47 protein-coding genes and 4 tRNA genes (1 of these 51 running past the window's edge) are annotated in these 57528 nt (G+C 72.5%); 25 read left to right on the top strand and 26 right to left on the bottom strand.

Annotated features, from left to right (window positions below; all coding sequences use genetic code 11):
- From glsA to F593_RS0117345, 4 genes are all read left to right on the top strand, one after another.
- On the top strand, positions 1 to 634 hold the 3' end of the coding sequence (gene glsA, locus F593_RS0117360; protein WP_022930016.1) for a glutaminase A. 1169 nt of this gene lie to the left of the window's left edge; only the last 634 of its 1803 coding nucleotides appear in the window; the start codon falls outside the window, past its left edge; its stop codon occupies positions 632 to 634.
- A gap of 136 nt (positions 635 to 770) precedes the next feature.
- Positions 771 to 854, top strand: a tRNA-Leu gene (locus F593_RS0117355).
- Positions 855 to 1571: 717 nt separating this feature from the next.
- Positions 1572 to 3524 (top strand): ATP-binding protein, encoded by a 1953-nt coding sequence (locus tag F593_RS0117350; RefSeq protein WP_022930015.1) that lies wholly within the window; start codon positions 1572 to 1574, stop codon positions 3522 to 3524.
- Between the two features lie 5 nt (positions 3525 to 3529).
- A complete protein-coding gene (locus F593_RS0117345; RefSeq protein ID WP_169449214.1) occupies positions 3530 to 4477 on the top strand; it encodes an HNH endonuclease in 948 nt (315 codons plus the stop codon).
- 650 nt (positions 4478 to 5127) lie between these two features.
- Here F593_RS0117345 and F593_RS0117340 read toward each other — a convergent pair.
- From F593_RS0117340 to F593_RS0117330, 4 genes are all read right to left on the bottom strand, one after another.
- A complete protein-coding gene (locus tag F593_RS0117340) occupies positions 5128 to 6048 on the bottom strand; it encodes an FRG domain-containing protein (protein ID WP_022930013.1) in 921 nt (306 codons plus the stop codon).
- A 190-nt stretch (positions 6049 to 6238) separates the two neighbouring features.
- Entirely contained in the window at positions 6239 to 6628 is a 390-nt protein-coding gene (locus tag F593_RS0117335) for a hypothetical protein (protein ID WP_022930012.1), read from the bottom strand.
- 3 nt (positions 6629 to 6631) lie between these two features.
- Positions 6632 to 9460, bottom strand: coding sequence for a CHAT domain-containing protein (locus F593_RS30035; RefSeq protein WP_157251927.1), 2829 nt, complete (start codon positions 9458 to 9460; stop codon positions 6632 to 6634).
- A 235-nt stretch (positions 9461 to 9695) separates the two neighbouring features.
- Positions 9696 to 10490 carry a hypothetical protein gene (locus F593_RS0117330; protein ID WP_022930011.1) on the bottom strand — a complete coding sequence of 265 codons (795 nt, stop codon included), beginning with the start codon at positions 10488 to 10490 and terminating at the stop codon, positions 9696 to 9698.
- A gap of 162 nt (positions 10491 to 10652) precedes the next feature.
- On the opposite strand from F593_RS0117330, the gene F593_RS26235 reads away from it, so the two are divergent.
- Positions 10653 to 11213, top strand: a complete 561-nt coding sequence (locus F593_RS26235; protein WP_022930010.1) for a general stress protein — start codon at positions 10653 to 10655, stop codon at positions 11211 to 11213.
- 109 nt (positions 11214 to 11322) lie between these two features.
- Here F593_RS26235 and F593_RS0117320 read toward each other — a convergent pair whose 3' ends face one another.
- Both F593_RS0117320 and F593_RS0117315 read right to left on the bottom strand, forming a co-directional pair.
- Positions 11323 to 14049 (bottom strand): collagen-binding domain-containing protein, encoded by a 2727-nt coding sequence (locus F593_RS0117320; protein WP_157251925.1) that lies wholly within the window; start codon positions 14047 to 14049, stop codon positions 11323 to 11325.
- A gap of 114 nt (positions 14050 to 14163) precedes the next feature.
- Positions 14164 to 14556 (bottom strand): translation initiation factor, encoded by a 393-nt coding sequence (locus F593_RS0117315; RefSeq protein ID WP_022930008.1) that lies wholly within the window; start codon positions 14554 to 14556, stop codon positions 14164 to 14166.
- A 218-nt stretch (positions 14557 to 14774) separates the two neighbouring features.
- Here F593_RS0117315 and F593_RS0117310 point away from each other — a divergent pair, with 218 nt between their 5' ends.
- A complete protein-coding gene (locus F593_RS0117310) occupies positions 14775 to 16070 on the top strand; it encodes a hypothetical protein (protein WP_084630155.1) in 1296 nt (431 codons plus the stop codon).
- Positions 16067 to 16501, top strand: a complete 435-nt coding sequence (locus tag F593_RS0117305) for a hypothetical protein (protein ID WP_022930006.1) — start codon at positions 16067 to 16069, stop codon at positions 16499 to 16501. Before F593_RS0117310 ends, F593_RS0117305 begins: the two co-directional genes overlap by 4 nt.
- A gap of 30 nt (positions 16502 to 16531) precedes the next feature.
- On the opposite strand, the gene F593_RS30950 is transcribed toward F593_RS0117305, so the two are convergent.
- Positions 16532 to 19453, bottom strand: coding sequence for a penicillin acylase family protein (locus F593_RS30950; protein WP_245540820.1), 2922 nt, complete (start codon positions 19451 to 19453; stop codon positions 16532 to 16534).
- A 125-nt stretch (positions 19454 to 19578) separates the two neighbouring features.
- On the bottom strand, positions 19579 to 19872 hold the full coding sequence (locus F593_RS26225; RefSeq protein ID WP_022930004.1) for a DUF4031 domain-containing protein: 294 nt from the start codon (positions 19870 to 19872) through the stop codon (positions 19579 to 19581).
- A gap of 252 nt (positions 19873 to 20124) precedes the next feature.
- On the opposite strand from F593_RS26225, the gene F593_RS0117290 reads away from it, so the two are divergent.
- Complete coding sequence (locus F593_RS0117290) at positions 20125 to 21660, top strand: DHA2 family efflux MFS transporter permease subunit (protein ID WP_022930003.1); 1536 nt, start codon at positions 20125 to 20127, stop codon at positions 21658 to 21660.
- A gap of 25 nt (positions 21661 to 21685) precedes the next feature.
- Here F593_RS0117290 and F593_RS0117285 read toward each other — a convergent pair whose 3' ends face one another.
- Complete coding sequence (locus tag F593_RS0117285; RefSeq protein ID WP_022930002.1) at positions 21686 to 23359, bottom strand: hypothetical protein; 1674 nt, start codon at positions 23357 to 23359, stop codon at positions 21686 to 21688.
- Complete coding sequence (locus F593_RS26220) at positions 23359 to 25032, bottom strand: alkaline phosphatase D family protein (RefSeq protein WP_022930001.1); 1674 nt, start codon at positions 25030 to 25032, stop codon at positions 23359 to 23361. The genes F593_RS0117285 and F593_RS26220 overlap by 1 nt, the downstream gene beginning before the upstream one ends.
- Before the next feature lie 147 nt (positions 25033 to 25179).
- Between F593_RS26220 and F593_RS0117275 the strand changes: the two genes are divergently transcribed.
- Positions 25180 to 25253, top strand: a tRNA-Pro gene (locus tag F593_RS0117275).
- Positions 25254 to 25454: 201 nt separating this feature from the next.
- Here F593_RS0117275 and F593_RS30030 read toward each other — a convergent pair.
- The 6 genes from F593_RS30030 to F593_RS0117245 form a co-directional block, all read right to left on the bottom strand.
- Positions 25455 to 26069: a hypothetical protein gene (locus F593_RS30030; protein WP_157251923.1), complete on the bottom strand. Its 615-nt coding sequence runs from the start codon at positions 26067 to 26069 to the stop codon at positions 25455 to 25457.
- On the bottom strand, positions 26027 to 28558 hold the full coding sequence (locus F593_RS0117265) for a hypothetical protein (RefSeq protein WP_022929999.1): 2532 nt from the start codon (positions 28556 to 28558) through the stop codon (positions 26027 to 26029). Before F593_RS0117265 ends, F593_RS30030 begins: the two co-directional genes overlap by 43 nt.
- Positions 28559 to 28561: 3 nt before the next feature.
- On the bottom strand, positions 28562 to 29791 hold the full coding sequence (locus tag F593_RS0117260) for a calcium-binding protein (protein ID WP_028721771.1): 1230 nt from the start codon (positions 29789 to 29791) through the stop codon (positions 28562 to 28564).
- Entirely contained in the window at positions 29758 to 30345 is a 588-nt protein-coding gene (locus tag F593_RS0117255; protein WP_028721770.1) for a hypothetical protein, read from the bottom strand. Before F593_RS0117255 ends, F593_RS0117260 begins: the two co-directional genes overlap by 34 nt.
- Positions 30346 to 30538: 193 nt before the next feature.
- The gene (locus F593_RS0117250) at positions 30539 to 30778 is read right to left on the bottom strand and encodes a helix-turn-helix domain-containing protein (RefSeq protein WP_022929998.1); all 240 of its coding nucleotides are present in this window, start codon (positions 30776 to 30778) and stop codon (positions 30539 to 30541) included.
- Positions 30779 to 30795: 17 nt separating this feature from the next.
- A complete protein-coding gene (locus F593_RS0117245; RefSeq protein ID WP_157251921.1) occupies positions 30796 to 31236 on the bottom strand; it encodes a hypothetical protein in 441 nt (146 codons plus the stop codon).
- 520 nt (positions 31237 to 31756) lie between these two features.
- Between F593_RS0117245 and F593_RS26215 the strand changes: the two genes are divergently transcribed.
- Together F593_RS26215 and F593_RS28715 are read left to right on the top strand one after the other, a co-directional pair.
- Positions 31757 to 33565, top strand: a complete 1809-nt coding sequence (locus tag F593_RS26215; RefSeq protein ID WP_022929996.1) for a methyl-accepting chemotaxis protein — start codon at positions 31757 to 31759, stop codon at positions 33563 to 33565.
- A 30-nt stretch (positions 33566 to 33595) separates the two neighbouring features.
- Positions 33596 to 34156 carry a potassium channel family protein gene (locus F593_RS28715; RefSeq protein ID WP_022929995.1) on the top strand — a complete coding sequence of 187 codons (561 nt, stop codon included), beginning with the start codon at positions 33596 to 33598 and terminating at the stop codon, positions 34154 to 34156.
- A gap of 57 nt (positions 34157 to 34213) precedes the next feature.
- On the opposite strand, the gene F593_RS0117230 is transcribed toward F593_RS28715, so the two are convergent.
- Positions 34214 to 34284 (bottom strand) — tRNA-Gly (locus F593_RS0117230).
- Between the two features lie 46 nt (positions 34285 to 34330).
- Between F593_RS0117230 and pheA the strand changes: the two genes are divergently transcribed.
- Positions 34331 to 35236, top strand: coding sequence for a prephenate dehydratase (pheA, locus tag F593_RS26205; RefSeq protein WP_022929994.1), 906 nt, complete (start codon positions 34331 to 34333; stop codon positions 35234 to 35236).
- Positions 35233 to 36249 carry a prephenate dehydrogenase/arogenate dehydrogenase family protein gene (locus F593_RS26200; protein ID WP_022929993.1) on the top strand — a complete coding sequence of 339 codons (1017 nt, stop codon included), beginning with the start codon at positions 35233 to 35235 and terminating at the stop codon, positions 36247 to 36249. The genes pheA and F593_RS26200 overlap by 4 nt, the downstream gene beginning before the upstream one ends.
- Positions 36250 to 36256: 7 nt before the next feature.
- Here the strand turns inward: F593_RS26200 and F593_RS0117215 are convergent, their stop codons facing one another.
- Positions 36257 to 37687 carry a cation diffusion facilitator family transporter gene (locus F593_RS0117215; protein WP_022929992.1) on the bottom strand — a complete coding sequence of 477 codons (1431 nt, stop codon included), beginning with the start codon at positions 37685 to 37687 and terminating at the stop codon, positions 36257 to 36259.
- Between the two features lie 60 nt (positions 37688 to 37747).
- Here F593_RS0117215 and F593_RS0117210 point away from each other — a divergent pair, with 60 nt between their 5' ends.
- Together F593_RS0117210 and F593_RS0117205 are read left to right on the top strand one after the other, a co-directional pair.
- Complete coding sequence (locus F593_RS0117210; RefSeq protein ID WP_022929991.1) at positions 37748 to 38821, top strand: hypothetical protein; 1074 nt, start codon at positions 37748 to 37750, stop codon at positions 38819 to 38821.
- Between the two features lie 63 nt (positions 38822 to 38884).
- A complete protein-coding gene (locus F593_RS0117205) occupies positions 38885 to 39400 on the top strand; it encodes a hypothetical protein (RefSeq protein WP_022929990.1) in 516 nt (171 codons plus the stop codon).
- A 128-nt stretch (positions 39401 to 39528) separates the two neighbouring features.
- On the opposite strand, the gene F593_RS0117200 is transcribed toward F593_RS0117205, so the two are convergent.
- Together F593_RS0117200 and F593_RS26195 are read right to left on the bottom strand one after the other, a co-directional pair.
- Positions 39529 to 39599: transfer RNA gene (locus F593_RS0117200), tRNA-Trp, on the bottom strand.
- A 58-nt stretch (positions 39600 to 39657) separates the two neighbouring features.
- The gene (locus F593_RS26195; RefSeq protein ID WP_022929989.1) at positions 39658 to 40113 is read right to left on the bottom strand and encodes a response regulator; all 456 of its coding nucleotides are present in this window, start codon (positions 40111 to 40113) and stop codon (positions 39658 to 39660) included.
- A 520-nt stretch (positions 40114 to 40633) separates the two neighbouring features.
- Between F593_RS26195 and F593_RS0117190 the strand changes: the two genes are divergently transcribed.
- The gene (locus F593_RS0117190) at positions 40634 to 41128 is read left to right on the top strand and encodes a GNAT family N-acetyltransferase (RefSeq protein WP_022929988.1); all 495 of its coding nucleotides are present in this window, start codon (positions 40634 to 40636) and stop codon (positions 41126 to 41128) included.
- Between the two features lie 267 nt (positions 41129 to 41395).
- Here F593_RS0117190 and F593_RS31125 read toward each other — a convergent pair whose 3' ends face one another.
- Positions 41396 to 41815, bottom strand: coding sequence for a hypothetical protein (locus tag F593_RS31125; RefSeq protein WP_022929987.1), 420 nt, complete (start codon positions 41813 to 41815; stop codon positions 41396 to 41398).
- 153 nt (positions 41816 to 41968) lie between these two features.
- Here F593_RS31125 and ligD point away from each other — a divergent pair, with 153 nt between their 5' ends.
- From ligD to F593_RS0117170, 3 genes are all read left to right on the top strand, one after another.
- Positions 41969 to 44566: a DNA ligase D gene (gene ligD / locus F593_RS29475; RefSeq protein ID WP_022929986.1), complete on the top strand. Its 2598-nt coding sequence runs from the start codon at positions 41969 to 41971 to the stop codon at positions 44564 to 44566.
- 100 nt (positions 44567 to 44666) lie between these two features.
- Positions 44667 to 45716 carry a hypothetical protein gene (locus F593_RS0117175; RefSeq protein ID WP_022929985.1) on the top strand — a complete coding sequence of 350 codons (1050 nt, stop codon included), beginning with the start codon at positions 44667 to 44669 and terminating at the stop codon, positions 45714 to 45716.
- A gap of 49 nt (positions 45717 to 45765) precedes the next feature.
- Entirely contained in the window at positions 45766 to 47994 is a 2229-nt protein-coding gene (locus F593_RS0117170; protein WP_022929984.1) for a methyl-accepting chemotaxis protein, read from the top strand.
- 282 nt (positions 47995 to 48276) lie between these two features.
- Here F593_RS0117170 and F593_RS0117165 read toward each other — a convergent pair whose 3' ends face one another.
- Entirely contained in the window at positions 48277 to 49452 is a 1176-nt protein-coding gene (locus F593_RS0117165) for a hypothetical protein (RefSeq protein ID WP_022929983.1), read from the bottom strand.
- Between the two features lie 121 nt (positions 49453 to 49573).
- Entirely contained in the window at positions 49574 to 49969 is a 396-nt protein-coding gene (locus F593_RS0117160) for a hypothetical protein (RefSeq protein ID WP_157251917.1), read from the bottom strand.
- A 132-nt stretch (positions 49970 to 50101) separates the two neighbouring features.
- On the opposite strand from F593_RS0117160, the gene ku (F593_RS26180) reads away from it, so the two are divergent.
- On the top strand, positions 50102 to 51046 hold the full coding sequence (ku, locus tag F593_RS26180) for a non-homologous end joining protein Ku (protein WP_022929981.1): 945 nt from the start codon (positions 50102 to 50104) through the stop codon (positions 51044 to 51046).
- A complete protein-coding gene (ku, locus tag F593_RS27450; protein ID WP_022929980.1) occupies positions 51046 to 51897 on the top strand; it encodes a non-homologous end joining protein Ku in 852 nt (283 codons plus the stop codon). The genes ku (F593_RS26180) and ku (F593_RS27450) overlap by 1 nt, the downstream gene beginning before the upstream one ends.
- Positions 51898 to 51977: 80 nt before the next feature.
- Here the strand turns inward: ku (F593_RS27450) and F593_RS0117145 are convergent, their stop codons facing one another.
- Together F593_RS0117145 and F593_RS0117140 are read right to left on the bottom strand one after the other, a co-directional pair.
- On the bottom strand, positions 51978 to 52736 hold the full coding sequence (locus F593_RS0117145; protein WP_022929979.1) for a MerR family transcriptional regulator: 759 nt from the start codon (positions 52734 to 52736) through the stop codon (positions 51978 to 51980).
- A 122-nt stretch (positions 52737 to 52858) separates the two neighbouring features.
- Positions 52859 to 53962, bottom strand: a complete 1104-nt coding sequence (locus tag F593_RS0117140; RefSeq protein ID WP_022929978.1) for a winged helix DNA-binding domain-containing protein — start codon at positions 53960 to 53962, stop codon at positions 52859 to 52861.
- A gap of 305 nt (positions 53963 to 54267) precedes the next feature.
- Between F593_RS0117140 and F593_RS0117135 the strand changes: the two genes are divergently transcribed.
- Positions 54268 to 54690: a hypothetical protein gene (locus F593_RS0117135; RefSeq protein ID WP_157251915.1), complete on the top strand. Its 423-nt coding sequence runs from the start codon at positions 54268 to 54270 to the stop codon at positions 54688 to 54690.
- 7 nt (positions 54691 to 54697) lie between these two features.
- Positions 54698 to 54964 (top strand): hypothetical protein, encoded by a 267-nt coding sequence (locus F593_RS0117130; protein ID WP_022929976.1) that lies wholly within the window; start codon positions 54698 to 54700, stop codon positions 54962 to 54964.
- A 4-nt stretch (positions 54965 to 54968) separates the two neighbouring features.
- Here F593_RS0117130 and F593_RS0117125 read toward each other — a convergent pair whose 3' ends face one another.
- Positions 54969 to 55835, bottom strand: coding sequence for a helix-turn-helix transcriptional regulator (locus tag F593_RS0117125; protein ID WP_022929975.1), 867 nt, complete (start codon positions 55833 to 55835; stop codon positions 54969 to 54971).
- 155 nt (positions 55836 to 55990) lie between these two features.
- Between F593_RS0117125 and F593_RS0117120 the strand changes: the two genes are divergently transcribed.
- Together F593_RS0117120 and F593_RS0117115 are read left to right on the top strand one after the other, a co-directional pair.
- Positions 55991 to 56854, top strand: a complete 864-nt coding sequence (locus F593_RS0117120; RefSeq protein WP_022929974.1) for an SDR family oxidoreductase — start codon at positions 55991 to 55993, stop codon at positions 56852 to 56854.
- A 245-nt stretch (positions 56855 to 57099) separates the two neighbouring features.
- Positions 57100 to 57507 carry a PaaI family thioesterase gene (locus tag F593_RS0117115; protein ID WP_022929973.1) on the top strand — a complete coding sequence of 136 codons (408 nt, stop codon included), beginning with the start codon at positions 57100 to 57102 and terminating at the stop codon, positions 57505 to 57507.
- Positions 57508 to 57528 lie beyond the last annotated feature (21 nt).

The raw sequence follows: 57528 nt of genomic DNA, 5'->3' as shown, positions 1-57528 counted from the left end.
GGTGCGGACCGTCCTGCGGCTGGCGGAGCGGTTCGCCGGGTCGGACCGGACGCTCGTCGTCGTCGACCCCGAGGAGGCGCTGCCCGTCGACGACGTGCCCGAGGACGTGCGGCCCCGGGTGTTCCGCCACGCCGCCGCGGCGATCGACTGGTGCGAGGAGCGCCTCCTGGAGCGCCACGGCGCCGTGCTCGACGCGCCGATCGCCCTCGAGGACCACCCGCTGCTGCGGTCGGTCGACGCGGAGCGCCTGCGGCCCTACCTCGAGCCGCGCGCGGTCGACGACGCCGCGTCCCTCGTGGCGGCCGACGACGAGCCGCAGGGCCTGTTCCTCGTCCTGGGCGGCGCCGTGGCCCTGAGCGCCCCCCACGACGCCGACAGGACGCTGCGCCTGGCCCCGGGAACGATCTTCGGCCAGGTCCCCCTGGTCACCGGCCGGGCGCACCGGGCGGCGGTGCGCGCCGACGACCAGGCCGAGCTCGCCGTGCTGACGCCGCGGGCGTTCGCCCGCATGGCGGAGGACGACCCGCCGCTCCACGCGTCGCTGCTCGTCGCGCTGCTCACCGCCGGCTACGAGGGCGCCGAGCGGCTGCTGCGCCACGTCGCCCGCCGGACCCGTCCGCCCGAGCCGGCGTAGGGACGGGCCGCCCCCGCGGCACCGCGCCGTGGGCCGGGCGACGCACGCGCGCCGGCTCGGCGGGGCGTAGGCGCCCGGCACGGTCCGGGGTCCATGCGCTATCGTGCGCGACCGCGATGCAGGTCGCGATCGCCACGCGGATGTGGCGGAATTGGTAGACGCGCGGCGTTCAGGTCGCCGTGGGGGCAACCCCGTGGAGGTTCGAGTCCTCTCATCCGCACCTGCAGAAAGGCCCCGCTCCGGCGGGGCCTTTCGCGTTCTCGGGGCGTGGCGCGGATGAGGTGCCACACAGCGACGCTGATGAGCCGAAAATCGGTTGTCTGACGATTGCCGGCGCTTCGGGGGCCTTCCTACGCCGCGGAGCGGCACTTTCATAACGGCTCAGGGATCTCAGGCGCGCCGCACGTGGTGTTGAGACCAGCACCCACGTCGAGGCGCCGGCGGCAGCGCAGCGACAACGGTGGCCCCGCCGACGACGCGCCCAGGCGCGAGCCCGGCGCCACGCCGTAACAGGTCGCTGGCATCGCCAAAGAGTTCGATCCCCCATTCCTGAGACGCGATCACGTCGAGCGTCTTGCATAGGTTTCCCGGGCTCGTCGAAGCCTTCGCGGGCTTCCAACGACAACCACCGGGACCGCGGACGGCCGGAGGCGGTTCGTTGCGGCAGTCCAGGCAGCGCGCGGAGCGAACGCGGTCGCTCGCCGGTCGACGAAACCACCGCTGCGACGCTCCCTTTCCGCCCAGATCGGGACCGGAAAGCTGACTCCGACGCCGCGCTTTATGCCACCGACCACGGGCAGGCACGGATCTCACTAGTCCGCCGCGGCTTGCCCGTTGCCTCGCGGCTTGGGTGAGGCATCAGGAGAGCGGGAGGACGTGCGGAACTACCCAAAAGAAGCCACGCCCTACCGACTGCTTGTCCTGAGAGGATGAGCCGGTGCGGCTCTCGCTAGACATCGACACGACCTATGTTCAGGGGCTGACCCGTTCGCTGTTGACGGGCATTACCGAGCTGATCTGGAACGCGGTCGATGCGGACGCCACGACGGTGGACGTTGAACTGCAACGGTCCGCGCTGACCGGCATTGAGAGCGTCGTGGTCCGCGACAACGGACACGGAATCACACCGGCAATGGCCGTGAGTCAGTTCGCGAAGCTCGGGGGTTCGACTAAGAAGACGACACCGAAGTCGCCCGCAGGACGCACGCTGCATGGTCGCCACGGGCAGGGACGTTTCCGTCCTTTCGGGTCCGGCGGTCGCGTCGTTTGGGACAGCGTTGCCGAGACGCCAAACGGCCGCCAACGGACGACGATTACGATCGCTGCGAGCGACCTGCGCGCCTGCGATGTCTCCGACCCCGAACCGACGGACGCACCGCTTGGGACGTCCGTCACACTCGAGGGGCTCGGCCAGCCCGTCACCGGCATCGAGGGCGAGAGCGCCCACGACCGTCTGGTAGCGAGATTCGCGCTGCCCATCGAAAGCTACGGGGTGTCGATCACCTTTGACGGGAAGAAGGTGAACCCGGCGCTACTGCAAGACGTGCGCCGCGAGTACACCCTCGATGCCGTGGAGGATGTCCCGCTCACGGTCACCGTCATCGAGTGGAAGCGGAAGATCGACCGCGGGCTCTATCTCTGCAACGGTGGCGGCGCGGCGCTGGAAGAGATCGACGTAGGGATCCAGGCGCGTGGTTTCGAGTTCACCGCCTACGTCAAGTGGGACGGCTTCGCAACCCAAGCCGCGGAGTTGTCCACAATCGAAATGCAGTCCGGGCCGGCCAGAGCGGTACTAGACGCTTCGCGTGAGGCGTTGCGGCAGCACTTCCGGGCGCGTCTCGCTGAACGCCGGCAGAAAATCGTCGCCGACTGGCAGAGCGAGGGTGTCTACCCCTTCAAGCAGCCACCGCAGTCCCGGGCTGAGAGAGCCGCTCGCGACACGTTCGATCTGGTGGCGCTTCAGGCAGAGGAGATCATCAATGCAGCGCCGAAACCCAACAAGAGGCTGTCGCTCGGCCTGCTTAGGGAGGCGCTGGAACAGGACCCGGGGTCTCTTCACCGCGTACTGACGAACGTCCTCGCACTACCGTCCGACCAGGTCGACTCGCTCGCCGAGTTGCTGACGCGTACGCCGCTCGCATCGGTGATCGCGGCTTCGCGGGCCATTGCCGATCGGCTCGATTTCGTCGCCGGGCTCGCCTCGTTGACGACGCACCCTGACTGGAAGAAGCGAGTCAAGGAGCGAAGCGAGCTTCACAAGATCCTTGCCGCCGAGACCTGGGTTTTCGGCGAGGAATACGCGCTCGCCGCAAGCGACAAGGGGCTCTCCGAGGTACTGAAACACCATCTCGCTTATCTCGGGCTCACTGCGTCCGATGACGACGGCGAGGAAGGCGGCGACGCTGACGAAGTCTTGGACGTCGACGGACACCGTCGGATCGTAGATCTCTTGCTCTCGCGCTCAATCGAGACCGCCGAAGATCAGCGCCGACACTTGGTAGTCGAGCTCAAGCGGCCCTCTGTCAAAGTCGGCCCGAAAGAGCTCCAGCAGGTGAAGGACTATGCCCTCGCCATAGCCACCGATCCGCGGTTTGATCTTGAGCGGACGCGATGGGAATTCTGGGTCGTCTCGACCGACGTCAAAGGCACCGCCGACGAAGAGCGTCGCCAGTATCCGGATCAATTCGGCCTCGCCAGCACGCTGCGGGGCGGGCGGGTCCGGGTCTGGGTAAAGACCTGGGGCGAGATTCTCCACGACGCGGAGCATCGCTTGAAGTTCGTCAAGAAGAAGCTCGGTTACGACCCAGGCGAGGTCGAGGCATTGGCCTACCTGCGCAGAGAGCACGACGAACGGCTCCCCCCAGATCCCGGCACCGACTCTCGCGGATAGCGGCTATGCCTGGAAGCACCGCCGCTTCACGGCCCGGACTCTGCTGGTACTGCGGTTTCGAAGCCTTGCGCGTTGACGATCCTCCGGAACACGCGATTCCGGATGAGATGGGCGGCAGGCTGAAAACCGACCGTGTCTGCCGCGATTGCAACCACCGCGCCGGCACTGAGATTGACGCACCGTTTATGGAGGACCTGCTGATTTTCTCGGACCGGCAAACCCACATCCCTGGCCGCACCAAGCTTGCCCCGACGCTCGACGCCAAGCTCGACGACGGCACGCCCGTCGATATCCGAATGGGGCGGAGAAGATGGAACGCGCGCGTGCGACCCGCGATTGAGCGCGACGGCAATCTCATCCGTATCCGTGCCAATGACTTGACCGAGTACAACAAGCTGGTCGATCGGGCGCGAAAGCAGCTCGCCGCCGAGGGCAAGACGATCCCGGACGGACTCACGGAAATCCCTGACTCGGCACCGATCGGGGAGATCCGGGTGACGTCCCGGATCGAAGGTGTCGTATGGCTCCGCATGGCAGCCAAGGTGACGCTCGCTGCATTCTCGACAACCGTGGATGAGTCCTGGGTCACGACCTCCGAAGCTGCGAAGTATCGAGGATGGCTGTGGGACGAGAAGCCTCGTAACGAGGACGGGACGAACGCGCTGGCGTTCCCCGTCGAGGCGAACCGATTCGAGAGTGCGGCCGCCCGGCCTGGCGAGCACCTCCTCTACTTCTACCCGCGCGCCGGTGGCGACCATGTCGTCCTTTCTGTCGTCTACTTCGGGACGTTGATTGTCCGGGCACGCGTCGCGATGCACGGACACCGGCGACCCGACGCAGCGTGGCGTATGAAGCACGGGTCGCCTGCCACGCGAACGACTTTCGACCAACTCCTCATGGAAGCCGCCGTGAATCAAGCAGACGAGCCAGCGGCCGAGGGGGATGACGACTGACGCCTACGCTGAAGGGCAGGGCCGAACCAGGGCCACCGCCAGGCTGCCGCGGTGAACGGTGCCCACGTACGGGCGGCTGAAGCCTCGAATCCGCTCCCACCCGCCGAACCGACGTCCTTCGGCTCGGCGACGGTCTTGCAACGAGCTGCCGTGCTCGACGCGGTCGGAGTCCCAGAGAAACCCGATCCGCCCGTAGTTCCCGTCGACCTCTGAGAACAGGAGGCGCCACGAGTCCGGCAGCAGCTCCTTGATCCGGCGAAGCCGCTGTTGACGTTGTCTCGGACCTCGACGATCGAGACGAGATCGAACCACGAGACGATCGCTGCGAGCAGGGCGAAGCACGCATCGTCACGGGGCTGCTCGGTGGCCCCCAGGTTCGCGATGCTCCAGGTGGCAACAGCAGGTGGCCGTCGCTGCGATCGGGGAGCCCTCGGACCGCCCTGTGCGCAAGAAGCCGTTCTCGCTCTCGCCGGAGCTCAACTACGTAGTCGAGCTTCGGCTTCGAGAACCCCGGCATGCGTGCGATGCATGCAAGCGGGCCGTCATGGTCTATTGCACCTACGGGGCCCAACGACGCCCGGCGACCGACGCGCTCCCGAAGCCGTCAGCCGACGGCCTCCCCCAGCGCAGGACCGCCCCGGGAGGCCCCGTCATGCCGACGGAGCGGCCGGCAGGTCCGTCCCGTACTGGGCGAACCCCGGTAGGTCTGGGTAGATCGTCTGGTGGGTATAGCCGAACAGTCCTTCAAGCCGCTTCCGGATGGCCGGCTTGGCTGCGGACACAATGCGGAACGTATAAGCCGGGGCGCCCCCAGCCCCGACCCCGCCGGCCTTGGGGTCGGCCTTATGTAGACGGAGAGGCAGCGATGTCCCACGGCGCACGTCCGCGCGCGGCCACGTCTTGCTGCCGCCCGGCTGCTTCTGCAGTTGGAACCCGGGCGCCGTCTTCGGCACGCCCGCGAACAGGAAGGCGCCATTTTGCGCCGCGATACGACGCTCGAACGGTGGCGGCTTCCACGCGAACGTCTCACCCGTCCACCGGGCTTCAGGGAGTTCCGCCCATGGCCTTTCCCGGCGGTCCTCCCAGTCGCGCAGCTCGGACTGCTCGTTGATCAGCTTTGATGTGATGTCGACCGCAAAGAGGCGACCGTCGCGGCCGTCGTCCTTTTCGACCGCGAACCACAGACCGATGTAGGCGTTAAGCGTGACGTCGATCAGCCGGGTGGGCGCTCCGAAGTGCTGCAGTGCGGCGAGCTGGTAGAGGATCGACAGCCGTCCCTGAGGCCCGTTGTGGAGCCCCCATCGGTGCGTCTCCGCCAGGAGCTTTCCCTCCGCTTCGGCAAGAGCTGCCTCGTCTGGGGGCTCCGGGTTGCCTGATGCCTCGCGTTGCCACAACAGACGGCGGTAGAGAGAGCTATGCAGAGGAAAGGTCGCGTCCGAGACGCCGCGCCACGCGAAGAGGCGATCCGTGACCAACCATCTCTCGGACAGCCGTGTAAGGAGGTCGTTGATCTTCTCGAAACCATCGATCTCGCTTTCCCACGGCGCGTAGAACCCATCGGGCAGCGACATAGAGCGTACTTCGTCCACGGGACGCGACTTCCTCCTGCTAGGCGTTGGAATCGAGCCAAAAGGCCCTCGCGGCAGTTCAGAGACCGCCACTTCGGCCGGCACGGCGTGCCGACTTCTGCCCCGGCGTCTTGAGCGAGTGCAGTAGCACCGTGGTTCTGCTGACCGAAACAGCGGCCATGCTGTGCCCTAGCTAGGGTCGCGGCGGTGGGCGTGTGGCTTCCACGAAATCGGCTGCTTGCCTGAGCACCTCTGCAGCGTCTAGCTCGCTGGTCTGATGCCGGACGGTTGCCTTGAACTGGTACCCATCGACGACCGCACTCACCGTCACCTCGGCCACCCGGCGTTGTCGCATGGCCGAAAGAAGTCCTTTCGCGAACGGGGCGATCTGGTCCCGTGACAAGACGAGCGAGAGCGCATCCGCCGACACGGCCATCGTCGAGATCGCGATCGCGGATGCCTCCATGAGCAGGCCGTCCCGGACCCCTGGTGCCGCACGAGCCCCGATGCCCTCGTCAGCGAGCATCTGGCCAGCGATTTCGACCGGCACTTGCACAAGAAGGTTTTCGGATGAGAGCTGCATCTTTTAACCCTTAACCAACGTCATTCCGGCCCACCAGTGGGGCGCTATTCGGGCGTCCAAGCTCAACTCGCGAATGAGATCTCGAACGTGTAGCTCGAGGTGCCCTCGACGGACGATGGTTGAAGCGACGCAGTTATCGACAATCCCGGCCTCGAGACTGTCTATGAGGGGCCAGATTGGGGCAATGATCTCGTTTGCACCTTTCAGCATCAGCGCAGACGCAAAACCGCCCCATTCATGGGAGAAGTGGACGCCAGCTCCACGGCAACACATCAGGGCAGCTCGCTCGCTGGCAACTCCTGACATTTGCATGATGTCAGCTGCGGTGAGTACGTTGCGGTCGGAAGGTGCAAGGGGGATTGAGCTTTCACTAGGGACGCCCGTCCCCGCATACAGGTGGCCAACGTATAGCACCGCGGAGCCACGGCACTCCGTACCGCGTGAGGCACCGATGAGCACGTCCATAGAAACTGGGGCGCTTGCTCCGGCATAGGATAGGTTTCCAAACGAGCTGCCGATGCGGATCAGGTCCCATGCGGGCACATCGCTCGTTGCGCGGCGTCCCGTAGTCGCTGCAATCGTGTTGGCTGGGGGGAGCATGGCGACGGGTCGTTGGGTCATCAGGAACCGACCCGTATTGTCTGTGCCTAGCCCCCACGGGACCGTAGCTAGGTCTGGCGCGATCGCCATCAACAACGGGCGGTCCGTGGCGACGGCTACGGTTCTGGGGAGGATGCCACTGATGGCCCGCCCGATGGCGTCGATTCGCGGACGCTCCAGCGCCCGGAGCGCGTTCGCCAACGCGTTTCGTGATCCCGCCGGCAGCCGCAGAGCGAAGTCCTGAGCGTGGATGAGGTTGTCAACGAAGGGTCCAGTGCAGCAGCGGACTGCCGCTACGGTCGGCAGGTGCTCAGGCGACAACCGGGCTGCCGTGAGAAGGCGATGGTCGAGTGGCGCAACGGCCGGGGAACTCCACGTTGCCGTAGCTGCGAGCAGTGCTTGTTGGCCCGTGTCGAGTCGCACGCGGCCGGAACTGATCGAGCCATCTGAGCAGTCGATCAACGACCAGACGATGTCCGACCCGAGGCGATAGAGCTGCAGAACCTCGGGAACCTCGCACCAGTCAGCCTCACCGATCATCCGGCCGAGATCGAGGGACTCGAGTGCATCCGGACCCGGTTTGTCGAGCGTCCGCGAGTCCGGCGCAACGCCGCCGGGCCACCGATCGGTCCAACGGAGCGTGTGCGGCTCCCCAAGAGAAGCGGGATATGACGCTTTCCGGGCCGCCGCATCCATGAGAAACCGCTCGCGTAGCTGACTTTTGGCGGTAGGCGAGTCAGTCCATCTGCCAAGTGCCCCCGAAAGAGATCCCCACCGCGACAGCTCTACCGCCTCGAACTGTCCCCAGGGAGTCAATTCTCCGCGCATCAACATCCTGTTCAGGACGGGTATTATGTTTGCACGTCTGAAAGCCGCCCGCACGGATTCGTCGTCCTCAGCTGCCACATGCGCAAGGTGCCCGAAATACTCGGCTACATCGTCCCCCTGGCTGGGCGTGCTCGTGACCAGAGCTTCGAGCTGCGTATTTAGATCATCGAGATCCTGCAGCGTGACGACTCGGCTACTGTCGACCGCCAGCTCCTTCGCGAGGTCCTCAAGCGCGAGCGCGTTTGCCTCGGCTGCAGACCGATCACCCGCGACGAAGGCGAGCATTGTCTGCAGCATTAGCGCATGGGGCGAACCCGACGGCATGGCCTTGAACCGGCCTATCGTTGTCTCGGTCCGAAGCGCCCAACGGTCGAAGTGCGATGTGTCGTCAACCATCCGGGCTGTCAGTAGTGCGTTGAACAACAGTTCCGACAGCGGGAGGTCACGGACAGCTATACCGGGCGCTGTCACAACAATGGGCTCAAAGTGATGCCACGCACGCTCGAGATGCGTCAACGAAGCGTCGTAGTCAGCGGTGCGGTCGGTTTCCGAACTGCGTTCCATCTCAAGGCGCCCCGCGTCCGCAGCAGCGGCCGAGCCGCGAAGGCCAGGGCGCGGCGTCTCAAGGATCTCGCGGGCTTGATCGGCCATCCCGAGGTTTCGGAATACCCGCGCCGCCTCCGCTCTCGCGCGAAAGAGCAACTGAGGGGCGTCGGCTGCGACGGCTGCTCGCTCAGCGCGGGAAGCGTGGTGAACAGCGGCCGTGTACAGCTTCGCCTGTCTGAGCTGTCCGGCGTAAATCAGCTGACACTGGGCAGCAAGATTCCATGCGCCACCCCGCTCATATTTTGATGCCATCTCCGCGTATGCAGTGACTGGCTCTCGTGCTTGCCAGTCGGACAACATGAAGCGGTTGAACTCGATGACATTCAGGCGCTGACTTTTTAGGGGCCAAGATGCTGGAAGTTGATTCGCTACTTCTGCAGCGCGCAACAGTGTAGAATGCGCCGCCGAATAATGGTATGCTCCCATCTGGGATGAGGCCCAGTTAATCAACAGTACAACCTCGATGTCCGTTCCTAGCTTCTGATGATCTCGCAGTAGTCCACGCGCTTCGATAAAGGCATCTCGATAGCGGAGATCGAGATGGGCCTGAGTCCCCGCCGTGCCAACCGCGATCAGAGCGCGAACACGAGATTGCACGTCCAGTTCTCCAGCCCGGCGCAGAGCAAGGCGCCCGAGAGCGAGCGCTTCCGGAAAATCGCCGAGAATCAGATGCAGGCTTGCCGCTCGTGAAGCGGCTTCGGGGCTTCGCTGCCAGGCGTATCCGATGCGCTTGAGAGCCTTCGCCGGCTCGCGAAACGCAAGGATGGAGAACTCACTCTCGGAGATGCTGTCGGTCACGTTGAGATCCAAGAGCGTACAACGTCGATCACATTGCGGAACCCTCTCTATCCGGATCGCATCCGTTGCAGCGTTGGACATCCCGAACGTCTGGGATCTGGCGGCGGATCCGAAAGGGACCGCGGTTCCAGACGCCCTTCCCGGACTGAGTCAAGCGCCTTCACACGGTTCCAGAGTGCTCCTCCGCGGGCACTTGCAGGAAGGCCCGCTCCGGCGGGGCCTTGGGCGGCCGCCCCTACGCGCGCCGCAGATACCCCACCGGGGCCACCCCGCCGAAGGCCGTGAACCACGCCTCGACGCGCTGGTCCGCGATCCCCAGCTCGTCCGCGGCCTCGGTGTGGCCGGCCACCGCCGCGTCCGCCGGGTCGGTCATGGCGAAGAGGGCGAGCACGTCGTCGTCCTCGAAGACCTCGAAGAGGCCCTCGAGCGCGTCGACCGCCTCGGCCGCCTCCGGGGCCGGCAGCTCGCCCGCGTCCGAGCGCAGACCCAGAATCCCCGCCGCCTCCTCCAGCAACCGCACGCCGATGATCTCCTCAGCCACGCAACCCGCCGACAGCCCGTCGCCGAGCCGGACCATCAGCGCGACGGCGGCGGAGTACAGGTCGACGGCGAGGGCGCCGTCGACGGCGACGACGAACGCCGGCGGCACGAGCGTCGCGGCGTGGTCCACCGCGTGGCCGTCGCGGACGGCCGCCCGGAAGTCGTCCAGCAGCAGCACGCTTGCGTCGATCATGGCCCGCCGGGCGTGCAGGTCGTCGATCACGTCGGGGAGGAACGCGAGAACGTCGGGCCCGACCTGCCCGTCGGCGGCGGCGTACTGCCGCCCCGCCCGCAGCAGGACCGGTGGCCCGCCGTCGATCACCGCGAGCCCGTAGGCGTTGGCCTCGCTCAGGATGCACTCCAGCCGACCGGGCGCGACGCCCCGCTCCGCCGCGAACGCGTGGGGGTCGAGCTCGTCCCCGGCCCCCTCGGCGGCCTGGACGGCCCGCAGGAGCTGGACGAGCAGGCGGTGGTCGTCGGGAGCGTTCATCGGATGGCGAGCCTCTGGGCGGAATACGGTGGATCGCGACGCGCGGACGCTATGCACTGTACGCAGACGCGCCAGGGGTTCGCCGCCGGGCCGTCGCGCCGAGGAGGACGGACACGGTCGAACGACCGTTGCGACGGCGGGCGAGAGGCGTACGGTCGACCCATGAGCACGGATCCCGCCCCGCCCACCCCGTCCGCCGGCGGCCCCGCCGACCCGGACCCCACCCCGCCGGCCGGGGCCGCGGCGGCCGGGACCGCGGCGGGCGGGACTGCGGCGGGCGTCCGCCGCTCCGTCGCCGGCTATGCCTCCCACGCCGAGGCCGTCCGCGCCGTCGACTGGCTGTCCGACGAGGGCTTCCCCGTGCAGCGGGTCGCGATCGTCGGCAGCGGGCTGAAGGCCGTCGAGCAGGTCACGGGACGCGTGACGGTCGGCCGCGCCGCCGGCCAGGGGGCCGCGCAGGGCGCCGTCATCGGCGTCTTCTTCGCCCTCCTCTTCGGGCTCTTCTTCACGGGGCCGGCGTTCCTCGGCCTGCTGATCTACGCCGTGGTGCTCGCGGCGCTGTTCGGCGCGGCCCTCGGCGCCGTGGGTCACGCGGCGCTCGGCGGCACGCAGGACTTCGGGTCGATCTCCACGATGCAGGCCGACCGCTACGACGTCATGGTCGACCACGACGTCGCCGACGAGGCGGCGCGGGTGCTCGCGCGGCTGCCGGCCGGCCGCTGAGGGCCGGCGTCCCTGGGGCTACGGGAGCCCGAGGCCCCGTCGGTCCGTCGTGACCGTGTGGCCCGTCGGGTCGGCCGCCGGGGCCCGCCCGGGCCGGACCGGCCCGGGCCTAGCGCCCGAGCCGCAGCGTGCGGGTCGTCGTGCGGCCCGCGGCGTTGCGGACCGTCACGCGCACCTTGCGGACGCCCTGGGCGCGCAGGTCGCGGGCCAGGCGCTTGCTCAGCACTACGCGGACGGTGCCGGTGCGGCCGGCCTGCACGCGGTATGGACGCGAAGCCAGGAGCGCCTTGGCCCGGTAGGTGCGGCCGCCGGAGCGCAGGCGGCTCACGGTGCGGACCTCGACCGTCCCCGAGCACGCCGTGGCGCAGCGCAGGGCGACGGCGACGGTGCTGCCCTTCAGCACCGCAGTGCTCGGCGCGGGCGGCGCGACGGCGGCCGCGCGCGCGGCCGGGGCCGGTGCGGGCGCCGGGGCAGGCGCGGCGGCGACGCGCGCCACCGGAGCGACGGGCGCGGCGGGCGGGTCGATCTGCACGGCCGGCGGGTCCTGCGGGACCGGGGCGGCCTGGACGCGCACGGTGGCGCTCGCGCTCAGGACGGCGTCCTCGCGCAGCGCGCTCGACGACGTGCCCGTGACGGTGTTGACGAGGTCGAGCACCCCCTGTGCGTTGCGGGTGCGGTCACCGAGGCAGAGCAGGTACACCGTGCCGCGCAGGACGGTCGGGGCGGGGTTGTCGATGGAGAACACGCGCGACTTGATCTGCGGCTCGTTGCCGACGGGCAGCAGGCCGGCGTCGAGGTCCCAACCCGCGACGATGCCCTTCTCCTGCTCGCCGCACTCGAGCTTCGGCACGGCGGAGGTGCGCGCGGCGATCTCGACCGGCGCCGAGATGACGCGCCAAGCGAGCTCCGTCGTCGACCCGCGGGCGGGGCCCGTGAGGTGCGACAGGCAGCGGACGCCGACGGTCACCGTGGTGGCGTCCTGGTCGACGCGCACGCGGACGACGCGGCGCGTGGCACCGTCGGGGACGGACGCGACGATGCGCGCGCGGCCCGGGGGCGCGTCGACGCTCGCCGCGATCGGCGTGCGGCCGGTGCCGCAGTCGAAGACGACGGCGTAGGGCGTCGCGCGGGCGTCGAGGACGACGGTCTTCGTGACGGGGTCGCCCGCGAGCAGCGCGTGGCCGCTCGTCGTCCTCGCGGGCAGGCAGGCGGCGTGCAGGCGGACCTTGGCGTGGCCGGTGCCGCGGTTCTCGACGATCGCCTCGAACGCCCCGTCGGCGCGCACGCGCTGGGCGAGGACGTGGACGACGCTGCGGTCGGCGGGGCCGTTGTGGTCGACGTCGACGATGCGGAGGGAGCCGTCGGCGAGCAGGTCGCCCGCGCGGCAGGCCAGCACGAGGGTGCGGGTCTCGCCGGCGACGAGCTCGGACGTCGGGGTCTCGTCCTTGTAGGGCTGGATCTGGTCGTCCGGATCGGGCGCGGCGGCGAGCGGGGCGGCGACGCCGCGGACCTCGAAGCTCCGCGTCGCGCCCGGGGCGAGGGTGCCGACGGGGCAGCGCACGACCATCGTCGTGACCGTGCAGGCCGCGTCGACGGTGACGTCCTGCAGGCCGACGGGCAGCAGGTCGCTCAGCGCCACGTCGTTCGCCGGCGCGGTGCCGCGGTTCTCGGCGGTCAGGGTGAAGGTCACCGCGCCGCCGGGCAGGACGACGGGGGCGCTGACGCTCTTGCGCACGTGCAGCGCGGCGACGGGCGCCGGCGCGGGCGTCTCGGGCGTCGTCGGGGTGGTCGGCGTCGTGGGCGTGGTGCCACCGCCGCCTCCTCCCCCGCCCCCGTCGCCCGGGGGCGTGCCGGCGTCGACGGGCAGGCAGCCGGCGAAGAGGTGCTGGTGGGTCTCGCGGTCGGACGTGAAGCTCGCGGCGACGGTCTGACCGAGCGTGTGGCCGACGTTGCCGCCGACGACGACGCGGGCGGCCGGGGCGAAGACGGTGCCGCCGAAGGCCGCGCCCGTCTGCAAGGTCACGGTGTCGGCCTCCGCGACGTTCCACAGGGTGCGGGCGTTGCGCTCCGTCGTGCCGTCGTTGGACTGCTCGAAGCGGCCGGTGGCGTTGCGGTACTCGACGCGGCCGTTGATGGTGATCGGCCCCGTGCCGTCCACGTCGATCAACGTCGTCGAGCCGGCGGGCACGTCGATGTACGTCGCCCGGAAGTTCGAGCCCTGGAAGTCCGCCTGCTGCACGCGGAAGACGTTGAGCGCCGGGTCGGTGCCGGTGAGCAGCAGCACGTCGCCGCCCGTCGGGGTGGAGGTCGTCTCCGAGTTGACGACCGCCGCGGTGCCGTTGGCGGGCAGCGCGTGCCAACGCGCGGACCGGGCGCGCAGGTCGGGGAAGGCGGCGACGACGTCGAGCGGCGAGGTCGCCAGCCGCTTCGTCCCGGCGCCGCCGTTCAGGTTCATGCCGCCACGCAGATCGCGGACGTAGGCCGAGCCGGCCTGGATGGTGAAGGAGCCACCCGTGCCGTTGACCACCAGCGTCGGGTCGGTCGGCGCCTTCGGACGCACGCGGGTGCCGACGACCATCCACTGCGCGTCGAGCGAGCCGCCGTAGGCGACGGTGCCCTCGGACTCCGCACGCCGCTGTCCGTCGCCCGCCACGAACTCCGTCCAACCGCTGGCCGCGCCGAGCGGCGCGGCGTCGCAGACCGGGGCCGCGGCGGCCGCCGCGGTCACGCCTGGGCGGCCGAGCGCGGCCAGCGCCACGAGGGCGAGGAGCGCCGTCGCGAGGGCGACGAGGCGGAAGGGGGCGCGCGCGGCGGCGCGCCGGAGGACTGAAGGCATGGAGCGGATCTCGACGGCTGGGGTGGCCGTCAACTATCGACGCTGCAACCGAGACCTTGAATCTCGGTCGACGAATGGCACTGTGCGATGCGCCGCACAGGCGCTCCCCCTCGCTCAGCCGCCGGCGAGCACCGCGTCGTAGCCCTCGCCCTTGAGCACCTCGAGTACGACGTCCCGGTGGTCGCCCTGCAGCTCGATGACGCCGTCCTTCGCGGAGCCGCCGACACCGCAGCGCTTCTTCAGCCGGCCGGCGAGGTCGCGCAGGCCGTCCTCGTCGAGCGGGACGCCCGAGACCGTGGTGGCGGTCTTGCCACGCCGGCCGGCGGTCTCGCGACGCACCTTCACGCGCGACCCGGCGGCGGTGGGGCCGCCGGCCGGGGCTCCCCCGCCCCCGCCCGCGGGAGCGCCGCCGCGGGCCTTCCCCTTGCCCTTGCCCTTGTCCCGGCGGACGTCGCCGCCGTCGCTGGACCAGACGAGCTGCTCGTCCCTGCGGGGGATGCGTGCCATGGCCGGGACGCTAGCGCCCGCCGCGGCCGGCCGGATCGCCGGCGCGTGGGCCGGTGGCGGACAGACGCGACGCGATAGCCCGCCGCGCGGTGGCGCGCGGCCCGACGGCGACGGGGGGCCCGACGGCGACGGGCGGCCCGACGGTGACGGTGCACCGGGCGTCGACGGGCCGCCGACGCACGGCGGGCCCCCGGGCCGCGGCTGCGATGATCGTCCCGATGGGGGCCACCGGCGACGACGAGGAGCGCACCGGCTACGGCGCCCGTCGCGGCTGGCGCGCGCCGAAGGGCGCCGGGCCCGGCCGGACCGGTGGTCGCCGGCGCGGTCGCGGGCGCGACGACCGGGCCGCGGCCGCCCGGGCCTCCCCCGCCACGGACGACGCCCTCGCCCCGGACACGCTCGCCGCGCGGATCGCGCGCCTCTCCCGCCTGCCGGCGGAGGACGCCGCGGCGCTCGCCCGCGAGGACCTTCCGGCCCCGGGCGCACCCGACGCGCTGCCCGCCGCCTTCCGCGCCCTCGGACGGCTGCTGACGGCGGCACGGGACGCCGCGGAGACGGCGCGGCGGCAGGCCGAGGAGACCGCGGACCGCCGGGCGCGGGACGCCGCCCGGGCCCGCACGCAGGTCGCCCGCGCGCAGGAGCGCGAGACCCGCCAGCGCGAGAAGGCCAGCGCCGAACAGGGCGAGCGGCAGCGGCTCGCGGGCGAGCTCGAGCGGACCCAGGCCCGCCTGAGCCAGGTCGCCGCGGAGCGCGATCGCCTGCGCGGCCCGCACGTCGACGGAGCGGCGCGTCCCGGGGGCGTGCCCGGCCACGACGACGTCGAGGTCGCCGGGCTGCTCGCCCGCGTCTTCGACCTCGAGGCCCAGCTCGAGGAGCGTGCCGTGGCCCTCGAGGAGCTGACGGACGCGCGCGAGGCGGCCGAGGCGGAGCGCGACCATCTCGTCACCTCCGCCCGCCGGCTGCGGCGCCTGGCGCTCGAGGCGGGGGCCAAGGACGTCGACCTCGTCGACCCGGAGGACGCGGCCCCGCTGCGCGCCGACGAGCTGCCCGAGGTCCGCACCGTGCTCCAAGCCGTCGAGCTCGCCGCCGCCCACGCCGAGCACCTGATCTACACGGACCGGGCGTTCTCCTCCGCGCGCACCGCGCCCTACACGGAGCCGCAGAAGCTCCTGCGCGACCTCGTGGCGCTCGACCGCGTGGCGGCCGCGTGGGACGTGGAGACGGGGATCGGGCGGCCGATCCGCGACGTCGCCCTCGAGCAGCAGCTCGACTGGGCCGACGACGTCTCCGTCACCGCGCGCGCCCAGAACGCCCGGGAGTACCAGTTCTCGCACCAGGGCCGCCCGCTCTGGGCCGGCCCGCACGTGCGGGTCGCGACCGGCCGCGGGCTGCAGCGCACCTGTCGCGTGTACCTGGCGCTGGTCAAGGGCACCGAGCCCGACCTCGCGGGGCTTCCCCGGGGCGTCTACGTCGGACCCGTCGGACGGCACCTGAGCGACTCGACCAGCGGATGACGGGGCAGCCGCGCCGCGCGACCCCGGGACCGCTCAACGCCGCGGACGTCGCGGGTGCCGACTGGCTCGAGGTCATCGGCGAGAGCCTGCACCGCGACGCGCTGGCGGCCGTCGTGGCGCCGTTCCCCGACCGCGTCCGGCTGACCTGGGCCGTGCTCCTGCGCGTGCGGGCCGACCACGCGGCGATCGCCGCCGACGGGCACGCCGTGGCGGTCGTCGTCGGCGGACGGGTGGTGGGGTGGCTCCCGCGCGACGAGGCCGCCGGCGCCGCGTCGTTCCTGCGGCGCGAGGGCGGCGCCTGCTGCCCGGCGTTGATCAGGCGGGCGGAGCGCGGCGAGTGGCTCGTGGCCCTGCGCGTGGACCGCGAGGTGCTCGCGGGTCGCCGGCCGCCTTCGGGCGTCCTGCCCGTCGACGGCCTGCACGCCACGTAGGGCGGGGCGACGCGCGCCCCGCCCGGAGGCTCAGCGGACCGCCGAGACCCGGATGACGCCGCGGGGCCCGACCACGAAGCGGGCGATGCCGCGGCGGTCGGTGCGGGCCTGGTACTTGCGACCGCCCACGCGGATGAGCACCCGACGGCCGCGGGCGACGGCCTTGCCGGACGTCACGCGGATGCGGACGACGCGGCGACCGGAGCGGATGCGCGAGACCGAGCGCACCTGCGTGCGGAACCCGCGCGGACCCCGCGCGCCCTTCGGCCCGCGGGCGCCCTTGGAGCCCTTCGAGCCCTTCGACCCCTTCGGGCCGACGGGACCGGGGACGCCGGCCGGACCGGGCGTGCCGGCCGGACCCTGCGGCCCGGGAGCACCGTCGGTCCCGGGAGGACCAGCGGGGCCGGCGGGGCCTTCGCCGGCCGGCGGGGCGTCGTCGCCGACGTCCGCGACGGCCAGCTGCGCCGCGGCGATCTGCTCGTCCGTGTACGGCAGGTCGAGGAACTCCGAGTTCGAGAACCGGTCGGTCTGGTCGCGGTAGTACGGGGACGTCGGATCCTCGGACTGCGAGTAGCTCAGGAGCGCCCGCGCCCGCGGGCCCGTCTTCGGGTCCATCTCGGCGAACATCACGAAGCTCGACCCGTGCGTGACCTCGCCGTAGTTGGCGGGGTTCGTCGACGCCGTCGTGACGGGGTAGCACCCGGTGTTGCAGCCCGGGATCGCGATCCGGTCGGTGCCGCGCGTGGACTTCTGCACGTCGCCCCAGGTCGCGGACAGCGGCAGGCTGCGGGCCTGCAGATCCTGGATCGCGTCGCCCAGCGCCGCCTTCGTGGTGCCGAGGGCCGGGTTGAGGCCCGACGGCGTACCGACGGGGTCCGCCGCGTCGAACGGCGTCGTCCAGAAGCCGTTGCTGCCGATCTTCGCGCGGGCGTAGAAGCGGGCGAAGAGCCAGCCACCCTGGGCGTCGCGCCTACCGGTCATGTCGTACGTGTTCAGGACCGCGCACGCGTCCGCGATGTTCACGGTCGCGCCGTTCGTGGCCGTCACGGTCGTGTTCTCCGTGCACAGCTGCCGCAGGCCGGGGACCATGAGCTCGGCGCCGAGGTTGCGCTGCGACGTCCAGGCCCCCTCGAGCGTGGCGAGCGAGAACTTCGCCGCCCCCAGGCCGTCCGTGCCGGCCAGGCGCTTCCGGACGATGTCGACGCCCAGACGCGTGCGCAGCCCCTGCTCGGCCGTCTGGCCGGGAACGAGGTTGCCCGGCTCCAGACCGACGATCGGCGAGAACCCGGTCAGCCGGTTCTCCGGGTTCGTGAGCCAGTGCGAGTCGTTCGCGTTCTGGACGTACTCCTTCGTGACCCGCTGCGGCAGCTTGGCCGCCCCGAAGATGCCGGGGGCGACCGCGTCGTCGTCGCTGCCGAGAGCACACGCGGATCGCGAGCCGTCGAGGACGTAGACCCGGTTGACCCTGCCGGCCTGAGCGATCCCGTCGGCCACGCTCGCGACCCCGTTCGACCCCGGCACGCAGCTCCCGGACCCGATGATCTGGTCCGTCGTCAGGTGCGGCGTCACCGAGATGTCGGTGTAGAACGCGTTGCCGCGATCGTCGGCGCCGATCGTGTTCACCCAGGGGATGCCCTGGATGTCCTTCTGCGACTGCACGAGCTCCTGGGCGGTGTCGGCCCGGTTCATCGCGAGCCACTGGTCGAAGAGCCGCAGGTTGCCGGCGTTCGCGTCGTTGAACGCGTAGGCCGTCGTGGTGCTCCACGCGGGCGTCTGCTGCGCCGGGGCCTGCACGTTCATGGTGATGCCGAGCGGCGAGAACGCCGTCACGCGGCCGAACCGCGTGTAGTACCAGTCGTGGCTGCGCGGGCTCAGCGTGCCGTCCGCGCCGCGGACGTCGACGGTCACCGTCTGCTTGCGCATCGGGACCGTCTCACCGTCGTACTCGTAGCTCGTGGGCGAGCCCGGGACGAGCTTCAGGCGGTGGAGCGTGAAGCGGCGGCCCGTCGAGACGGTGTGCGACCAGGCCACGTGCTCGTTGTGGCCGATGTTGACCACGGGCGAGCCCATCAGGCTGGCGCCGACGACGTCGACGTCGCCCGCGACCTGCAGGTGGAACTCCCAGAACCGCTCGTTGCCCTGCCACGGGAAGTGGGGGTTGCCGAGCACCATGCCGGTGCCCGACCGGGTCGCGTTCGCGCCGAGGCCGAGGGCGTTCGAGCCCAGCTTGCCCTCGGAGTCGGGATTCGGGTCGAGGACGGAGCCCTTCAGGTTCTCCGCGATCTCCGCGGCGGACGGCGCCTCGTCGGCGGACGCGGCCGGGGCCGGGGCCGCGCGGGTCAGCGGGGTCGCGATCGGCGGGGCCGCGGCGACGAGGTCGGCGAGGTACGGCACCGAGCTGGCGCGCATGCCCAGGCTGTTGGCCAGGCGCCAGCCGTCGATCGGCTGGAGCGGACGCACCCACGCGGCGCCCTTGCACCGGGGATCCTTGATGCCGTCGGCGCCGCCCTGCTCCTGCAGGTAGCGGTTGTAGCCCGCGATGTAGCCGGCGGCCATCGCCTTCGCGTCGGCGGACGGGCCGTCGGGCGCCTTGCGCTCGAGCTGCTTCTCGATCGTGCGGTCGTCGATGATCGACTTCCAGAAGAAGTCCGAGGTGACGTTCGCGTTGTTCGTGCCCGCGCCGAGGAAGCGGGAGCGCTCGCCGCTCGTGGTGAGGTAGGCGTCGGCGAGCGTGCAGATGTTGTCCTGCGCCGCGGCGTAGCCGACGCCGAAGCCGCCGTCGGCGAGGGTGGACGCCTTGATGTGGGCGACGCCGCCCGTGGTCCGGGTGACCTTCGCGTCGTACGCCGACGCGGGGCCGGCCGCGGTGAGCGCGACGGCTGACGCGGCGAGCGTCACCGCGGCGGCGCGCAGTCCGCGACGGCCGACTGGGCGGGGCTGGAGGGGACTCATGGTGCTCCGGGTCTCGGGGGGTGCTGACGGGGCGACACTAGGAGCGCTCCCCAGCCCCGAGGGCATCATTCGTCCGTGGACCCCGTACATGCCGGACGGGACCGGGGATTCTTCTTATGGCCACATCAGCCACTCGCGGCGGAACGGGCCGCCCGGCGCGCCGCGATGTTGCTGCGCGCCGCCTCGCGCCAGGGACGCGGCACCGCGCCGAGGGCGATCGCCCGCTCGCGGCCCAGGCGGGTGAGGTCGTAATGGTCGTGCCACGGGCGCCCCGGCTTGGACTGGAACCACGCGCGACGCAGGCCCAGGCGCTCGGCGAACGCGTGCAGCTCGTCGTTGGTGTCGGCCTGCAGGTGCCCGCCGCCGCTCCAGCGGCCCCAATCGCCGTCCACGAACCCGTCGTCCACCCAGACCGTCACCCGTCCGATTCTGCCGGACGGGCCCCGGGGGCCCGGCGGCACCGTCGGATCCCCTGCCCGACGCGTCCGCGGAGGGCGGGCGGGGCGGGCCGGACGGGCGGGCGCGGCGCTCCGGGCGGGTGCGGCGATCCGGGCGGGTGCGGCGAACCGGCGGGCGCGGCGAACCGGACGGGCGCGGCGGTGGTGCCAGGGCGGGCGTGGCGCGTAAACACTCAGTCGCCGTAAAGGTCGTGTGACTGTACTATTCGCCGCATGGCCGCTCCTCCCTCTCCCGCGCGCGCTCCCGGCGCCCCGCCCAACGCGATCGACCGCGAGACGTGGATCGTCGCCGGCGTCGTGATGCTCGGCGCGATCATGTCCATCCTCGACACCACGGTCATCAACGTCGCCATCGACCGTCTGGCGTCGGACTTCGACTCCTCGCTCACCACGATCCAGTGGGTCGTGACGGGCTACACGCTCGCGCTGGCCGCCGTCATCCCGATCACGGGGTGGGCTTCGGACCGCTTCGGTACCAAGCGCATCTACCTGTGGTCGCTCGTGCTCTTCGTGCTCGGCTCGGCGCTCTCCGGTCTGGCCTGGAGCTCCGGCTCGCTGATCGTCTTCCGCGTCCTGCAGGGCATCGGCGGCGGGATGATCATGCCCGCGGTCATGACGATCATGACCAAGAAGGCCGGCCCTCACCGCATGGGGCGCGTCATGGGCGCGCTCGGCATTCCGATGCTGATCGCCCCGATCGTCGGCCCGGTCCTGGGCGGCTGGCTCGTCGACGACGTCTCCTGGCGGTGGATCTTCTTCATCAACCTGCCCATCGGCGTCGTTGCCTTCTTCGCGGCGCTTCGAGTGCTCGACCAGGACCAGCCGCAGCGGGCCCACCGCCTGGACTGGCTCGGCCTCGTGCTGCTCTCCCCCGGCCTGACGCTCCTGATCTTCGGCCTGGCCGAGTCCGCGAGCGACGGCTTCGGCGCCTTCCGCTCGTGGGGGCCGATCGCGCTCGGCGCCGCGCTCGTCGTTGGGTTCCTGCGCCACTCGTGGACGGCGAAGGACCCGCTCATCGACATCCGGCTGTTCACCCACAGCCGGGCGGGCGCGGCGGCGGGCACGTTCCTGCTGTTCTCGATCGCGTTCTTCGGCGCGCTGCTGCTGATCCCGCTCTACTACCAGTCTGTCCGCGGCGACACGGCGCTGCAGTCGGGCCTGCTGCTCGTCCCCCAGGGTCTGGGCGCCGTCATCACGATGCCGATCGCGGGGCGCCTCTCGGACCGCATCGGCCCGACGAAGCTCGCGGCCTTCGGCATCCCCTTCGTCGTCGTCGGCATCTCCCCGTTCGCGTTCGTCACGGCGGACACGTCCTACGCGCTGCTCTGCGTGTTCGGCTTCGTGCTCGGGCTGGGGATGGGCCTGTCGATGATGCCGACGATGACCGCGGCGATGCAGGCCGTGCCGCCGCAGGCGATCGCCCGGACGAGCACCGCCATGAACATCATCCGGCAGTCCGGCGCGTCGATCGGCACGGCGATCCTGTCCGTGATCCTCGCGTCGAACATCAAGGGCGAGCTCGGCGGCGCCGGCAGCGGCGGCTTCGACGCCGTGCACGGCATGAGCGAGGCGCAGCGGGCGGCGATCGCGTCGCCGCTGGCCGACGCGTTCGCCGCGACCTTCGTGTGGGCGCTGGCCCTGCTGGCGCTCGCGTTCGTCCCGGCGCTGCTCATGGCGCTGTGGAGGGACAAGCGGGGTGCCGATGACGCCCCGGCGCCCGAGGCCACGCCGCCGGTGTTCGCCGAGTAGACGGCGGAGCGCGCCGGCCGTCGGCTCAGAAGCCGACGACCTGCATCAGCGTCGTGGCCGAGACCGTGCGGCCGCGGGCCGTCTTGCGCACGCGGCCCGTCGCGCGGACGACCACGACCCGCTGCCCCTTCGGGCGGGCGATCCGCGCGGACACCGCGCCCGTGCGGCTGCGCTTGACCGTGCGCACCGTCTTCCACGTCGCCCGGCCCTTCGTGCACGTGGCGGTCTGGACCCGCACCGCGCGGGTGGCGGCCAGCGGCTTCGAGAGTCGGCCGCGGAGCACGACGCGGGTCGAGCCGGCGCGCCCGACGCTCGTGACCGCGAAGCGCGGACGCAGCCGCACGCTCGAGGCCTTCACGCGGCCCATCGTCGCGTAGTAGCGCGAGCCGGCCCGCCGCCCGGCCTTCGCGACGGAGAACGTGCGGGCGAACGTCCCCCGCTTGCCCACGCGCACCGAGGCGACGGCCTTCTTGCGGCCCACGAGCCGCAGCGCGATCTTGCGCCCCGCGTAGCGGGTGCCCGCGACGCCGTCGAGGCGCACCTTCGAGCGACCGCGCGTGCGGGCGTTCGTGATCAGGAGCTTGTGGGTCGTGCACTGCAGCAGCGCGTCGGCGGCCGTCAGCTGCTTCGCGGGCTCGGGCCGCGGCGTGCCCGTCACCGGCAGCGCCGCGCTCACGGCCAGCCGCGAGGTGGCCCCGGCGAGCGGCCGGTCGACGCCGAGGCGCAGCCAGACGGTGCCCGGGCCGGTCGCGCGGACGGTCAGCCCCAGGCCGTCGCCGTCGCCGGTGTCGGCGCAGCTCTGCGCGCTGTCGCCCGTGACGGGATCGCCGAACGCGGTCAGCGTGCGGGCGGCGCCGTCGGCCGTCACGTTCCAGGACCCCGCGGCCGGCACCTGCAGGCGGCGCCAGACCGTGGCCGGCGCCTGGCAGGCGGGCTGAGCGGGGTCGCCCGGGCCCAGGGTCGCCCCGGCGAGAGAGACGTCCGTGGTGCTCGACGGCGTGAGGGTCGGTGCGCCCTCCGGGTCGTCGCCGGCCGGGGACGGCAGCGCATCGGCCGGCGTCGCGGTCAGGCTGGCGACGACGGCGCCGAACGGGTCGCCGTCGCGCCCGCCCACCTGCACGAGCGCGGGTCGGCCGGCGGGCAGGACGGCGGTGACATCGGGCGAGACCTCGCCGCGCCCGGTGTCGCCGAAGACCTCGCGTCCGTCGCAGAGCTGCGGCTCCGTGACCTGGGCCGTCTGCGGCGTGCCGCCCACGGGCTGCACGAAGAGCGCGAGGTCGGGGACGGCGGTCGGGACGTTGCCCGCGTTCGTCGAGGCCGGCGTGGCGGAGACGCGGATGACGCGCGGGCGCGCCTCGGGAGCGACCCACGCCCAGCCCGTGCGGGTGAAGCTCGTGGCGCCCAGGCAGCGCGGCACGCCGGCGTCAGCCGTCGCGGCGGAAAGGTCGGTGACGGCCTCGCGGTCCGTCGGGTTCGGCGGGTTCTCCGCCTCGACGGCCACGAAGGGCAGCGCGCCGGAGGGCATGTCGTAGGCGGGCGGGGCCGCGAGGGCCGGTGCCGCCGCCGCGAGGGCCGCGGTCAGCGTGGAGAGCGCGACGACGGCCGTGCGACGGGTCGTCGTCCGACCGCCGGTGGGGCGGTCGGAGGCAAGGCGGTCGGCGGCACAGCGGCCCGCGGCGACGGAACGGAGCGGGCGCATCAGCCGGCCCTCCGCCGGTCGCGGATTCGGTCGTCGTGCGTCGTGCGGACGGTGGCCTGCTGCTCGGCCAGACGCGCACGGCGGGCCGGCCCTGCCGTGGCGATCCGCTCCTCGGCGATGCGCCGCTTGGCCAGCGCGGTGCCGGCCTTCGCCGGCCGCTCCGCGGGCTCCCCCGCGCGCGTCACGCGCTGGTCGCCGCCGAGCACGCCGGCCTCTTGGACGAAGCTGTTCGCGCCCCGCTGCTGCACGAACGCCGCGATCGTCGTGCAGGCGTCGCCCTGCTTCGTGATGTCCGACGCCCGGTACTCCACCCGCATCTGCTTTTCGTTCGCACGCACGATCGACCAGCCGTGGCGCGCGCCCTGCACGTAGCGGAACTGCGGGTTGATCAGATTGACCACCGTGTTGCCGAGCAGCTCGATGACCTCGGGGATGCCGGACGACGTGACGGAGCCGCCGACGAACTCCGTGGCGACCTCCTTCCCGGTCGTCGTGCCGTCCACCGTCAGCTGGTTGGCGAAGAAGATGTGGATGTCGCCCGTCAGGAACGAGACATCGTTGATGCCGGAGCCGATGTGGCCCAGGAGCTCGTTGCGCTCGGCGACGTAGCCGTCCCACTGGTCCGTGTTCAGGGTCTGGCCGCCGAGGGGGCCGTTGAACCCCAGCAGGGCGATCATCGCCGGGTTGCCGAGGAGCTTCCAGCTCGCCCCGCTGTTCGAGAGCCCCGCCTTGACCCAGTCGAGCTGCGCGCGGCCGAGGAACGCCTGGCCGGGGTCGCCCGTCGTCCGGTACTGACGCTGGTCGAGCATGAACATCTCCGCGTGCTTGCCCAGGCGCCAGTTGCGGTAGAGCCGGTAGCGGTCCCCGGGGACGGAGAGCCGCGGGTGCCACTCGAAGCTCGCGCGGTAGCCCGCGGCGCGCTGCATCGCCGACAGCGGCTCCTCGCCGTCGGTGTAGTTGTCGGCGACCTCGTGGTCGTCCCACACGTGGACCGTCGGGTGCAGGCGGTGGAGCTCGCGCAGGTGCGGGTCGGAGCGGTAGAAGCGCAGCTTCGCGCGGTAGCTCGTGATGTCGTTCGTCGTCAGCTCGTCGGCCGCGCCGCCGGTGTCGCGCGCCGCGGCGTACTCGTAGGTGTAGTCGCCGAGGAACGCGTAGAGATCCAGGTCGTGTGCGGCCGCGTCCTTGTGCGCGTTGAAGAACCCGGCGGTCAGCCGCTGGCAGCTCGAGTAGCCGACCGCGATCTCCTTGTCGCTCTGCGGATCGGGCGCGGTCTTCGTGCGGCCGATCGGCGACATGCCGTCCCGGGACTGCCACACGTACCAGTAGTGCGTGTCGGGCCGCAGGCCGGGAACGCGGGCCTTCAGCGTGTGGTCGACCCCGGACGAGGTCGGAACGAGCACCGTCGCCACGATCGTGCGGAGGTCGGGATCCGACGACACGAGCAGCCGCGCGCCGGTGCGTGGACGGTCGGTCGTCATGCGGCCCCAGAACGTGACCGCGTCCGGCGTCGGCTCGCCCGAGGCGACGCCGTCGAGGAACGCTCCCGGCCCGACGCCGCGCGTGCCGGTGAGCAGCCGCGCGTGGGCCGGCGTGCTGAGCGCCACCCCGGCAGCGACGGCGCCGGCGCCGACGACGATGGTGCGGCGGGTGGTGCGGACAGCGGAGGTACCCATGCGGCCCCTGAGTATCGGCGACCCCGGTGCGCTCGTGGTGGAGACTTTGTGAACGCCGGTAGAAAAGCACCGGGCGACGCTCGACAGACCCTGCCCCGGGACCCGCACGCCGCGATCGGCCCCCTCTGAGCTAGTCTTCTGTGTCCTCGGGGAGTGGCGCAGTCTGGTAGCGCACCCGGCTGGGGGCCGGGCGGTCGCAGGTTCAAATCCTGTCTCCCCGACTGAGGAACGAAGGGCCCGCGAGAGCGGGCCCTTCGTGGTCTCGGATGCACGACGGTGTGCGCGGTCGCCCGCAACGCCACCCACACCCGTCCGTCACCAGATCAGAGGTGGGCTGCGCTGGCCTTCAGAGCCGGGAACGATGAGGATTCGTAGGCGGGCGAGCCCGCAGCCCGAGCCGGCCCGCCGCTGCCGTAGTCGGTTCAGAACCGTCGGTACTGCGTGCTCGCGCCGAACCCCGTGGCTCCGTTGCCGACGTACCCCGAGACCCCGACGCACACATCGTCCTCGACGTCGCGGTTCAGCTTGATGTCGACATAGGCGCCGTTCGCCACGTTCACGCGGCGCCGCGCCGGTCTCGCGTCCGACGTGGTGATCAAGTCGACGGGCGGGCGAATGCGGTTCTGCTTGTCCCGGCCCCGCCACCAACGAAGCAGGCCGACGTACAGGTCACTTTCATCAGAGCCACACTTCGTGCCCTTCGGAAGCCCAGCAACCGAGACCCGGGTCTGCGCATCCCACATCGTCAATCCGGGCGATGATGGGACAGCCGGCTGCTGACGCGACCCGAACGCTATGCGCACCGTCGAGCGATCTAGAACGGTCACCCGCACGCCGGTCGGGATTCGCGGATCGACTTCCGCCACGGCGCCGATACGAAGTTCAACCGACCGCCCCCGATCCGCGACAAGCACCCACAGACCCCCAGCGGCGACGGCCGCCACGAGCGCCGCAAATGCCAGAACGTAGCTCGCACGGCGGGTCGGCACGTGGATCAGGGCCTCGAATCCTCGTCGAGGGTGGTGCCCGTCGCCCACCAGGTGCTCTGCTCTGAGATTCTCTCTCCGCCTCCGGGCCAGCAGACAAGGTAGTTCTTACCCTCGTCGTTGCGGCCGAAGGTCATCGTTTGCGACTTACCCTTGCCCCAAGTCACCTCATTCTCGAACGCGACTGCGAGGCCCTCCCACTCGAGAGACGAATCCCCGCCCCTTGTGAACGAGGAGTCGATCGTGGATTTGAGCTTCTCCTCCCCCGCCATGAACAAGACGGCCTTGCCGTCCCGGAGCCTCTGCTTACCGCATCGGACGAGCGACAACGGCCTCGAGCGGCTCTTCCCTTCCCACGTCGTAGGCTCGATCGAGTTGACCTTGTACGTCTCGCCCGTCTCGCACGTGTAGATCCACCGGTATTCCGTGAGGTAGATGCGCACGTAGATCTGGTGTCGAGCGCGGCCGCCGAACGTCCGGCTGGCACCGAACTCGCTCGAGCCTCGAACCGTGACCTTCCTGCCGGTCCTCACAGGGCCCCCGCCGAACGTGATCGCGGACCCTGTCGTGGTGACGTTGCGCTCGGAAAGCGTCAGATCGAACTTCACGCCCCGCGTCGTCTGTGCCTCGGCCACGTTGACTTCGATGTACGCCCGGTCCCGCCGGCCAGGCGCTCTAGGGAGCACCGGCTTCACCTTCCGATCCGTGACGCGGTCGGGCGTATTTCCGTCAGAAGAGCAGAAGCTGCTCTTCCCGGAGATATCGGGCGGCGGCGGATTGCCAGCAGCTCGGGACGAACCCGGCGCCGCCGTTACGGGCACCATGGTCGGCGACGCGGCCCGGAGGTCGAGCTGCACCTTCGGAGCAATCCACTCGTCCTTGACCGGGATGCCGCCAGGCAGCACCGGTCGAGATTTTAGGGGTCTCGACGGCGGGATCCCCAGGTCTCCGGCGCCCCGCGCTCTCGTCCGCGCAACGCTGCCGTCGGGATTCACGAACCACGAGGCGCTACTCATCGTGATCCCTCGACGGCCGTATGCCATCACTTCGACGTTGATCAGCCCGTCGCGCTCCCGAACAAACTGCGCGACGGCGGGATCCGCCATGTTGGGCTGCAGGGACAACGTCCCGCCCTTCCTCGGCACGCCTTCAGCCACCGTCAGGGGCTCCACCTCGGGGCCGTCGACGTCCTGCGTCAGAGGGATCCCGTCAGGCCGCGCCATGACAACGACACGCTCCACGTCGCCCCGAACACCCACATCCAGGCCGGGATCGGGTAGGGGTGCCCTGCCACCGCGTCCGGGCCTAGGCTTCCTTGCGGCGGGCGTGCGGCGCTGTGCCGTCACGACGTTCCCGGCCTGATCTTCGACGCTCACGGATACCGTCGACCGCGGCGCAACCTCGGTCGGGACTCGCAAGACGCACGAGCGCTGGCCCTCGGCACAGCCCTGGACGTCCACACCGGCAACCGAGAGGGTGCTGCGCTTAAACCCTGAGGCGGTGTCGCGAATCCGGATCGTGGCTCCGGGCCTGACCGCCGACGGCCAGTCGATCTGTGGCGCCCGTCTGTCGACTCTCACCGTCGCCCGGGTCGTCTGTGCGAGACCGGCGCCGTTCTTGGCGCGCACGATCAACGTGGTGCGGCCATCCTCTGCCATGCCGAACACGCGGTCGACCGACTGCCGCTCCGCTAGCGGTGGAGTGGCGTACGCTCTCGGCACCGTGTGCTTGGCATCTGCCTGCCACCGCCCGAGATCCAATGTTCTGGTTCCCGTCTGCGATCGAATTTCAGCGGAGATCTGCTCGACCCCCGTCTGCTTGTCCTCCGCAACGACCCCGAGATCCACGGTCCGCGAGTTCGTCCATAGCGTTCCGGTATCCACCCCGCTGACCGCGAGCGTGGGCCGGCTTGGATCATCGATCGTGAACGTGACCTTGCCGAGCCGCACGTAGGCGCCGTCGGCCGGATCGGCCGGCTTGCAGTCACCGGGGACCAGGACGCTGCACGGACGGCTGTACAGCCACAGGCCAAACCCGCCCGCTGTCTGACCAGGGGGGGTTTGGAACAGGTAGCTCTCGTCATCCCACGTCGCACCCGACGCGATCACTTCGCGCAGCACCGAAGGCGAGCGCGGTTGCGGATCCGGGTCGAGGGACGCCATCCAGACCCTGCCGATCTGCCCAGCGAAGGCCTTGCCCGAGAGGTGCTCGACCCGGACGCGCTTCACGGTCGCACCGAGAGGCGCGTACCACCACCAAGCGCCGAGCGCGTTGCTGTAGGCGACTCCCCCGTTGCCCCGGGGAGCGATCCTGAGGCCGGTGCCGGGTGTGAACGTCGACTCGTACCATGGGCCCTGCTGCCCCTCCTGGCGCGGAGGGTCGTTGAGTGCCTGCCAACCGGCACTGCCGTACGACGGGTCCGTGAAATCGTACGTGAGCTCAGTCGTCTTAGCGACTGCCGTCGTCGTCCCGGGGAGCCCGGCCAGGAGCAGCGCCGAAGCCGCCAGGAGAGTCCGCGCGAATCGCGGCAAGATCTTCATGGTTCAGCCCCGCTTGATCTTGACGGTTCGCTTGGCGATGGATCCTTTACCGAACTCGTCGCGTGCAGCCACGACCACCAAGACGCTCTTCCTCTTCGCGAGCGTCCTTGCGCGGCGACGATCTATGGTCGGAACCCGAACCGTGACGGTCTTTCCGGCCTGGATCCGGATCACCCTTCGTGCGAAGTTGCGGTTCTTCTTCCCCGGGTCACGTAGCAACACCGTGGTTGCGCAGTACCCCGCCGTCTGGGCATCGCAGCCCACACGGACCGTCGATCGCATCGCGTTCTTCGCTACGACGACGCGATCCGCCGTCCGGGTGGCGAAGATCATCTCGGGGCGGCGAAGGTACGACCCCACGGTCACACGTTCGCAGGCGACCGCGATGCTGTCGAAGCTGTCGGCGACCACGGTGTCCCGGCCAGCGTCGCACCGAACGCTGTCCGCTCCGGCGTCGGGCGCCTGGGGCGAGAGGTCGTCCACGCGGATCGTGTCGTCTCCACCCCCGGCAGCAACCCGGTGGGCGGTGCCAATCGCCCCGATCACGAGGTCCCCGGCCGTGCCCCCGACGACGTTCTCGATCGCATCCGCGATTCGGTCCCCTTCGCCTGCCGCCCCGGAGTTCGATTGCCGGGACGAGACGTCGATCGTGGTCGCCGACGTGCGTTGCGCGTACGTCAGCTCGTCGACGTCGGCCCCGCCGTCGAACACTGTGGGACCGCCCTGAGGTCCTGCGTCAAGGACGTCCCTTCCCGCAGCCCCGAGCAGGACGTCGCTCCCCGTCGAAGCGGAGAGTCGATCGTCTCCATCACTCCCGTTCAGCACCGTCCCCGCGGGGCCCGCCACCAGGAGGTCATCGTCTGTAGTCCCGTCAACGCGTTCAACGTCCCCGGCCACGTCGTCGCCTTCTCCCGCTGCCCCATCTCCCGCGCCCCCGCCCACGGTCACCACGACGCGCTGGTCGTGGTCGGCGTAACTCACGGTGTCCGTCCCGTCGCCACCAGACAGGCCGTCTGCTCCAGCGTCACCGCGGAGCGTGTCCTGCCCGCCGCCGCCGAACAACCGGTCGGCGTGTCGTGTACCGAGGATCTGGTCGTCTCCGTCGCCTCCACGCAGGGTGGCTGCGCCGGTGGCGTCGGTCGAAAGAAGGAGATCGTTCCCGCCGCCGCCGTCGACCTGGTCCTGGTCGCCTTCGACGGTTACCTGGTCATCCCCGGCCCCAGCGCTAGACACGTTGCTACCGACGCCAGGGAGCAGCTGGTCGGCACCGTCCCCCCGTCGAGCACGTCCCCACCTCCGCCGCCGTCGAGTTGATCGTCCCCGGTTCCACCCGACAACACGTCAATACCCCCGTTTCCGGTGAGCAGGTCGTTGCCGGCTCCTCCGTCCAGCCGGGAGCCCGTGACTGGTGCTGACTGCATGATGTCGTTCCCGGCCTGACCAAACGCCACGACCGAAATGTCCGACGAGACATCGAGTTGGTCGTCCCCGTCGCCAAGCATGACGACCAACTGCGTGTCACTCGGGCACAAGAGCTGTTGCAGGTCCTCGTCGTTCGTGCACCCGCTGGGGGCAGGGCCCTCAAGCGCCTGCCCAAACGTGTCGACCGCCAGACGGCCATCGGCGACGCGCGAAACGGAAACGGAGTCATTGCCCACGCCGGTCGTCAACGAGATTTCGTTGCCGGGCCCCGGGATTGCGACGAACGCATGCGCCGCTGTCGGGGCGGCCATGACAAGACCGGCGGTTAGCAAGAGACCTACCGGCCTCTTGAGCGAGATGTTCACTGGGACTCCTGGTGCGAAGAATGGTGCGCGGGACGTGCGCGCCACGACCGTACTCGCCGCAGACGCCACACACAAGGGCTCGCGGCGGCTGGCCTGCTACGCCACAGCCGGGATCTTGAGCCGTCTCCGTCGCCCCGGGACGGGGACCCTACGTTCCTGCAACGGCGGTGGTCCCAACCCGCTGGGCTCCCCCCTACCGCGGCCGCCCCGTCCTCGGGTCGATCGTGCGCACCTCGGCCGGCGGGGCGTCGTGCATGACGAAGGAGACCTCTTGGACCGTGCGGCCCATCTTCTTCGCGATGTCCGCGACGGTGTTGCCGGCGGCCCAGAGCCGCTTGGCCTCGTCGCGCTCGTCGTAGGTCATGCGGCGGTCGTCGTCGGGGCGAGCCTTGCGGGCGTCTTCGTCGCGGCGTCGGGGGCGTCGGGTGCTCATCGCGTCGTCTCCCGTCCTCAGGTGAGCTTGGACGAGGTCGGGGCGCGGGAGCCGCCGCCCGGCTCGATGTCGACGCCGGCCGGGCCGGCGGAGAGCCCGCGCAGCTCCGCGCGGGCGGCGACCTCGTAGGCCGACTTGGCGGCCGCGGCCGTCGGGTAGGACGCGAACATCGTGCGGCGCCACAGGCCGTCGAAGTTCAGGTACTGCCCCGTGCCGTCGCCCTGCTCCTCGACCACGACCCAGCCGGGCCCGTGGGCGTACCGGTCGTCGGCGGCGATCCGCACGAAGACGGGGCGGATGCCCTCCTCGCCGTCGGTCCGGGGCCGGCAGCCGCCCATGTGGAACTCGCGCCGCTTGTCCTCGGCGTCCGCGTCCGGATCTCGCACCTCGACGGGCACGAACGCCCGCTCCACCGTCCGGGTGGGGGCCCACGGGGGACGCTCGTCGCCTGGGCTCATCGGGGATCTCCGGGTCCACGCATGCCCCAAGCGTGACACGACGCGGGGCGGAAGTGCGTCGGGACACACGAACCGCGCCGCCGTCCGTGGACGGACGTCCCACCCGTCGGCCGCCACGCCCGCGCCGGGGTGTCGCCCCGGGCGGGGTGCGTCGGCGGTGCCCGCTGTCGCCCGTCCCGCCCCGCGGCGCCGCCTCCGGCCCCGCCTTAGCTGCGTCCCCCACAACGATTAGCCCGGCCGAAGGTTGCCGCTCCCTCGCGCCAAGGTCGGGGCAGTTCAATGGATCCATCGCAGCAGCCACCCCGTCGAAGGAGTTCGCCGCATGATCACCGACCGCACCGTTTCTGACCGTCGCTCCGTCTGATGGAGCCCCCAAGACCCCCGCGTCCGCAGCAGTAGGGCGGGCGCGGGCACAGACCACAGCAGGACCCTCCGAGGCCGCGGCGCAGACCGCGGCCTCGCTGCGTCCGGGGGCGGGTGCGCTCAACTCGTGTGACGCATTGCCGATTAGCGAGGGACTATGCGCCGCACGCTCACCGTCAAACTGCTCGTGGCGCCGGTCGTGGCGCTTCTCCTCCTCGTCGTGGTCGGCGTCGTGGCCGTCAACGCGCTCTCCAGCGTCACGACGCGTAGCGACGTGATGTACGCCCACGCCGCCCGGCCGCTGGCCGAGCTCGGCACCGCCCAGGTGGCCTACAACAAGAACCGCACCGTGCTGCGCGACCTGCTGCTGCAGGAGGACCCGGAGACGCTCGCCACGCTGCGCGAGGACCTGAAGGCCAACGCCGCGCAGACCGATGGGCTCGTGGCCGCCGCCGGGCGTCACCTCGAGGACCCCGAGGGCCGCAGGGTCGCCGCCGCGCTGCAGCGCGACCTCGCCGCCTACGCCCCCGTCCGCGACGCGTACGTCGAGCGGGCCGCCGCCGGCAACGACGCGGGCGCCCAGGCGCTCACGGGGCAGAACAAGGAGCTCATCACGCGCATCGGCGAGGGCTTCGACACGCTCTACGCACTGACCACCAAGATCTCGCGCGACCAGGACGCGGCCATCACCGACGTCTCCGACAGCCGGCGCTCGCTCATCCTCGGCATGCTCGTCCTCGCCTTCGTCGCCACGCTCGGCTCGGGCCTCTACGTCGCTCGCCGCATGGTGCGGTCGGTGCGCGAGGTGCGCGAGACCGTGGTGGCGCTGCGCACCGGCGCCGTCGAGCCGCTCGCCGGCGGACTGCGGGCCCTCTCGGCCGGCGACCTGACCCTCGTGGTGCAGGCCGACGCGCCGCCCGCCGCCTCCCACGGCGACGACGAGCTGGGCGACCTGACCCGCGACGTCGAGGCCATCCGCGTCGCCACCCTGGCCTCCGTCGAGGAGTACGGCCGCACCCGCACCGAGCTCGGCGACCTCGTCGGCGCCGTGTCGACCTCGTCCCAGACCCTCTCGGCCGCCTCCCAGGAGATGGCGTCGACCTCGGAGGAGGCCGGCCGCGCCGTCACCGAGATCGCCCAGGCCGTCTCCGACGTCGCCCAGGGCGCCGAGCAGCAGGTCCGCTCGGTCGAGCAGGCGAAGGCCGCCACGGAGGAGGTCTCCGTCGCCAGCCGCACCGGCGCCGAGGCCGCCCAGCGCACCGCCACCGTCGCCGCCGAGGCGCGGCAGATCGCCACGGACGGCGAGACCGCCGTCGCCCAGGCCACCGAGGCGATGCGCCAGGTGCGCGAGTCCTCCGACCACGTGACCGCCGCGATGCAGGGCCTGGCCACGAAGAGCGAGGAGATCGGCGGCATCGTCGAGACGATCACCGCGATCTCCGGCCAGACCAACCTGCTGGCGCTCAACGCGGCCATCGAGGCCGCCCGCGCCGGCGAGCAGGGACGCGGCTTCGCCGTCGTCGCGGAGCAGGTCCGCAAGCTCGCCGAGGAGTCCTCGCAGGCCGCCGCGTCGATCTCGAAGCTCGTCGAGGAGATCCAGGGCGAGACCGCCCAGGCCGTCGTCGCCGTCGAGGACGGGGCGACCCGCTCTGCCGAGGGCGCCGTCACCGTGGACGAGGCCCGCGACGCGTTCGCCAAGATCGGCGTGTCCGTCGAGGACATGAGCGGCCGCGTCGAGTCGATCGCCGCCGCCGTCGGCCAGATCGCCGCGTCCGCCGAGCGCGTGCAGGCCGACATGACGCAGGTCGCCGCGGTCGCCGAGCAGTCCTCCGCGTCGTCCGAGGAGGTTTCGGCCTCGACCCAGCAGACGAGCGCGTCGGCGCAGGAGATGGCCTCGGGCGCCCAGCAGCTCGCCGCCACCGCCAGCGAGCTCGAGCGGCTCGTCGGGCGCTTCACCGTCGCGTAGGGGGCCGGCGGCACCGGTACGGTGCCGCCGATGCCCGCACGCTTCGACGTCCTGTCCCTGCGGATACTCGGCTGGTTCGGCCGGCGGCCGATCCGCAACCTGCTGCTGTACCTGCTGCTCGTCGTCCTGATCGCCGCGGCCCTCTACTCCCTGACGGAGGGCGCCGAGATCAACTACGCCGACGGGCTGTGGTGGGCCGTCGTCACGCTGACCACCGTCGGCTACGGCGACATCTCCCCCGCCTCGATCGGCATGCGGATGGTCGCGGTCTGGGTCATGGCCTCGGGCCTCTTGAGCGTCGCCGCCATCACCGGCGTGGTGGCGGCCCGGATGTCGGTCGCGGCGCTCGCCGAGGCCGACGCGACCCAGGGCATCGACGACGACTTCGAGCACCTGAGCAACGACCTGGCCGACGCCGTGATGCGGGTGAAGCACCTGCAGGAGCGGTTCCGCCTGGACGAGCGCGGCGACGACCGGGTCTGCGCCGCCGCGCGCGAGGTGGTCGAGCGCCACCGCGCGGGGACGGTGGACGACGCGGCGATCGACCGGCTGGCGGCCGCGGTCGACGCGCAACGCGCGACGGACGCGTAGGACCGGGAACGACGAAGGCCCCGGGGTGACCGCGGCCTTCGTGCGTTCCGGATGAGGAGCGGGCGACGGGAATCGAACCCGCCCTAAGAGCTTGGAAGGCTCCTGTGCAACCACAACACCTCGCCCGCCGGAGCGACGCAGTCTAGCCGGAGGTGCGCCGGGTAGGCTCGCCGGATGGCCGACCTGGCGTTCCTCGGGCCCGAGGGCACCTTCACCCACCGCGCCGCGCTCGACCTGGCGCGGGACGGCGAGCGGCTCCTGCCCCTCGACCACGCGGGCGACGTGATCGCCGCGGTCTCGCACGGCACGGCCGACGGGGCGGTCGTGGCGTTCGAGAACAGCCTGGACGGCACCGTCGCCGCCAACCTCGACCTGCTGCTCGGCACGGACGAGGAGATCGTCATCGTCGCGGAGCGCGTGATCGAGGTCGCGTTCGACCTGTGGCGGCTGCCCGGAGACGGTACGCCGGTCACGGGCGTCGTCGCGCACCCCGTCGGGCTGGCGCAGTGCCAGCAGTTCATCCGCGCGCAGGGGCTCGAGACGCGCGCGGCGAGCTCGAACGCCGTCGCCTGCCGCGAGGTGGCCCAGGAGGCGCGGCCCGGCTGGGCGGCGCTCGCGGGACCGGACGCCGGCGAGCAGTTCGGGCTCGCCTCCGTGCAGCAGGGGATCCGCGACGACGAGCGGGCCGCCACCCGGTTCCTGCGCCTCGGCCGCCGCAGCCCCGGCGCGACGGGCCGCGACCGCTCGGCGTTCGTCCTCTCCCCCGCCCAGGAGCGCGCGGGCAGCCTCGTGCGCCTGCTGCAGGAGTTCTCCAGCCGCGGCGTCAACCTGACGGCGATCAAGTCGCGCCCGACGAAGGAGCTGCTCGGCGAGTACGTGTTCTTCGTCGAGGTCCAGGGGCACCTGCACGACCCGCGCGTGCGGGACGCGACGCTCGGGCTGCTGCGCGGCTCGGCCGACGTCCGCTACCTCGGCTCGTACCCCGAGGACCCGACCCGCCCGGCGCAGCGCCCCGCCACGGACGGCACGGACGAGGAGCGGCGCCTGCAGGCGATGCTCGACCACACGGAGCTGGCGTGACCGGCGTGCGGGTCGGGGTCTGCGGCCTCGGCCTGATCGGCGGCTCCGCGCTCTTGGGGCTGCGGGCCGCCGGCGTCGACGTCCGCGGTTGCGACGTCTGGCCGGCCCCGCGCACGTGGTGCGGGGAGCAGGGCATCCCGGCGGACGACGCGCCCGAGGCGACCGCCCGGGCGGTCGACGTGCTGCTGCTCGCCGTCCCGCCCCACGCGACGGCGAAGGTCGCCGCCGCGGCGCTCGAGGCGAACCCGGAGCTGCTCGTCCTGGACGCCGCCTCGGTCAAGGTCGCCGTCGTGGACGAGCTGCGCGCCCGCGCCCCGGAGCACGCCGGGCGGTTCCTGCCCGCCCACCCGCTGGCCGGCGGCGAGCGCGGCGGCTTCGCGGCGGCCCGGGCGGACCTGCTGGCCGACGCGACGTGGGCCGTCTGCCCGCCCGCGGACGACCCGGACGGCGCCGAGGCGACGCTCGACACCCTGCTGCGCGTCGCGCCCGTCCTCGACGCGCTGCGCGCCCGGATCGTCGCCTGCACCGCCGAGGACCACGACCGGGCCCTGGCCGCCACGAGCCACGGCCCCCACGTCGTCGCGGGCGCGCTCGCCGCCGTCGCGACGACACCACCGACGGGCGGCCCGCTCGCCGCGGTGCTCTCCGGCGGGGCGCTGCGCGACATGACCCGCGTCGCCGCCGCGCCGGCGGGCCTGTGGGTCGAGATCCTCCACGCCAACGCGGAGGCGACGGCCGACGCGCTCGACGCCACCGCCGCCCGGCTCACGGCCGCGGCGGCCGCCCTGCGCGACGGCGACCACGACGCGTTGGAGGACGCGTGGACGGGCGGCACGGCCGCGCAGGCGTCGATCGCCGGCGCCCGCTGGGCCGCGCCGGCCTGGGAGCCGCTCGAGCTGCCGTCGAGCTGGGCCGCGCTGCTCGCGCTCGGCACGGCCGGCGTGGCCGTCCGCGAACTGCGCGCCGCGGACGACGGGCGGGTTCGCGGCGAGCGCACCGGCTCCCCCGCCTGACCGCCGCTCAGGCGCCCCGGGCGGCGCGCTCCTCGGGCGGCTCCGGCTCGGTGTGCACCACGACGTCGGCCACCCACGGGCAGCGCTCGCGCACGTCGTGCTCGACGGTCGCCGCCGTTCCGTGGGCCTCGCCGACGGAACGCTCGCCGGGCAGCAGGATCGTGACGAGGACGACGCGTCCCGCGCCCGTGTCGCGGATCTCGATCAGGCCCGGGTCGCGACCGGTCGCCTCCCGCACCGCGCACTCGACGGCCTCGCGCTCCGCCCACGCCTCGTCGTCCGCGACCGGCGAGGCGTCGGACGGCAGCGCCAGCGGCTCGATGTGGGTCGTCACCCGCAGGCCGCCGCCGACGGCGGAGCGGATCTCCTCCTCCACCTGCTCGGCGATGTCGTGGCCCTCCTCCAGCGTCAGGTCCGGCGCGACCTTCACGTGCAGGGTGACCTCCTCGCCACCCGCGGCCAGGGCGAGCACGCCGACGTTGTGGACCTCGTGGACCCGCGGCACGCGCAGCGCGGCGGCCGTCGCGGTCTCGCGGGTCCCGCCCTCGTGCGCGGTCGGCTCCACGTGCACCACCACGTCGGCGCCGGGCAGCGACGCCTGGATCGCCCGCTCGACGTCGTCGGCGTGCGCGTGCGCGAGCTCGAGGCCCGCGTCGGAGCGCACGGCCACCACGACGTCGACGAAGTTGCGGCCCGCCGCGTGGCGCGAGCGCAGGCGCCGCAGGTCCTCCGGGCGCACCATGCCCGCAATGGCCTCCTGCACGGCGCTGACGGCGCGCAGGTCCGCGCGGTCCATGAGGACGTCGACCGAGCCGCGCAGCAGCCGCACCGCGGCGGCGATCACGAGCACCGCGACGACGAGCGCCGCGACGGAGTCGGCCGCCTTCCAGCCGGCGGCCACGCCGATCAGGCCGAAGAGGACGGCCACGGAGCCGGCGAGGTCGCCCGCGAAGTGCAGCGCGTTGGCGGCCAGCGCCGGCGAGTCGTACTTCACGGACGCCTTGCGCGAGCCGATCGTGCGGCTCAGGTCGATGACGATCACGAGGCCGATGACCGCGATCGCCCACCACGCGGCGTCGACGGCGTGGCTGCCGCCGTCGAGCAGCCGCGAGATCGCCTCGTAACCCAGCCAGCCCGAGACGGCGACGAGGAACGCCGACTCCGCCAGCGCGGCGAGGTGCTCGGCCTTGCCGTGCCCGAACTGGTGGTCGGAGTCGGCGGGCTGCGAGGCGACCTGGACGGCGAAGAGCGTCAGCAGCGCGGCGACGAGGTCGGCGCCCGAGTGCGCGGCCTCGGCCAGCAGTCCGAGGGAACCGGTGATCAGGCCCGTGACGAGCTTGAGCACCACGAGCACGCACGCCGCCCCGACGCTCAACAGGGCGGAGCGCCGACGGCCGGCCTTCGTCGCGGCGTCGAGCTCCTGGGGGGCGGTGCTCACCCGGCGATGGTAGGCCGTCCCCGGCCGGGGGTGCGGGCCCGCCCGGGCATACTGGCCCCCATGGTCGAGCCGGTCACGCCCCGCGACCGCCTCGTCGGCACGCTCGCCCCCGCCGTCGTGGTCGGCGAGGTCGACGGCGTGCGGATCGTCGTCGTGATGATCGAGCTGTGGCGCAGGCGCACGGTGGTCCACCTCGTCGCCGAGCCCGACGAGGACGCCGCCGCTGCGCTCGACGCGGCGCACGCGCAGGCCATGGCGGACTGGGAGGCCGCGGGGTATCACCCTCGCGACGGCATGCCGGAGCACCCGGTGGACGCGGCGACGCGCGGGCTCGACCTGCGCGTCTGGGATTCCACGCACGGGGACCACCGGCGCACGTGGTCCATCACCGGCGGGAGCGACGCGAACGGTCGCGCCACCTACGCCTTCGAGGCCGGCGTGCCGCCGACGGCGACGAGCGTCGCGCTGAGCCTCGGCGAACGGAGCGGGACGGTCACCGTCGACCTGCCGCGACACGTGATGCACCGACGGCTCCGGGCCCACCGACCGTCGCCCGAGGCCGCCCACTACCGCGCCCAGCGGACCCTGACGAAGATGGGGGTCCACATGGCGGGGCACACCGCCACGGGCTTCGTCCTGCGGCTTCTCGCCGAGCTGGACGAGGCGGCCTCGGGCACCCCCGACGACGAGCTCATCGCCCGCGCCGCCGCGGACGTCGGGGACGGCGCCCTCGGCCTGGCCCACGACGAGCCGCACCTCGCGTTCATCCCCCTGGACGCCCCGGCGGGGACGGTGCTCGAAGCCGCCGAACGGGCCCTCATCCTCTTCGGCCGCGAGGTGCTCGCCCGCCACCGGGCGGATCCCGTGCCGCTGGAGGTGCCGCCGCCGCTCACGCCCGCGCAGCAAGCGGAGCGGCTGCAGCTCGTGCTCGACGAGGCGCTGCGCGGCGCGGCCTCGCCGTTCGACGACGAGCGGACCGATGCCGCGTTCCGCCTGCGGGGCCTGCAGGCGGCCAAACCGCTCGCCCACCGGCTACCGGAGATCGAAGCGGCGCTGCAGTTCCTGCGCGACGACGCCGATCCCGACGTCGCGTCCGCGGCCCGCGACGGACGGCGCCTCAGCCCGGAGGGCTGAACGCCCCTAGCCGCCTGCAACCCCGCCTGCACGCCGTCGCCCCCGGTCGGTATGACCTAGGGCATGCGTGCTCTCCATCCCGCCCTGCTGCTGACCGTCGGCGCCCTCGCGCTGGCCGGCTGCGGCTCGGGCGACGACACCGACGACGCGGCCGCGCGTCAGGAGGCGACGACGACGGAGACCCAGGCCACCACGCCCACCGTCGCCACCACGACCGAGGCCGCCCCCGCCGCCACGGAGACCACGACGAACACCACGACCACGACGGCGCCCCCGGCCAGCACCCCGGAGTCCTCCAGCGGCGGCACCACGCCCCCGTCCTCGTCCTCGTCGGCGGACTCGGGCGGCACCGCCCCGCCGAAGGCCGACCCCGCCCCGAGCGTCGACGGCGACCAGCCCGCGATCACCGTGCGCGGCGACGGGACCGCCCGCGCGGTGGCCAGCGACGCCGGCCAGGCCGAGGTGTGGTGCGACAACGCGCGGCAGGGCTCCTACGACAACCAGCTCGGCGACGCGACGACCCTCGTCATCGCCGTGAGCGGCAGCGACGCGACGCAGCGCTGCGAGCTACCCCGCTGAGGCTGACCGCGCGGTCGCGGGCCCGACCGCCTCGCTCCGAGGTGCTGCTGCGGGTCCGATCGCCCCGGAACGACGAAACCCCAGCCGCGAGGCGCCGTGGGGCGCTGCGACTGGGGTGACCGGGAAGGCGGGGGATCGAGGAATCGAACCTCGCGTTGCGGTTTTGGAGACCGCCGTGTTACCGATACACCAATCCCCCCGGCGGCCGAGAATCTTACCCGGGAGCCGCTCCGGGGGTCGGCTGGCCGTCGGGCCCGTCAGCGGCCGACGTCTTGACGCGAAGCCGCCGCGAGCTCGAGCACGGCCTCACGGATGCGGGCACGCGGCCACGTCTTGTCGAGCAGCACGGCGCCGACGTTGCGGGCGGCGTCCTCGAGGGTGGTCCCGCCCTCGGCGGACATCAGCGCCACGCGCGTGTGGCGGAACTCGTCGTCGGCCGCCAGCAGCTCGGCCACCTGCAGGCCGTCGAGCACGGGCATGCGGACGTCGACGACCAGGAGCTGTGGGCGCAGCTGCCGCACGACACGCACGGCCTGCATGCCGTCCGTGGCGGTGCCGACGACCTCGAGGTCGGGCGAGCGGCCGAACGTGCGCACGAGCCCGTCGCGGTACCGCGCGTGGTCGTCGGCGACCACGACGGAGCACGGACCGCCGCCCTCGGCGTCGCTCCCTTCACCCCTGCTCGTGGCGTCCCCCGCCGCGCATGCCGCCATGTGCCCCTCCAGGCCTTCGGCGGCCGATATGGCCGCTCGCATAGGCCCCCATCGGCCGCGCACCGTGCACGCTTGAGCACCGGAACCCCCCGATCGGGCCCCCGACGACGGGATCGCCGTGGTGGAGGGCGATCCCCACCGTTCGCGCGGTGTCCCGATCTTCGGACCGAAGTGGACGGATGTCCGGTTTTCGGCCGAACTGGCCGCGACCACGCGTTTCGCCTCCTCCCCCAGTCGTCCGATGCCCTCGCGCGTGTCGTGCTGGTCCGAGGCCGGCCGAGATCGCCCACAGGCACAGGCCGTCTCGCACCGAGACGACGCGGCCGGCCCGCACCGGCGCCCGGCGGGTGGTTCCGGTCCGCCTCCCCCAACCGGCGTCTGCGACCTCCCCCAATCTGCAGACGCCCGCCGCGCGGCGCCCGAGGCCCTCGGCGCCCCGGGATGGGGGCCGCCCGCGACCGTGGGGCCTGTTGCGGGTCGAGGTCGCGGTGGCCTCGCGGCGGCTCTAGGGTGACCGTCCGTGCCGACGTCGCCCGACACCTCGATCGTCGTGCGTCCCTACACGGACGGCGACGCCCGGCCCACGCTCGAGGCGTTCGTGCGCGCGATCCGCGAGACCGCCGCCGGCGACTACACGCCGGCCCAGATCGCGGCGTGGTTGGGGAGCGACCGCGACGCGGCGACGTGGGACGCGCAGCGCCGTGCGGTGGCGACGCGGGTCGCGGTGCTCGACGGGCGGATCGCCGGCTTCGCGGACCTGGATCCGCACGGCCACGTCGACATGCTCTTCGTCCACCCCGACCGCGGCGGACGCGGCGTCGCGTCCGCGCTGCTGCACGACATCGTTCGCGCCGCCGACGACGCCGGACTGGCGGAGCTGACCGTCGAGGCCAGCGTCACGGCCCGGCCGGTGTTCGAGCGCCATGGGTTCGTGCTGCTGGAGGAGCAATCCGTGCCGCGCGGCGGCGAGCGGCTCACGAACTTCCGGATGCGACGCCCGCTGCCTGGGCCCTAACGGCCCGGAGAACGAAACGGGACCCGCGCGGTGGCGGCCGCCGGGTCCCTGGTGGCGACCCTGTGAGGGCCGACCACGCACCTAGCGTGACAGGTCGGCAGGGGCCGGCGAGTCGCGGGTCTCGTCCCTTCGCCGGTCGGGGCCCGTCGCACGTCGCGATCCAGGGCACGTCGCGGCCGTGCTCAGGATCGCCGGCGTCCGCGGGTCGTGGCGCTGCACAGGTCGCGGGCGTCGACGCGGGATGCGCAACCCCGGCGACCGCGCGGGTCACCCGCCCCCGCCGCCGTCGCCCCCACCGCCACCACCGCCCCCGTCGAAGCCACCACCACCGCCGTCGCCCCAGCCGCCGAACCAGCCGCTGCCGCCGCCGTGCCCGCTGCCGCTTGCGTCCCCCGATCCGGCCGTTCCGCCGTCGCCGCCGGATCCGCCCTCGCCGCGGCGGCCCGGCTCGTCGTCGCCACCCGTGGCCGCGTAACCGGCGCCCGCCGCACCCGTGCCCGCGCCGGCGCCGCCGAAGAGCTTCCGCCGGGGCACACCCGCCTCGGCCGCGCGGCGGTCGCCGATCCGGCGCAGCGCGACGATCGTGCCGACGAAGGCCACGGCCAGCACCGTGAGCACCACGATCGTCGTGGTGCTCGACGCGAGGACGGGGACGGCGGGAAGCGACGGGACGGACGCGACGGTCATGGGACCTCCGGAAGGGGTGGGACGCGCGGACGCGCTCCGCGGCGCCCGCAATGTACCCGCGGCCGGGGCCCGCGGCGAGTCCGTGTCGTGAACCGGACGGCGCGAAGGTGGGCGTCCGGCAGGACCGGGCGCCCCCATGGCGTACGGTGCCCCATGGCCGAGCGCCTGCAGGACTACCGCCGGAAGCGCCGCTTCGACGACACCCCCGAGCCCACGGGGGACGGCGCGCCGCCGCCCGAGCCCGACGCGCCGCGGTTCGTCGTCCACGAGCACCACGCCACGCGGCTGCACTGGGACCTGCGGCTCGAGCACGACGGGGTCCTCGCCTCGTGGGCCGTGCCCAACGGGATCCCGACCGATCCGGAGCAGAACCGCAAGGCGGTCCACACCGAGGACCACCCCCTGGAGTACATCGACTTCCACGGCACGATCCCCGAGGGCAACTACGGGGCCGGCGAGATGTCGATCTGGGACCACGGCACCTACACGCTGGAGAAGTGGCGCGAGAAGGAGGTCATGGTCGTCTTCCACGGGGAGCGGCTGCGCGGCCGCTACGTGCTCTTCCCCGCGGGCAAGGACCCGAAGGACTGGATGATCCACCGGATGGACCCGCCGGAGGACGAGACGGCGGAGCCGATGCCCGAGACGATCGCGCCGATGCTCGCCCGCGCCGGCACGCTCCCCCGCGACCCGGAGCGGTGGGCGTTCGAGGTCAAGTGGGACGGCGTGCGGGCCGTCGTGCACTCCCAGCCCGGCCGGCTGCATCTGCTGTCGCGCAACGGCAACGACATCACGGCGGCGTATCCCGAGCTGCGCGCGCTGAACCCCGCGCTCTCGATGCACGAGGTGATCCTCGACGCCGAGGTCATCGCCTTCGACGACGAGGGACGCCCGAGCTTCCAGGCGCTGCAGTCCCGCATGCACGCGCGCGGGACGCACGTGAAGCGGCTGGCGGAGAAGCGACCCGTCACGCTCATGGTCTTCGACGTGCTGTGGCTCGACGGGCACCCGCTCGTGGACCTCTCGTGGGAGGAGCGGCGCGAGCGGCTCGAGGCGCTCGAGCTCGACGGACCGCACTGGCAGACGCCGCCGGCCCACATCGGGGTCGGTGAGGCGCTGCTGGCGGCGACCGCCCAGCAGGGCCTGGAGGGCGTGATCGCGAAGAAGGTCGACGCGCCGTACCGCCCCGGCCGTCGCGCCGACTCCTGGCTGAAGATCAAGAACGAGCAGCGACAGGAGTTCGTGGTCGGCGGCTGGATCCCCGGCAAGGGCGGTCGCGCCGGTGTGCTCGGGTCGCTGCAGCTCGGCGTCTACGACGACGCGGGCGAGCTGCACTACGCCGGCGGGGTCGGCACGGGCTTTGACCAGGCCACGCTGAAGGACCTGACGGGCCGGCTGGAGCGGCTCGAGCGGAAGTCCTCCCCGTTCACGGGCCGCCAGCCGCCGAGGGAGGCGCGATTCGCCACCCCCAAGCTCGTCTGCGAGGTGCGGTTCGCGGAGTGGACCTCCGACGGCGCGATCCGCCACGGCTCCTACCAGGGCCTGCGCACGGACAAGGCGGCCAAGGACGTCGTCCGCGAGCTGCCCGCCGCCCAGGGAGCGGCCGAGGATGCGGCGGCCGAGGAGGCCGAGCCGGTCGAGGGGACAGCGGCGAAGGAGGGCGAGGACACGGGGAAGGAGATCACGACGACGAAGGCGGCGGCGAGCGACGCTCCGGCGGCGAAGAAGGCCGCGACGCCGAAGAAGGCCACGGCGAAGAAGCGGCCAGCGACGAAGGCGGAGGACCTGCCGCCCTCCCCCGCCGCTGACCTCATCCCGTCCGCCGGCAAGGCGGTCGAGATCGAGGTCGAAGGGCGCACGCTCAAGCTCTCCAACCTCGACAAGGTGCTCTACCCCGACACGGGGTTCACGAAGGCGCAGGTGCTCGCGTACTACGCGCGGATCGCGCCGGTCATGCTCGCCCAGCACCGCGACCACCCCGTCACGTTCAAGCGCTACCCCAACGGCGTGGAGGGCAAGGCGTTCTTCGAGAAGAACGCGACGAAGCACCGCCCGGAGTGGGTCACGACGACGCCCGTCCCGCACTCGCGCAAGGAGGGCGTGATCGACTTCGTCCTCCTGCAGGACCTGCCGACGCTCCTGTGGGCCGCCAACCTCGCGGCGCTCGAGCTGCACCCCTCGCTCTCCCACGGCGACCCGCAGGGCCCCGGCGGCGTGACCGGGCCGCGCTCCGTCGTGTTCGACCTCGACCCGGGGCCCGGCACGACGATCGTCGAGTGCTGCCGCGTCGGGCTGGCGATCCGCGAGGTCCTCGACCAGCTCGGGCTGCAGGCGTTCCCCAAGACGTCGGGCTCGAAGGGCCTGCAGCTCTACGTGCCCCTCAACGGGGATGCCACGTACGAGCAGACCAAGCCGTTCGCCCACGCGCTCGCCGCGCTCATGGAACAGCACCTGCCCGACCTCGTCGTCTCGCGCATGAAGAAGGACCTGCGGGGCGGCAAGGTGCTCATCGACTGGAGCCAGAACGACCAGCACAAGACGACGATCGGTGTGTACTCGCTGCGCGCGCGTCCGCGGCCGTCCGTCTCCACCCCGGTCAGCTGGGACGAGGTCGAGGCGTGCGAGGCCTCCGGCGACCCCGACGACCTCGTGTTCCTCACGGACGACGTGCTGGCCCGGGTGGAGCGCGACGGCGACCTGTTCGCGCCGCTGCTCTCGCTGCAGCAGGACGTGCCGCAACTGGGCGGCTAGACGGTTCGTCCACCGTCGGGGCGGGGCGTCCAGACGCCCGCGCCGCCACTGGTCCAGCTTCGTTGGACGGGCCGTGTGCGGCGTGTACGTTCGCCGCGCGATGCGCACCCTTCCCCCACGGTCCGCGCTCCCCGCCGCGCTCTGCGCCCTCGCCCTCCTGCCGGCGTCCGCCGCGGCCCAGACGGGCTACGACCCGGCCCTCGCGGTATCCCCGTCGCGGTTCACGACGGCCGACGCGATCACGGTCACGTGGCGGCGTCCCGCGGCGCCCACGAAAGACGACGTGTGGTCGCTCTGCCCCGCCGCCGGTGGTGCGTGCGTACCGGGAGCCGGGCCCGAGGCCTCCGCCGCGTTCGGCGGGCTGGCCGAGGGCCGCTACGTCTTCGCGCTGCAGACCGAGGGCACCGGCCTCTTCTACAAGGGGCTCGTCGACATCGCGATCGACCGCACCGCACCGGGCGTGCCGACGGTCGCGGACTGGCGGATCCCGCCCGTGGGCGGCGGCATCATGCGTCCGGTCGTCCTCCCGGGCGAGGCGCAGAACGCCCCGGTGGTGGCCGTGCGCTGGACCCGGTGCACGCACGCCCCGCAGACGACGGCCGGTACCTGCATCGACGGCCGCTCGGCGCCCACGGACGTCGCGATCCCCATCGACCCCGCGCCGCTCGACGCCTGCGGCACCCCGACGGCGTCCTTCAGCGCCTCGCTCTGGCTCGTCGACGCCGCCGGCAACGAGAACCCGGCCGCCGCCGCCACGGTCGCCCCGGCGCTGCCCGCCGTGGGCTGCGCGCCGCCGCAGACCCAGCAGCCGCCGTCGCCTCCCGCGCCGCCGCCGGTCGTCCGCCGCGCCGTGCGCCTGAAGGTCTCCGGCACCCTCCGCGGCAGCGCGACCCGGCGCCGCGGCCGCATGACCGTCGCCCTCACCCCGAGGACGGCCACCGGGTCCGTCGCGTTGCGGGTGACCCCGCGCCGGGGCCGCCAGCGCCTGCGGTCGATGCGGGAGACCGCGACGGTGCGCCGGGGCCGCGTGACGTGGACGGGCCGCCTGCCCACCCGCACCACGAGCCTCTCGGTGCGCGCCAGCTACGCCGGCGACGCCCGGCACGCCGCCGCCAAGCGGACGGTCGTCGTGCGGCAGGCCAAGCGCTAGCGCACCGGAGGGTCAAGTCCTGCCGGACCCCGCCGATGACCGAGGGGCCATGCTCAGGAAGCTTCCCCGTCCCCGCACGCTCCGCACACGCCTGCTCCTCCAGGTCCTGCCGGTGGTCGCCCTCGCGATCGTCGTGCTGACCGCGCTCGCGATCCGTGCGAGCTCGTCGGCCCAGGAGAAGGCGGTGTACGGCGAGATGACGCAGCTCATCGGCAAGGAGGCCGCGCGGTTCGACGGCCAGGCCGAGGCCAACCAGACGACCGCGCACAGCATCGCTGCCGCCTTCGAGGGCGCCACCGGGCTCGACCGCCCGACGGGTCGCGCGGTGCTCGAGCGCTTCGTCCGCCGGAACCCCAGCACGTTCGGCGTGTGGGCCGGGTTCGAGCCGGACGCCTACGACGGCAACGACGCCGCGTTCAAGGGCGATCCGCTCGGCGACGCCGCGGGCCGGTTCGCCTACTGGTGGAACCGCCCGGAGGGCAAGCTGTCGGGCACGAGCTTCGAGGACGCCGAGAACGGCGACAGCTGGTCGATCGACGACTACTACACCGTCCCGCTCGAGACCCGCAAGGACTTCGTCGCCGAGCCGTACGTCGACGCCGGCGTGATGATGACGAGCTACACCAGCCCGATCCGCGGCGCGGGTGGCAAGTCCGTCGGCGTGGCCGGCGTCGACGTGGCCCTCGGTGCGCTGGCCCGGCAGGCCAAGCAGGTCGACGTGCTCGACTCGGGCTACGCCTTCGTCGTCTCGAACTCCGGCTCCATGGTCACCTCGCCCAACGCGAAGTGGCTCGGCACGAAGACCCTCGCCGGCCTGGCGAAGGAGAAGAGCACGCCGGAGCTCACCACGATCGCCGACGGCATCAAGGCCGGACGCACCGGGAACGTCACGACGACCGACCCGATCAGCGGAGAGCGCTCCGTCCTCTTCTACGCACCGGTCAAGAACGGCGGCTGGGGCTTCGTCGCCTCCGCCCCCGAGGCCGAGATCCTCGCCAGCGTCCACGCGCTGCGCACCAAGCTCATCGTCGTCGGCCTGATCGCCCTGCTGCTCGTCGGCGCCGCCATCGCGTTCGTCGCCACCCGCATCGGCCGGCCCGTCCGCGAGGTCGCCGACGCCGCCGAGCGCATCGCGCAGGGCGACCTCGACGTCACCGTCACCGCGCACTCCGAGGACGAGATCGGCCGCATGTCGACCGCGTTCGACCACATGGTCACCTCGCTCCGCGGCACCGCCGACACCGCCGACGCCATCGCCCGCGGCGACCTGACGCACGACGTCGAGCCGCGCTCGGACAAGGACGTCCTGGGCCACGCCTTCCGCACCATGACCGAGCGCCTGCGCACGATGGTCGGCGAGGTCAGCTCGACCGCCGGCACGCTGACGACCGCGTCCCACGAGCTCGCGTCGAGCTCGAACGAGGCCGGCCGCGCGGTCGAGGAGATCGCCCACGCGGTCACCGACGTCGCCACCGGCGCTGAGCGCCAGGTCGAGTCGCTCGAGTCCGTGCGTCGCAGCGGCGAGGAGGTCACCGAGGCCAGCCGCGAGGGTGCCGACCACGCGAACGGCTCCGTCCGCGCCGCCGGCCGCGCCCGCGACCTGGCCCGCGAGGGCACCGACGCCGCGGCCGCCGCGACGGCCGCCATGGTCGCCGTGCGCGACGCGTCCGCCGAGGCGACCGCCGCGATCACCGCGCTGGGTGCCCGGTCCGAGCACATCGGCGGCATCGTCGACGCGATCACGGGGATCGCCGACCAGACCAACCTGCTGGCGCTCAACGCCGCCATCGAGGCCGCGCGCGCCGGCGAGCAGGGCCGCGGCTTCGCCGTCGTGGCCGAGCAGGTCCGCAAGCTCGCCGAGGAGTCGCGCACCGCGGCCGACACCATCGGGGGCCTGATCTCGGAGATGCAGCACGAGACCGAGCGGGCCATCGCCGTCGTCGCCGAGGGCGAGCGCCGCACCGCCGACGGTGCCGTCACGGTCGAACAGACCCAGACGGCGTTCGGCCGCATCGACGAGAGCTTCGGCGAGGTCGACCAGCTCGTCGGCCAGATCGCCGGCGCCATCGCCCGCATCGAGGAGGCCGCCCGCCGCATGCAGAACGACGTCGGCGGCGTCTCCGCCGTGGCCGAGTCCTCCTCCGCCTCCGCCCAGCAGGTCTCCGCCTCCGTGGAGGAGACGAGCGCCTCGACGCTGCAGATCGCCACGTCGGCCGAGCAGCTCGCCGACCAGGCGGCGCGGCTCGAGGAGCTCGTCGGGCAGTTCTCGCTGACGTAGGGGCTGGCGAGGCGCGGGCGGGCTGGCGGGCGGCCGCGGGCGGCCGCGCCGCGCCGAGGCGGATCGTCGTCATCCGGTGACGACGATCCGCCTCGACCCTCCGGCCCCGGGCGGGTCACGGTCCGGTGAGGCGGATTCGCGTCCTCCGGTGACGACGATCCGCCTCGACCGCGCGTCGCTCGGGTGCGCCGCCCAAGCCGGCGACCAGGACGCGTCCGGCCCCACGGCCTCCCCGCTCCGCGCTGCGACGGCCTTCGGCCCACCCTCGCGGGGCGGGCTCCCTCAGAACGAGCACCAATCGGTCTTCGACTGAGCGCGGAACGCCCGGCGGACCGGCCCGGCGTCGCAGTCCTCGCCGGCGTAGACGTACCGCGGGACGAGCGAGCGGATCGCATTCACGCCCACGGGCGGGACGACGACGGTCCGCGAGCTGCCGAGCTCCTTCGCGCCGTCCACGATCCCGCGGCGGCCCAGCGGGCCCGGAAGGCGGACGGTCGTCGTCACGGACAGCCGCGGGTCGATCACGCCCTCGCAGGTCGAGAAGCGGGGCCAGTCCGGGTTCACCCGGAATCGCGCGGCGAACGCGAACGCCCGGCCGACCCGGCGCACGTCCACGCCCGCGAAGCGCGCGGCCGAGTCGAACGTCTCGTCCGACGCGCAGCTCGTGTCCTCCACCGTCACGGTGACGTCGCGGCTGCCGCGCCGCAGCGTCGCACGGTCGATGGTGAACGACCCCTCGTACGTGGCCAGCGGCGCGTTCGGGTCCGGGGCGGGCTCGAACCGCAGCAGGACGTTGACCGGCGAGGCGGCGGCGAACGCGCGCATCGCCGACCGGTCCGCCGGTGTCGCGTCGCTGAACACCTCGATCTCGACGGCGTTGCGGCTCGTGTCGATGCCCGACGAGAACAGGTCGGCCGCGAACTGCGCCGCGAAGGCGTCCTCGAACGCGTCCTGCGCCTCCATGAGCTGCCGGTACGTCGAGCGGACCGCGACGAGCCGCACGTCGCGGGTCTGTCCCCGCTCCCGCAGGAACCGCCGCGCCCGGGCCACGGCGCGCCGGGTGTTGCGCGGCGTGCCCGTGCTCGCGACGCCCACCTGCAGGCGCCCGCCGTCGCAGGCCGTGTACCAGAGGTTCCCCCACATGTTCTCGTTCGGCCGGTCGTGGAAGATCGTGTAGAGCCGGTTGCGCGGGTCGCGCCGGCCGATGCGGTCCTGCAGACGGATGGCCGCGCGGCTCGGGCTCCCCGTGCACGGCCGGGGCGACAGCTTCCGGAGGCCGAGCTCCTGGCGCAGGGCGGTCGGCCAGCCGATGTCGGGGTCGCTCACGGAGCGCGCGTGGGCGCCCGACGGGACGAGCGCGAGCAGCCCGAGGGCGACGAGGGCGAGGAGGACCAGTCCGCTGCGTGCCCCGACGGTTCGCGATCGGGTGGTCGTCGTCGGAGCCCGCGCAGCACGCACGGCGCGATCGTCGCACGCGGCGCGGCGACGCCGCGGGTGACGCGAACGCCCCGTCGCGCCCGGAGCGCGTTCGGCGACGCGCGCGCCGCCGGACGGCGGGGCTCCGCGGGGCGCGGGCGGCCTACCCGATGCCGGCCCGTCCGCGGTACACCACCCGCCGACGCCAGCGCCCCAGGACGAGGGCGACGAGCCAGAGCGCGACGCCGATGAGCGCGCACCACCCCAACGCTAGGTGGGTCAGGTACGCCAGGGCGACGAACGTCACGGGCACCATCACGGCGGAGTCCACCACGGGGTGTGCCCGCGACCACGCGGTCATATCGGTGCCGCGCACCATCGCCGCGAGGAGCGCGCCCCACATGAGCGCGCCGACCACCGCGAGAGCGAGCCCCCGGCGCTCGTGCAGCTCGATCGTCGTGGTGATGGCCGGCACGACGAGGATGAGCTTCATCCACAGGGGCACGGGCCGCTCACCCGTGAAGAGGCCCCGGAGGTACGACGCAGTTCGTCCACGCACGCCGCCAGTCTCCCCCAGGCCGGCGGGGCGGGGCGTGAACATCCGTCGTCGCCGCGCGCCGCCCGGCGCACGCCACCGTGCAGCCACCCTCACCCCTACATGGCCCTCGCCCCCGCGGGGTACCTTCCGAGCATGACCGCCGCGCGCTCCCTCTGGAACGGCACGCTGACCTTCGGGGCGGTGGCGATCCCGATCAAGCTGTTCTCCGCCACGAGCCCGCACGCGCTGCGGTTCAAGGAGGTCCGGGCGTCGGACGGGTCACGCGTCGAGCACAAGCGGCTCGGTGCGGACTCGGGCGAGGAGATCCCCTACAAGGAGATCGAGAAGGCCTACGACACCGGCAAGGGCCAGATCATCCTCACGAAGGAGGAGATCGCCGCCGCCGAAGGGTCGCGCCCGAAGGTCATCGCGATTGAGCACTTCGTCGCGGGCGACGAGATCGACCCCGTCTTCTACGACAAGGCCTACCACGTGGGCGCCCAGAAGGACGGGGAGCACGCCTACCGGGTGCTGCTCGCCGCGCTGGAGCAGACCGGGAAGGTCGGTATCGGCACCTTCATCCTCCGCACGCGCGAGCAGCTCGTCGCCCTGCGGCCGTTGAACGGCGCCCTCGGCCTGCAGACGATGCGCTTCGACGACGAGCTCGTCGACAAGGACGACCTCGAGCTGCCCTCGCTGCGCAAGAAGCCCGGCGACCGCGAGGTGAACATGGCGGGCAAGCTCGTCGAGATGCTCGCCGGCGACTGGGAGCCCGAGGAGCACGAGGACACCTACCGGGACGCCGTGATGCAGCTCATCGAGCAGAAGCGCAAGGGCACGAAGATCACGAAGGCCAAGCGCAAGCCGGCGACCGGCGACGACCTGGCCGCGGCGCTTGAGGCCAGCCTCGCGGGCGGCAAGCCCGACCGGAAGAAGAAGGCACCGTCCGACGGGTCGAAGGCCTCCTCCTCCTCGAACGGCTCGAAGTCGTCCGCGTCCTCCAAGAGCAGCTCCTCCCCCTCCTCCAAGACCGCATCCGGCAAGGCCGCGCCGAAGAAGCGCGCCCCCGCGAAGTCCACCACGAAGAAGGACTCCTGATGGCCCGCTCGCTCTGGACCGGCTCGCTGAGCTTCGGTCTCGTCAACGTGCCCGTGCAGCTCGTCTCGGCGGTGCGCGACATGGACGTGCACTTCCACCAGGTGCACGGCGAGACCGGCGAGCGCATCGAGATGCAGCGCGTCGCCGCCGACGACGGCAAGCCCGTCGAGTGGGAGGACATCGCGAAGGGCTGGGAGACGGAGGACGGCGACATCGTCGTGCTCACGGACGAGGACTTCGAAGCCGCCCAGCCCGAGAAGACGCGGACGGTCGACATCGACCTCTTCGTCGACCTGAAGGACATCGACCCGATCTACTTCAACCACCCGTACTGGCTGCTGCCCGCCGGCGAGGGCGAGGGCGCCGTGCGCGCGTACCGCCTGCTCGTCGACGTGATGGGCAAGGCCGGCCAGGTGGCCATCGGCCGCATCGTGCTGCGCGCGAAGGAGTACCTCGTGGCCCTGCGCGAGCAGAACGGCTTGCTGTCGCTGACGACGATGCACTTCGCCGACGAGATCCGCGATCCGCAGGACACGGGCGCCATCCCCTCCGGCAAGGCCTCGGAGCCGTCGAAGCGCGAGATCGACGACGCCGTCGCCCTCATCGGCGAGCTCACCGACGACTTCAAGCCGTCCCGCTACGACGACTGCCACCGCGTCCGCCTGCTCCGCCTGATCGACGAGAAGAAGAAGGGCGGCGAGATCGAGATCCCCGAGCCCGAGCCGGAGCCCAAGCCTCAGAAGGCCCCCGCGGACCTGATCGCGGCGCTCGAGGAGAGCCTCGCGAAGGCCCGCGGCGGGAGCGGTGGGGCGAAGAAGAAGGCGCCGACGAAGAAGAAGACCACGGCGTAGGGGCGGGCCGAGGCGCGGCTGCAGCGGCCGCGCAGCGCGGGGCACGACCCGCCCCGCGGCGCGTGGCCGCACCGTCGCCCCTAGCTCAGTCGCGCCTCGGCGTAGGCGACCATGGCCTCACGCAGGAACGCCACGAACCCGGGTGCGACCGCCTCGAACCGCTCGCGGAACTCCGGGTGGCTCATGTAGAGATCGGCCAGTCCGACGTAGCTCTCGCGGTCGGGCGTCCAGAACCGGGTGATGCTCCGGTAGTGCTCGTCGACGACATCGAGCACCTCGGGGGTGTCGGGCGCCGCCCCGGACGCCATCAGCGCAGCGAGCCGGCGATGGAGGTCCTCGTCCTCCCGCTGCACCGCCGCGTAGTCCTCCGCGGTCCATCCGGCGGTGCGCTGCTCCGCCGTCCGGAAGTGCTCCCGCACCCCTTCCCCGTGGCGCTGCACCAGCACGCTCTCCAGCTCCGTCCGCCTCGCGGCGAACCCCTCGAACATCTCCTCGGCCGACATCTCGTCGTCTCCTTCGATCTGGGCGATGGTCCGCGCGACGGTGCGGGCGAGCACGTCCAGGCGCTCCCGTTCCGCCTGCAGCTCCTCCGCGTGTCGGCGCAGTGCGTCGGCACGGTCGGTCTGGCCGTTCAGCACGTCCGCCACGCGGTCGAGCCGCAGCCCGAGCCGGCGAAGCAGGAGGATCTGCTGCAGCCGCAGGAGCTCCTCCCAGCCGTAGTGGCGCAGGCCGGCGTGTCCGACACGGGCGGGCTTCAGCAGCCCGATCGCGTCGTAGTGCCGCAGGGTCCGGGAGCTGACCTGGGCCAGGCGGGCCACCTCGGCGATCGTCCACTCCATGCTGTTCCCTCCCCGCCTCGCGTTCCATCGGGCCGGGGGATTCCGGCCCGTCGACGACGGTAGAAGTTGACGCTACGGCAACCGCAAGGGGGCGCCGGAACCGGCAGCAGGTACGGGGGCGTTCAGGGGGTCTCACCCACCACCACGTCCGCGTCGTCGGCCGCCGGCTCGGCCAACCGCGCGAGCGGCTCCCCCTCCCGCACCAGCTCCCGCAGCGTCCCTTTCGCGAGCTTCCCGAACGGCACCATTGTCAGCGTCGCCACCTTCCGGCTGCGCTTCACCGACCACGTCCCGGCCACCCGCCCGTCGACGAGGAAGGTCGCCTTCACCCGCAGGTTCTTCGAGAAGACGAAGGGGCGGTGCTCGTCCGCGATGACGCGGGTGCGGTCGGCGTGGGAGAGCAGCAGGTTGTCGAACTCGGGGAGGTAGCGGACGGGGGCCTCGGCGTCCGGGCCGGGGCGCGGGGCGTCGGGCAGGTCGAAGAGCTCGCGGCGGCCGAGGCGGAAGATGACCAGCTCGTCGCGCATCGCCTCCAAGGCCTCGGCGATGCCCGGCAGGCCGCACCACGTGCGGACGTCCGTCGCCGACGCCGGGCCGAACGCGGCCAGGCAGCGGCGGATCAGCTCCTCCGGGCGCTCCTCCGCGTCGGGTTCCGCGCCCAGCATCTGGGAGGCCAGGACGAAGGCGCTGTCGCGCGGGAACGACCACGGGTGGTCGACGGGGCGCATCACCATCGGCGCCCCGCAGCGGGCGATGAGCCCCAGCGCGCGGTCGTTGGCCTCCGGGAACCGCTCGTGCAGCAGCGCGCGTAGCTCGGACTGGGTGCGCGGCCCCTCCTCCAGCAGCTCGCGCGTCACGGCCAGCGTCGCGTCGACGTCGAGGCCATCGAGCTGGCCCCGCAGGTTGCTCGATGCGGCGGCCAGCAGCATGCTCTGGAGGGTGGCCCGGTAGCGCAGGTAGTCGCGGCGGGAGAAGAGGTGGAGCGTGCCGCGCAGCAGCGTCGCGCGCACGACCTCGGCGTCGGCCAGCGCGCGGCGTAGCTCGTCCGGGTCGAACCTTTCGAGCCGGGTCCAGAGGCCGACGAAGGGCGGCGCAGGGTCCTGCGCCTGCATGCCGCCCAGGCGTTCGATCGCGTCAACCGCCGAGACCGATTCGCGGCGCAGGAGCATCTGGCGGGCGAGCGTCGCCCGGTTCAGGGCGCGGGGGTCGATCTCGTCGGCCGGCATGCGGCGATCCTGCCAGCGGTCGCGGACGGCGAGGTCAGCCTGCGTCGTAGGATCACGGCGTCCCGCCGGCCCCGGTCGGCGTCCCCCGTCCCCCGGAGCAGCTCGCGATGTCACCAGTCCCTCCCTCCCCCGTGCGTTCGTCCTGCCGGGGACCCCGCCTCCCAAGCGCCGCGCTCCTCGTCGCCGCCGGCGCCCTGGCCGGCGTGGCCCTCGCGGGCTGTGGCGACGCGGACGACGCCCGCCCCGACGCGCGGACCCGGCCGTCGACCGCCACGACCGCGGCGCGCCCCCCTGCCCTTCCCGCCGTGTCCAGCGATGCGGCGGAGCGAGGCGTCGTGCTCGAGCACCGCAACCACGGCCTACGCCTGTGGATGCGGCCCGCCAAGGACGGTGACGACCGCCGGCTGCGCGCGACGATCCAGGTCATGCCGACGGCGACCGTGGCGCTGCGCAAGCGGCTCGCGCGGACGACGGGCCTCCAACTCGCGTGCAAGACGGATGACGTGCCGTCGCAGGGGGTCACCGTGCAGACGACCGGGCCGCGAGCGGTGACCCCGGTCGGCCACCGCATCTCGACAGAGGACTTCCTGACGCTCCCGAAGGGCCGGACCGCGCCTGAATCGGTGCAGTCGTGCCGACTCGCGGTCGCACCCGAGGCGCGCGGGAGCACCAAGGCCTCCTACTCGGCCGACCCGCAGACGACGGTCGCGCTCTACCGCTTCCGCTGACCGCGCCGTGCTCGCCTCGATCTCCGCAGCCCCATTCGCCGTCGCGTCTGCGATCTGCGTCATCGTTCTCGCCTTGATGCTCGTGCGGGTGATTCCCGGAGCCCGTCGCCATACACGGGCCCAGCGCACCGTGTTGGCGGGTGCGGTGCTGACGCTCTCGGGATTCCCGATCCGGGTCGTGCTGGACAGCGTCGGCGTTCAGGCCGTCTGCCTCGCCCTCGGGTGGGTCGTGATGGCCACCGGGTTCGTGCTGCGGCGTCGGGAGCAGGCCTGACGTCCTACCGCGGCGTCTCCGCGGGCCGCTCCCGCTCCGCCCCCGCCCCGTCGGCCGCCAGTGTCCCCAGCAGCGCCAGCGCCTGCTCGTCCCGGCCGCCGGCCTCGGCGTGCATGACGCAGAGCATCGCGCCGTCGGTGCCCGGAAGCGCCATGACCTGGTAGCTCAGGCGGAACGTGCCGACGGTGGGGTGGTCGAAGCGCTTCTCGCCCGTCATCGTTCCGCGCACGTCGTGGCGGGCCCACAGCTCGCGGAACTGCTCGGACTTCAGGGACAGCTCGCCGACGAGGGCTTGCAGGTCCGGGTCGTCGACCTCGGCGCCCACCCAGGAGCGGAAGGCGGCGACCGCGTCGGCGAGGATGCGGTCCAGGTCGTCGCCGTGCATGGCCCGGGCGTCGTCCTCGAGGAACAGCGCGCGCAGCAGGTTCGTGCCCGGCTCGTAACACGGGGACAGGGCGCGGGCGATCGCGTTCGAGGCGAGGACGTCGAGGTGGCGGCTCTGCACGACCGCCGGCGTCGTCGGCCAGCCGTCGATGAGCTGCTGGGTGGCGTGCGGGACCGCGGCCTCGTCGGCGTGCGGACGGTGGGTCGGCGGTGCGGGGCGCGCGAGCTCGTAGAGGTGCGCCGTCGCGTCGTCGCTCAGCTGGAGCACGCGGGCCAGGGCGTCGAGGACCTGCTCTGACGGCCGGTGGTCGCGGCCCTGCTCCAGCCGCACGTAGTAGTCGGCCGAGACGCCGGCGAGCATCGCCAGCTCCTCGCGGCGCAGGCCCGGCACGCGGCGGCGTACGTCGGTCGGCAGGCCAACGTCGTCGGGGGTCACCTGCTCGCGGCGGGCCCGCAGGAACTCTCCGAGGCGCTTCGCACGATCCATGGGGTCACGGTACCGCCGGGGCCGACACGCAAGGTGGCCCTGACGCGGCCACCCAGGTACCCGCCCGACCGCCCTGGTCGTCGAAGGTGGCCCTCGCGTACCCCAGGCACGAGCGACATCTGGTGCGGACGACGGCCGCGGCGCAGGATCGTCCCATGGCTTCTACCTGGTTCATCACCGGCACCTCCAGCGGCTTCGGCCGCCACATGACCGAGCAGCTCCTGCAGCGCGGCGACCGCGTCGCGGCGACCCTGCGCCGCCCCGAGCGGCTCGACGACCTCAAGGCCCAGTACGGCGACCGCCTGTGGGTCGCGCGGCTCGACGTCACCGACACCGCCGCGGTCCGCGAGACCGTCGACGCGGCCTGGGCCGCCCTCGGCCGCGTCGACGCCGTCGTCTCGAACGCCGGCTACGGGCTCTTCGGCGCCGTCGAAGAGATGACGGAGGAGCAGATCGAGCGGCAGCTCGACACGAACGTCCTCGGCTCGATCCACGTCATCCGCGCCGCCATCCCCCACCTGCGCGCGCAGGGCGGTGGCCGCATCCTGCAGGTCGCCAGCCTCGGCGGGCACCACGCGTTCCCGGGCCTCGCGCTCTACAACGCCACGAAGTTCGCGATGGTCGGGTTCACCGAGGCCCTGCGCGGCGAGCTCGCGCCCTTCGGGATCGGCGTGACCGTCGTCGAGCCCGGCAGCGCCCGCACCCCGTTCGCGGACGGCTCGGCCGCCTTCGCCCCGGCGATGGAGGCCTACGCGGGCACCCCGGCCGACGACATGCGCGAGCAGGTCAAGGCACTCGACGACGAGGGCCGCCCCGGCGACCCCGCACGCATGGCCACGGCGATGATCGCCGCCGCCGACGCCCCGGAGGCGCCGGTGCGCCTGATCATGGGCAGCGACGCGACCGTGATGATCGAGAAGGCGCTGCGCGAGCGGCTCGCGCACGTCGAAGAGCAGCGTGAGAGCGCCGCGTGGACGGACGCCGAGGGCGCTGTCGGGGGCGTGCCCGTCTGGGCCTGAGGGCCGAGGCGGGACCGTCGGACGCGGAGGTCCGGATCGCACCCGCAGGGCACAGGCGATGCGGAACCCCGGGGCGCGTGGCGGGCTCGCACTCGCCCAGGGTTCCGGATCACCGCCGTCGGAGGCGGGTGATCCGGGATCCTCCCCCGCGCCGGACGCGTATGGTCCCGCTGGACGGTGGGTTCGGTGACCGGACCCGCTGTTTCCGTCGCCACGCCCGCGCACCCGAACCCGAAGGACCGACCATGCCCGAGCCCGACCTCTCCCTCGACGCCGGCGGCCCGTTCCTGCAGGCCGCCGGCCTGCAGGTCGACGCCGCCTCGGCCACCGAGGTGACCGGCCACATCGACGCGGACGCGTCGCATCACACGCCCTGGGGCGTCGTCCACGGCGGGCTCTACGCCACGGCGGTCGAGAGCGCGTGCAGCATCGGCGCGTCGACCGCCGTCGCCGACCAGGGCATGTTCGCCGTGGGGCTGTCGAACCACACCGACTTCGTGCGGGCGCACAAGACCGGTCGGCTCGACGTCCGCGCGTGGCCGATCCACCAGGGGCGGACGGGTCAGCTGTGGCAGTGCGACGTGACCCGCGAGGACGGCAAGCTCGTCGCTCAGGGGCGTGTGCGGCTGCAGAACGTGCCGATGCCGGGATAGGCCCACGGGGGGGGTCGGGAC

Source organism: Patulibacter americanus DSM 16676, from assembly GCF_000420025.1.
GTDB lineage: Bacteria > Actinomycetota > Thermoleophilia > Solirubrobacterales > Solirubrobacteraceae > Patulibacter > Patulibacter americanus.
Note: the sequence above shows the minus strand (reverse complement) of the source record. Positions and strands in the feature narration are given on the sequence as shown.

Excerpts from the sequence above, each read along its gene's own strand:
- F593_RS0117345 (WP_169449214.1), top strand. The coding sequence starts at position 3,530 with ATGCCTGGAAGCACCGCCGCTTCACGGCCCGGACTCTGCTGGTACTGC.
- F593_RS0117340 (WP_022930013.1), bottom strand. The coding sequence starts at position 6,048 with ATGTCGCTGCCCGATGGGTTCTACGCGCCGTGGGAAAGCGAGATCGAT.
- F593_RS0117335 (WP_022930012.1), bottom strand. The coding sequence starts at position 6,628 with ATGCAGCTCTCATCCGAAAACCTTCTTGTGCAAGTGCCGGTCGAAATC.
- F593_RS0117330 (WP_022930011.1), bottom strand. The coding sequence starts at position 10,490 with ATGAACGCTCCCGACGACCACCGCCTGCTCGTCCAGCTCCTGCGGGCC.
- F593_RS26235 (WP_022930010.1), top strand. The coding sequence starts at position 10,653 with ATGAGCACGGATCCCGCCCCGCCCACCCCGTCCGCCGGCGGCCCCGCC.
- F593_RS0117320 (WP_157251925.1), bottom strand. The coding sequence starts at position 14,049 with ATGCCTTCAGTCCTCCGGCGCGCCGCCGCGCGCGCCCCCTTCCGCCTC.
- F593_RS0117315 (WP_022930008.1), bottom strand. The coding sequence starts at position 14,556 with ATGGCACGCATCCCCCGCAGGGACGAGCAGCTCGTCTGGTCCAGCGAC.
- F593_RS0117310 (WP_084630155.1), top strand. The coding sequence starts at position 14,775 with ATGGGGGCCACCGGCGACGACGAGGAGCGCACCGGCTACGGCGCCCGT.
- F593_RS0117305 (WP_022930006.1), top strand. The coding sequence starts at position 16,067 with ATGACGGGGCAGCCGCGCCGCGCGACCCCGGGACCGCTCAACGCCGCG.
- F593_RS30950 (WP_245540820.1), bottom strand. The coding sequence starts at position 19,453 with ATGAGTCCCCTCCAGCCCCGCCCAGTCGGCCGTCGCGGACTGCGCGCC.
- F593_RS0117290 (WP_022930003.1), top strand. The coding sequence starts at position 20,125 with ATGGCCGCTCCTCCCTCTCCCGCGCGCGCTCCCGGCGCCCCGCCCAAC.
- F593_RS0117285 (WP_022930002.1), bottom strand. The coding sequence starts at position 23,359 with ATGCGCCCGCTCCGTTCCGTCGCCGCGGGCCGCTGTGCCGCCGACCGC.
- F593_RS26220 (WP_022930001.1), bottom strand. The coding sequence starts at position 25,032 with ATGGGTACCTCCGCTGTCCGCACCACCCGCCGCACCATCGTCGTCGGC.
- F593_RS0117265 (WP_022929999.1), bottom strand. The coding sequence starts at position 28,558 with ATGAAGATCTTGCCGCGATTCGCGCGGACTCTCCTGGCGGCTTCGGCG.
- F593_RS0117250 (WP_022929998.1), bottom strand. The coding sequence starts at position 30,778 with ATGAGCACCCGACGCCCCCGACGCCGCGACGAAGACGCCCGCAAGGCT.
- F593_RS0117245 (WP_157251921.1), bottom strand. The coding sequence starts at position 31,236 with ATGAGCCCAGGCGACGAGCGTCCCCCGTGGGCCCCCACCCGGACGGTG.
- F593_RS26215 (WP_022929996.1), top strand. The coding sequence starts at position 31,757 with ATGCGCCGCACGCTCACCGTCAAACTGCTCGTGGCGCCGGTCGTGGCG.
- F593_RS28715 (WP_022929995.1), top strand. The coding sequence starts at position 33,596 with ATGCCCGCACGCTTCGACGTCCTGTCCCTGCGGATACTCGGCTGGTTC.
- pheA (WP_022929994.1), top strand. The coding sequence starts at position 34,331 with ATGGCCGACCTGGCGTTCCTCGGGCCCGAGGGCACCTTCACCCACCGC.
- F593_RS0117210 (WP_022929991.1), top strand. The coding sequence starts at position 37,748 with ATGGTCGAGCCGGTCACGCCCCGCGACCGCCTCGTCGGCACGCTCGCC.
- F593_RS0117205 (WP_022929990.1), top strand. The coding sequence starts at position 38,885 with ATGCGTGCTCTCCATCCCGCCCTGCTGCTGACCGTCGGCGCCCTCGCG.
- F593_RS26195 (WP_022929989.1), bottom strand. The coding sequence starts at position 40,113 with ATGGCGGCATGCGCGGCGGGGGACGCCACGAGCAGGGGTGAAGGGAGC.
- F593_RS31125 (WP_022929987.1), bottom strand. The coding sequence starts at position 41,815 with ATGACCGTCGCGTCCGTCCCGTCGCTTCCCGCCGTCCCCGTCCTCGCG.
- ligD (WP_022929986.1), top strand. The coding sequence starts at position 41,969 with ATGGCCGAGCGCCTGCAGGACTACCGCCGGAAGCGCCGCTTCGACGAC.
- F593_RS0117175 (WP_022929985.1), top strand. The coding sequence starts at position 44,667 with ATGCGCACCCTTCCCCCACGGTCCGCGCTCCCCGCCGCGCTCTGCGCC.
- F593_RS0117170 (WP_022929984.1), top strand. The coding sequence starts at position 45,766 with ATGCTCAGGAAGCTTCCCCGTCCCCGCACGCTCCGCACACGCCTGCTC.
- ku (WP_022929981.1), top strand. The coding sequence starts at position 50,102 with ATGACCGCCGCGCGCTCCCTCTGGAACGGCACGCTGACCTTCGGGGCG.
- ku (WP_022929980.1), top strand. The coding sequence starts at position 51,046 with ATGGCCCGCTCGCTCTGGACCGGCTCGCTGAGCTTCGGTCTCGTCAAC.
- F593_RS0117145 (WP_022929979.1), bottom strand. The coding sequence starts at position 52,736 with ATGGAGTGGACGATCGCCGAGGTGGCCCGCCTGGCCCAGGTCAGCTCC.
- F593_RS0117140 (WP_022929978.1), bottom strand. The coding sequence starts at position 53,962 with ATGCCGGCCGACGAGATCGACCCCCGCGCCCTGAACCGGGCGACGCTC.
- F593_RS0117125 (WP_022929975.1), bottom strand. The coding sequence starts at position 55,835 with ATGGATCGTGCGAAGCGCCTCGGAGAGTTCCTGCGGGCCCGCCGCGAG.
- F593_RS0117120 (WP_022929974.1), top strand. The coding sequence starts at position 55,991 with ATGGCTTCTACCTGGTTCATCACCGGCACCTCCAGCGGCTTCGGCCGC.
- F593_RS0117115 (WP_022929973.1), top strand. The coding sequence starts at position 57,100 with ATGCCCGAGCCCGACCTCTCCCTCGACGCCGGCGGCCCGTTCCTGCAG.